Below are 57,671 nucleotides of genomic sequence, written 5' to 3'. Positions count from 1 at the left end.
TTTTCGAATCGCTGTTCGGCCATGGCTTTGGCGCGGCCCAAGGAAGACAAGGCACGCAAGACCGTCATGGCGGACGCGCCGGCGCGTTTCATGCGCCAGGCCAGGATCATTATGCCAAAGTGATGATCGACCTTGAAGAAGCATATCAGGGCGGCACCCGTTCCATTACGCTGCAAGTTCCCCAGCTGGATGCCCAGGGGCGTGTATCGACGCGCGAACACAGGCTGAATGTCGCCATTCCCAAGGGCATTCGGGCCGGACAGTATATTCGCCTTGCCGGCCAGGGAGCGCCCGGTCACGGGCAGGGCAAGCCGGGAGACCTCTATCTGGAAATTGAATTTCGCCCTCACCCGCACTATCGTGTAGAGAATGCCGACGTCTACCTTGATCTTCCGGTCGCGCCGTGGGAGGCCGCGCTGGGCGCGACGGTAAAAACGCCCACGCCGGGCGGCATCGTAGAACTCAAGGTTACTGCTGGTTCAACAACAGGACGCAAGCTCAGGTTGAAAGGGCGCGGCATACCCGGCAAAACGCCCGGTGATTTTTTTGTCGTGCTGCAAATCGTAACGCCTCCCGCCGATGATGAGACGGACCAGACGCTTTACCGCAAGATGGCGGAGCAGTTTAAATCATTTAACCCGAGGGCCAAACTGGGAGTGAGTTTATGAACGGCGAAAACGGACGGAACGACATGTCTGCCGGGCCATCATCCGGCTCTGCGAACCAGTCAGACGTGCTAAGGGGGATCATTCTCGACGAGCAGAGCGTTCTGACGCTGACCGAACTCAGCCATGTCTGCGCAGTGCAGACCGGTTATATCATCGAGTTGGTGGACGAAGGCCTGGTTACGCCGGATATCGCCACCGAAGAAAACGAACCCCAGCATTGGCGCTTCTCCGGCGCGCAGATACGCCGCGCAAGGACCGCCATGCGTCTGCAAAGCGATCTCGGCGTCAACCTCGCCGGCGCCGCCCTCGCCCTGCAGCTCCTGGACGAGATAGAGAACCTCCGCGCCCAGGTCAGGGCAATGGGCGACGAGTAGAACCTGCATCAAGGCCTACGATTGGAAGTAAACTGGGACTGCAACTCATTGCGGGATCACCCCACCACGTATCAATGATCTGCTACGCGGACGTTATCGCAACTCCGTAGACGCTGGTGAATATTGCTACGGCTCTGGGTCGTAAGCTAGAATCAGGTTGAATAATAATGTCTATCAGATTGATATTATTGGAATTATTACAATAAATGACAACAGAGCTCTGAAAGGAATTAAGTGGCACTCCAGACGCTCTATCGACATACAGGGCTGAATGATTCAGTGCGCAGAGGCAGGCTGAAGGTCCTGATTCGATAAATTATACTTCGCCTCATCCGGTTAAAGATTCCACCCGCTTGGGCTTACAACCCTAGTTGCTACACTTACGAATTCGGTTGCCGTTTCCCGTATTCATCGTGCAGCCGCCACCAGTTATATGGCTCCGTCTGCGGCGTTCCTTCTGGTGAGTCTTCCCAGGTTTCCTGCCGGCCGAGCGGCGTGAGATCGAGAAACGTCCAGACGGTCCCAAGCGTCTCAACCCCGCGTCCCGTGGTGAAATATGTGCGGTAGATATTGCCACCGTCACGATAGAAGACATTGAGGCCAAAATAGCGAGGCACGTCGAAATCCGCGTTGAAATCGTCCATGGTCGAGAACCACGGCATCTGCCAGCCCATGCGTCTCCGGAACGCCTCGATCTCGTTCACCGGCGCGCGAGAGACGAAGACCAGCGCGGTGTCGCGCGCGTGAAGATGCGCCAGATGCGGAATCTGGTCACCGACCATGCCGCACCCCACGCAAGGCGCGGGATCGGCCGGCTTGAGCATGTGATGATAGACGATGAGTTGCTTCCGCCCGCCGAACAGGCCGGGAAGATCGGTCTTGCCATCCGGTCCGTCGAATTCATAGGTCTTTTCAACCTTCATCATGGGCGCGCGGCGGCGTTCGGCGGCGAGCCTGTCATGCGCCCGCGTGAGTTCCTTTTCCTTGCTCAGCAGCGCAGCATGGGCTTCCAGCCATTCGCTGCGAGATACGATTTTTCGGTTCTCCATTTTAGCTCTCCTTTGGGACGGTCTGTGCAAGTGACGTCCCTCAATTTTCCCCACCATATCCATAGAGGTGATGCGTTCCAGCCGGGAGCTATCCCCCTTCTAGCTGCGGACCGCAATATCCTCAGATTATAGTAACTATGTATCTGTCGTCCATTGTGCCCGCTGAAAATGAGAAACGCGTGGAAGCCTCAGCGCAAGATTCCAACCTCAACCTGTCTTTGGATTTACATATGTACCTCGACCCAGAGTGGGGTCCGGTCTCTTTAGAGCATAACCCTTCTTCTGAAGCATTTCAGAAACATCCTTAGACGTTTTGCCCTTGAATGGATTCACTCCTAGTAACTTTGCAGCATCCAATCCCTTATCGACCTTGTGTACAGTCCCGATAATCGGAATGATCCCAAGCAGCCTCTCCCAGGTGCCGAGCGGCTCTTTACCGAAGAAGGTTTCCCCATATAATCGCACTGTATAAATCCAGTGGATAGCCAAAGAGAAGGCTGGTGATCGGGTACCCTAGGTCGCCCTTGGACCCGGGCGTTACGATAATCTAGCCTTGGTAACCAGAAGGATCGGGATAGCCCAGCAACACTTCCCTTGCGGCAGACGTAACGCCGCCGCCCACCATAGCGCCCTCCGTAGCGAAAGGGGCGATGAGCCGGTAGCGCGAAGCGAGGAGCGCCTTCGTGCATTCGGCCTATTCCGTCGGAACTCCGCAGGGCAGATCAAGGCCGCATAATCCGCCAACCCCCGCATAAACCTTGACATCTCCATGTTATTGTGCTACTAATTCAAACATCATTTAACGGAATAGTCGGAGCGGGCGGCAACAATGCGAGTTCTTAAGGATAAAGACCGGGTCCTGTATGACAAGCTGGTGCGCCTCGCGGGCGGCAACTCGCAAATCGTGCTCAAGGTACTTTCCAATCCGCATAGATCTTCCGTCGATCTGAGAACCGCCATCAAGGAAATTGAAGCATTGCGCAACAGTCAAACAACGTCCGCCGCGCCTTCGATGTCCCAGGCAGCACCCGCTTAAACCCTACTCCAACCCCAACCATCCATGTCCATCGCGTGGGCAACGGTCGTCATTGTTGTCCTGCTGCTTCCCGGATTCGCTTTTTTCTGGGGACTCTACTCTCCCAACCAGGTCACGCGCGAAGTGTCGCCCGCAAGCCCGCTGGCGCAACTGGCAGGCGTCGTGGTCATCAGCTTCCTGGTTCACGCCTGTGCCTACTTTGTAATCAATACCCGCCTTTGTGCCGGGTCAGGGGCGCTGCCCGCCATGCCGTGCGTGGATTTCGACGAGTTTGCCGCCTTGCTGCGCATTGAGGCCTTCACGCTGCCGGGCACCCCGCCGCGAACATTCCGCAGCATGCTCGACAGTTATGCAGGCTGGATTCTCGTTTATTTCGCCGCCACTGGCGCCATCACCGGCTTGCTCGGGTTCGCCGCCGGCAAACTAATCGAAAACGGATATCTCAGCGGGTTTACCCGTCATCGCTACCTGTTCATGCTGGAGCGGGGAAGAAAAAAGAAGGGGGCAGAACTGGTGCGCGCGCACGTCCTCTCGCGCACGCAAAACCTGAACAACGTCATCTTTTATGACGGCATTCTTCAGGATTTTTTCGCCAAGGCCGACGGCACCATCAGCTATGTGGTTCTGCACGCCGCCCGGACCTCGACGATCGAGATAACCGGCAGCGGCACCCTGCATTCCGACACCTCCACCCCGCTGGATATCCGTGGCGAAAGCCTGCAGACGAAGCCGCTGCTTGTCATCACCAGCGAGAATATCGCCAATGTCTACTTCGAGCCGCTCAACGAGGTCCGGATCGAAAGCGGCGATGACACCGACGCACTCGACCGGGCCATCGACGAACTGGAGCAGGCGAGCGCCAGGACCGGCGATGGCCAGTAGCGCGAGAACATGCCTGCGGGCTACGCTTCGCGCTTTTCCGGGATGACGTCCAGAGTCGGGATGAATGCCCCAGTCGCCACGAACTGTATTTGCAGGTCTCCGCCGTCATGAACGTGGGCAATGAAGACGCCGATCCCGGCGTTGTATGAAAGCTGGCTCGAACTGAACGCCTGGTTATCAGGCACGTAGGCATTCGCATTGATGCCGGAGAGGTCGAGCTTATCCCTTCCAAGCGGTTGAAATCCAAGATGATGTCATACTGGTGTTGTACCGAAGCGGTTCCGGCGCCGGGCTTTCGCCCACCCAGTTGTAATCGAAGATATCTTTCCCGGTGCCCGCCATCGACATAATCATTGCCATTGCCGCCTTTGAGAACGTCGTTGCCCCCGCCGCCGTAAAGGTAATCGTTGTCGTGAGCGGGGGCGCTGGCTCGACGGCACGTAGGATAAAGTTCGACACTTTTACTGATAGTGACGCCCTTGCTCTCCGCAAGGTGCGCTGCCCGCGCCGATGGCAGGCACTACCAGCCAAAGGAATACCGTCTTTTCTGAGGGATTGATGGCTGTGCGTTGAGGGCTCTTTGCAGATCCTGGGCGAAACATAACCCGAATCGGCGTCCCCCAGTCCTAAAAAACCCTGCCGCGATCAGCGTTTTTTTTTGTGCAATGCTAGGGCATGATTCACACAGGCCGATTCGAAAGCCAAGCCGAACCCGCTTCAACGACTGATAAAAACCCGATCGCGTTGCCGACGGATTCTTATACGACGTCGTGTTGCGCCCTTAAAGAATGATTACATCAATGGTCGCTATGTCAAAAAATAAAAACCAAGCAACATTCGCCGGCATCGGCATCCTCCTGTTGGTTATCGTCTTTGGCCTAAAGGATGTACATGCCAATAACCTGACAAATCTGTTCAAGGAAAACGGGTTGGAATTTGGTGGCTGGATCAACGGCGGCATTACCTATAACGCAAATAACCCATCGGATGGATTCAATGGGACGGTTACTTTCGCGGACAGAGCCAACCGGTTTCAGCTGAACCAGTTGAATTTATTTTTACAGCGTCCGGTAACATCGGAAGGCAAAGAATGGGACTTTGGCGCCCGCGTCGATTTTTTGTTTGGGACGGACGCCATCTACGCTCAGGCTTTTGGCATTTCCGCGTTCGACGAGAATACCGGTGCGCCGGCTGACAGAGGCAACTGGGATCTTAATATATGCTGTAAATCGACCCGCACCTACGGTATTGCCCTTCCGCAGGCCTATTTTGAGGCTTACGTGCCGATCGGCAATGGTCTTAATATCAAGGCCGGGCATTTTTATACCCCGCTTGGGTATGAAACAGTGCCCGCCCCCGATAACTTCTTTTATACGCGCGGTTATATTCTTAACAGCGGCGAGCCGTTCACGCACGTGGGATTGCTCGGGAATTACACTGTCAACCAGAATTGGTCCGTTTTGGGTGCGGCAACCACAGGCAGCGCAACCGGCGGCTGGGATGGCGTCTTTGATAAACAGCTGGACAATTGGGGTGGCCTGGCCGGCGTCCTATGGAGCAGCGACGATAAAAGAACCTCGGCTACTCTCGGTGGAACCTACGGAGAGACTGCGATAGGTGAACCGTGGATGATGTACAGCGTTGTCCTGCAGCATCGGATCACACCGAGGACCCATGTGGTCCTGCACCATACCAACGGCTGGGCGGCGAACATCAATCTGCCGGACGGAATCAAGAATGCCGCATGGTACAGCATCAATACGCACCTGACCTACGACCTTCTCCATGATCTGTCCGTGGGCATCCGGGCTGAGCGGTTTCACGATCGGAACGGGTGGCGCGTTTTTTCGCCCTATCGCATACTATCCGCCATGAATAATAAAGGCGTCAGCTATGCGGGCAACATTCCCTTTATCAGCGCACCCGCGGACTATTACGCAGTCACCCTGGGCATGAACTGGAAACCCGCCAAAAGAATGGGAATTGGCTGGAAGCCAGTACAGAAAGTAAACATTCGACCGAACATTCGTTATGACCGGGCAGACGGCATCGATATGGCGTTCCGGCCATTTGACGGCAGGAAGGACCAATTCCTGTTCTCAGTGGATGCTACGCTTCCGTTCTAACCCATAAGGAGAACGCTGCGCCAAGGATACTGGCGGCAAAATCCGGGAGGGCCGCAGAGGCAAGGATGCAGGTTGTTTTTCCCCCATGACGCCTCGCACCGCTATAGCCACCTCTAAAGCCCGCTCACCGCGTCGGGCGTTCGCGGAGCGGACGCGGCGTGATTTTCATTGAGCTGTGACGCCATCTGACGATGGAACGCCGCCGCGCGCATATTTTCAGCGACGGCCTTTTCGTAATTGCGGATCAAGGCGTGAGTATGGGATTGCAGGTCTTGTGCGCGCCTGCCATAAAGGTAGCTTTTATCTTCGTAATGCTCCAACAGCTCTTTTTTTTCTGCTGCTTTTGCCTGCATCTGCGCAGCGGCATCTTCATACTGCTTTGCGACGTCCTCGTGATCACTTTGGCTGGTTGCATTCGCGGCTGCCGCGTGAATCTCGGGAGTGTCAAGCGACTGCGCCGCCGTCGCGAAAGGATTCAGCAAGGCCAACAGAGCTATTATGAATGCTGCCAAATAGTTCCCGGATTTTGTTTTCATGGTAGCGGCGAACCAAAGAGGAGAAAGTAGCTGCATCCTAACCCGGTCAATGCCACGAGTATATTGGGGAAACCTTGGTTTTATGCTAGGTGAAACCCTTAGCAATAAAAATGACCATAATGATCCCATGGTCAAGCTTGGGCGCCAACGCAGACGCGGGGCCTTGGAATGATGTCCGCTCCTGATGGGGAAGAGATACTCATGTCGCTGCAGGTTTATAATCAGACGTAAGATAGATGTTGGCGAGGCTGCAAGAGCATTACTGCAATAGCAGCGTTAATGTCATTCATGAAGGCAAAGCATCCGGAAGGCTTTGATGCTTGCTGGGCGAGGGCCACATAATGCTCGCGTAGTGCTTATTCTGTGCTAAAACGAACCGAAACCAGATGCAGCGACCGTGCATACTGATTTACCGGCCGGTGGCCGGTGGCCGGTGGCCGGTGGCCGGTGGCCGGTGGCCGGTGGCCGGTGGCCGGTAAAGGGTAAAGGGCGTTTATTTATTACGCTGGTATATAACAGGCGCAAGGCCGGTGCCGGTTTTTCTGCCCGGCACTCCCGCTGATGACAACCGAGGGCAAAGATGGAAAAGAAGATGGAAAAAAAACCGCTGGTCTCATTACCCTGGCACGGGCACGAAACGATCGAGTCCATACCGGCACTGCTTGACGATGCGCTGGAGATAGAGATTACGCTCCCGTCAAACTATAATCATTCCTTGTTTTCGCTGCTGCATGGTGACGATGCGCCCGGCCGGGTTGAAGACATCCGCGCCTCAGGCAGTCCCCAACTCCTGGCGGAGATCGCAAGCGTTAAAGGCCTGGAGGAAATGTCGTCGCTGATCGAGCCGCTAACCGCGGCCGGAGCCAGGGTGCAAGTTCTCAGCCCGCCCAGGATCGTGATCACCCTGCCGGCCAGCGCTGAAAAGCAGCAACAACTGAACCGGGACATGCGCTGACTCACTGATCAAGCGGCTGACTTGGGGGTCGAATGCAGCCGCCGATTTATCCACAAACTCTCATTATGGGGAATCCATGAAGAATCTATCCGTTGTAGCCGCTGGACTGATCGCTCCCGTGTTTGCGTTTGCCGAAATCCGTGAGTTGGACGATGCGCAAATCGCCAACGTCGTGATTACCGCGCACCGGGTTGCCATCGAGACCGGCCTGCTCGCGGACTCAAAATCTTCCAACGCGGCAGTCAGGGAATACGCACAGCGAAAGATACGCGGCCACGAAAGCCTGAATAAAGAAGCTGCCGAACTGGTCGACAAGCTTCAACTGGCGCTGCGAGACAGCATGATCAACCAGGAGCTGCGGACCGATGGCGAAATGGGCTTTACCAGTCTCGCGGCAATGCAGGGGATCGAATTCGACCAGGCATACATCGAGCGGAATGTCGTTCTCTACCAGCATGTGCTGGACACGATAGACAACAGGCTGATGCCCAGCGCTAAGAGTGAAGAATTGAAGGCGCTGTTGTACAAAATGTTCGCGCCGTTATCTGATCATCTTGAGTATGCCCAGCAGATTCAGGACTCCCTGAACAAATAACGGCAACCCGGAACAGGCTCGCCGATTCTCCGATCAGCGATTCCTGGACTCAAGTCATGATTGATCCAGGCCCCCGGCACCAGCAGAAGAATCCTTATCAGCAATCTCCCGATGAGGTATTGGCGGCGTTCGCGTCGGATTCCAGGCATGGCTTGAGCGAGAGCGAAGCACGGGCGCGGCTGGATAAGTACGGCACAAATGAGCTGAAGGCGAAACAGCCTGTCCCCGGATGGAGAAAGTTTCTCGCCCAGTTCCAGAATGTGCTGGTGGTCCTGCTGCTTATCGCCACTGCCATCTCAGCCGGACTGTGGTTGTATGAGCGCGACGCGGCCCTGCCCTATGAGGCCATCGCCATTTTTGCCGTGGTGCTTCTTAACGCCCTCATGGGCTATATCCAGGAATCGAAGGCAGAGGAAGCGGTGGCGGCCTTGCGGCAAATGTCGGCGGCACAGGCCAGCGTTGTGCGCAGTGGCGAACACCAGACCCTGCCCGCAGCTCGACTCGTGCCCGGCGATATCATCCTTATCGAGGAAGGCGATACCATTCCCGCCGACGCGCGGCTGATTCATTCGGTGGCGCTGGAAACGGCGGAGGCCGCCCTTACGGGCGAGAGCACGCCGGTATCGAAATATACCGAGACAATTCCAGAAGAAGTCGAACTGGGCGACCAGCGCAACATGCTGTTCAGCGGCACGGCGGCGACTTTTGGCCGAGGCCGGGCAGTGGTGGTGGCAACGGGAATGCACACCCAGATGGGCCATATCGCCGGCATGCTCGAAGAAACGCCGCAAGAGGCGACTTCCCTTCAGAAGGAGCTTGCGCATGTAGGCAAACTGCTGGGAATCATCGTCGTTGTCATCGCTGTTGTCATGATCGCAACGATTATTCTTGTGGAGCATGTAAGCGGTTTTGCCGCTATCGTGGACGCGCTCATCCTGGGTGTGGCCCTGGCGGTCGCGGCGATACCGGAGGGACTGCCGGCGGTCGTCACCGCCGTCTTGTCCCTCGGCGTGCAGCGGATGGCGCGCAGGAACGCGATCGTGCGGCGTCTTCCGGCGGTGGAAACACTGGGCTCCGCCACGTTGGTTGCTTCGGATAAAACCGGCACCCTCACGCGGAATGAGATGACGGTGCTCGCGGTGGTCACGGCGAGCGGCAGGGTGGCGTTCGGCGGGTCGGGCTACGCGCCGCAAGGCGAAGTACGGCGCGAGGAAGATGCCGCAAATACGGAAAACCCCGCGGATCGCCAAACGAAGATAGACGGCGCCTTGCGAATCGAATTGGAACGCGCGCTCGCAGTGGGCGACCGAGCCAGCAATGCCGTCCTGCAAGAGCACGAGGGAAATTGGACAGTAAAGGGCGACCCTACCGAAGGAGCGCTTCTCGTTGCCGCGCGCAAGGCAGGACTGGAAAAGGAAGCGCTGGACGCGCGCTTCGAGCGCGTCGGAGAAATTCCCTTCTCCTCCCAGCGCAAGCTGATGACGACGATTCATACCGATGCCGATGCTCAGCTGCATGAGCGGCTGCTTGTCTTCACCAAAGGCGCACCCGACTTGTTGCTCGAGTGCTGCACATTCGAGCTGGTGGGAGAAGAGACAAAGCCCCTGACCGACCCGCGACGCACCGCCATATTGAAGCAGAATGAGGAACTTGCGAGCGAGGCGCTGCGCTCGCTGGGCGTGGCCTTCCGCTCGCTGCCTGCGGATGCGCTCGAAATCAAAGAAGTGGATGAGAGTCTTGAGCAGGATCTCGTTTTCGCGGGCTTGATTGGCATGATCGACCCCGCGCGCGAAGAGGCGAAAGAAGCGGTCACGCGCGCGAAGATGGCGGGCATACGCACCATCATGATCACCGGCGACCATCCCATCACCGCGGCCGTTATCGCCACCCAGCTCGGTATCACCGGTCACCTGAAGGCGCGGGCAGTAACCGGCGCCGAGCTGGAGAAGATGTCGGACGAGACGCTGGACCAGACCGTCAAGGAAGTATCGGTGTACGCCCGCGTCAGCCCGGAACACAAACTGCGCATCGTCAGGGCTTTGCAGCGCGGCGACGAGGTGGTAGCGATGACAGGGGACGGGGTAAACGACGCGCCTGCCCTGAAGACCGCGGACATTGGCGTAGCGATGGGTATCACGGGTACTGACGTGTCCAAGGAAGCCGCCGACATGGTGTTGGCCGATGACAACTACGCGTCCATCATCGCGGCCGTGGAAGAAGGACGCGCCATTTTCGCCAACATCCGCAAGTTCCTGCGCTACCTGCTCTCATCCAACATCGGTGAAGTGCTGGCCATGTTCTTCGGCGTGGTTCTGGCGGATATCATCGGCCTTAAAGCCGAAGAGCAACTCATCGTGCTTCCGTTGCTTGCAACCCAGCTCCTATGGATCAATCTGGTAACGGATGGCGCGCCCGCGCTCGCGCTTGGCGTCGATCCGCCGGATGCCGGCGTGATGCGCAAACCACCGCGTGCAAAAGGCGAAGGAGTGATTACGCCGCAAATGTGGTGGGGTATTGTTTACGTCGGCTTTATCATGGCTGCGAGCACGCTGGTGGTGCTGGACGCATCCCTGCCGGGCGGGCTCATAGAAGGTTCCGGCAGCATGCGTTACGCCCAGACCATGGCGTTCACGACGATTGTGCTGGCGTCCCTCTTCAACGTGATCAATGCGCGTTCGGATGAGCAGAGCGCTTTCACCGGCCTGTTTTCCAATAAATGGCTGTGGGCCTCCATCGCCCTATCAGTTCTGTTGCAGATGGCCGTCGTTTATCTGCCCTTTCTGCAAAAGGCATTTTCGACCGTTAGCTTGAGCCTCGGCGATTGGATGTTGTGCACGCTTGCCGCCAGTTCGGTACTCTGGCTGCGCGAGCTGAGCAAACTGGCAAGGCGCATAGTGCGCTGAACGGGAGACGCCATTCGGCGCCCCAGCTAGCGATTCCCTTCGTAGGATTGCGTTCAGACGTCAGGCGTCAGGGGCACGCAGCATTCCTTGGAATGCAAAGCGTGCATTCGCCGTTGTCACCCCACTCACAGCATTTGTTGGGAAAGCAGGTGCCGCCGGCAGGGCTTCCGCCCCCGCCGCCCCCACCGCCACCACCACCGCCGTTCTCGGGGACGTCAAGTACGTCTATGCAATCGCGGCAATATCCATAGAACCCGCCCAGGCAGGCCGCAAAACAGCCCACCATGGCAGGTACGTTTGGAAAGAACGCAGTGCAGCCTACGCACCCCAGGATCAAGCCGTTACACGCCAGAGACTTGAACGCTCCGCACGCCTGAGGCGCAACCAGTGCGTGATAGCCAATCTGGCCGGCGCCATTCGGGCCGCTATAGCGCCGATAGCGGCGCCTGCTTTCATATAACGATGCTTCCGCCGTAAATCCTGGCATAGTCATTTTAACCACCCTTCCGCTAAAAGTTAGTCGTCATTCCCGTCGACATCATTTAATCGGGATTCCTTGCTCCCCCATTTCTTCGAACCAACGGCGTAGCTGAAATCGGTCGTTTCTCATACCCTCTACAGTAGACGATGGCACAACCCGGAGCCGATGGTCTGTTGCCAAGGCCACAGATATCCAGACCTGAGAGCCATAGCAGCCAAAGCCAACCGCATAGGCAGTCGCGATCGTCCTGTTAGCGCCCCTCGCCAAGCCCCGTCAGGCACCCGTACGTCGAGTACAGCGAGTCGCAGAAATCCATTCATGTTTGCGTCCCGCTTCGGTAACGGGGGTAATGGGGGTAATGGGGGTAATGGGGTAATGGGACACACGGAACGGGGAAGCAAGCGCGGCGCCATTCATTATTCCGCTTTCCGCTATTCCACCATCAGGCGCCACCGTGCCCGTGATGTACTGTCACTTCCCGTCACTTTCCGGCTAGCGAATTTTTCCAACCCCTGCCTGTCATAGCAACCGCCGGAACATGTCATCTGAACGTGTCGATATGCGTTCATTGATTTAAATACGGTTATATCGAGACATTCGGATTGACGTTGCGATTTGCATGGCTTGGGAAAATAGTTCCGGTTTTGGTTCGATTTCGCGTGCCTGAAAACGGGAGTTCCTGTGGAAAAACTCAAACGGTTATGTCTCGCATGCTTGGTGGCCGCGCTGCTGGGATTAAACTCGACGGTCCCCGCGTTAGCCCAGGATGGCGGAGATGATGGCGGCTCCGATGATGGAGGGTTTGAGGACGGCGGAATGGACGAGCCGGGGGACGGCGACAACGATCAGGACAAGGACGGCGATGGGCAGCCGGATAAGGATGGGGATGGGCACGGCCATAAGGGAGGGCACGGACACCATGGAAAACATCATCACCATCATGTCCATCCATATTATGGCGGCTGGCCGGCCTGGGGTTTCGGCTTTGGTGCGTTCGGCTATATGCCGCCCTACTACCCGCCCGCGTATTACGGCTATCCGCCCGCAGCCGGCAGGTTCGTTCCACCCGCGGTATACATCGAGCGAAAAGACGTGGCCCAACCGGCCCAACCTGCTACCGGATCTCAAGGGAATTACTGGCATTACTGTCGCTCTGCCGAGGGCTACTACCCCTACGTCAAGGAATGTCCGGACGGCTGGGAGCAGGTAGCGCCAACCCCGCCGCAAGCCGGCACGGAAGATCAGGAATAACGTTACTCGCGCTGAACGAGGAACTGCGGGAGTGGATTTAGCGTAGCCGAAACCCGCCGAAACCTATATCTAACCTACCTAACCTGGCCTCGTCCGGTGCCTGGAACCGGACGTGGGGTTGGGCATCAAGGCAGCGAACAAGCGGGTCACATTTGCAGCTGGAATGACAGTTTGAAAACATCCACCTTGTCGCCCACCACATCAGGCGCATAATTGGTACCTTTGGTCCGCAGATCTCCGTGCTGGTAGTAGGCTGAAATACGCGCATTAAAGCCATTGATAATATAGTTTACACCCGCCTCGACTTCCTCCCGTTTGCTGCTGTGGTCAGGTTGAATACTGGTAAACCTTCCGTACGGCTGGAGTTGTCCGATTCCTATGTGGGCGGGTATCAAATAAAGTCCTGTTACCGTCCACGATTGCCCATCGAATATGCAAAAACAATCCGGGTTGGCAAAGGCCAGGGGGGAATAATTGGCGTAGAACTTTTTGTATTCTCCATTGACAGTAACTACGCCCGTATTTCGCGGTAAAACTTTTTCCAACAGGATATCGCCGACAAGACCGAGGAAATCGCTGGGATGGGCGAATGATCCCGCGCCATCCTTTTGGTAGGACGTGCCGACTGCAGCTGCGAGAATATCCCCCGCCTTTCCGAAATAAGTACTGCGGGTATAAAAGCCCGGATTGATTTCAGGATTAAGGAAGTTATACGTCAGGCGCCCGGCAAAAGACACGCTGTTTTCCTGGTTGGGTCCCATGCGCATGGGCGTAGATGACTGGAGTCCCCGATAGATACCGCCAGCATACCCGAGCGTGCCGCGAACAAACCCTGGCTCGAGGTTACCCCAAAAAGTGACGCCTTCATCATGGCCATAACGCCCTGCCCCGCCGCTGCCAAATTTTGTGCTGAAACCCTGCGGAAAAGATGGCGTCTTGAAGGGGTCATGGGTCGCCTGGTGAAAAGGTCCGGCCAACTCGCCCCGCTCTGTGGGGATCTGCATGCGTCCGCCCCAGACATTGATATACCGGTTGAATTCCACCTTTCCTATGGCCGCCAGGACCGTATAGGACATCTTGGGATTGTCTCCCGGATCGGTGTTATTGCAGAAAGTACAATCGGTGTAGCTTTCAAATTTGATATATTTATGGATCTGCCCGTTTAGAAAAACACGGGCATTGTCGATGCTGAAAAGCGTCTTGAAATTATCCGCCGACGGGTTCTCCACCCACACGCCCGAGCCGCGAAAGCCGGCGCCGAGGGTGATCCACCGGCTGTCATCGATAGCCCATTTAGGTTTGATTTCCGGATGGCCCAGGCCGTTCATCGCGAACGCCTCCGGCAGGAACGACAGAAAACCTGCCGCCAGCGCCAATCTTGCGGCCCTGACGTAAAAATTGCGGGCCTTCCTGTTTGGATCGAACTGTACTACCAGGTGTTTTCTCGCCCGCTTTCCTGATACATCCTGCATTTTCCTGATGGCACTTCTCATTCGTCGTCTCCCTGAGCATTAATGATAGAAAGCCGCTGAATTCCGACGGTTGTCGCATTGACAGTCCTGCGACATGACGCTTGTATGCCAAAGCGGCCGAATCAGCGAAATAAAAGTCAGTAGCTGCCTTCTCTGCCGGTTCATAGGCTGCTGCGATTGGACGAGCGTGGCAAAAGGTCAGGCGGGAAACCATCACCATCGTGTTCATCCCGTTGCCATCGGCCGGCTGCAAGACCCTTGAGGCGGGCACCAGCATGCTTACTGAAAAAAAGAAGCCCGGTACAGAACTCGTTCCCCCTGGACCGGGCTGGCGTGTCACCCATCGGATAAACGCCTAAGGCATCTATCAAGGAGAGGAGATAGACACCGCGATAAATATCTCATAAAAATATGTCAAGATGATGACGTTGTCATTATATGGGATAATAACAAAGAACAAATAGTCATTAAGACCGAACGAATATCCGGGAATAACGAAGGCGCAGGCCGGGAAACGGAACCGTTTTGAGGTGGCGCAGGCGGAAGAACTATAAGCGGGAATGACTAGCTCAAACGCGTCTCCCGATGGGGATTCGAGAAGATTGAAACCGGCGGGGAAATCAGAATGGTCATTTTTTAAGCGATCACTGAGCTGATCGCAATCCGCGCGGCGTGCAAATTTTATTCAACAAAGTAATGGCGGAAAACCGCTTCTCCCCGGCACGGCCTTTTCGTGCCTGATCGTATACGTCGCCGACGATCAAAGTATTTCCCTGTATGCTCGCTTTAACGGTGTAGGCATCAAAGCTGAAATCGCCGCCAAAATCGATCCAGTCGACAGGCACCGTGAATTCCGCCCCACGAAATATGTGCCGGACATCAGATCCCGCCTGCAGGCTGGGCTCCGTGGATACTGTCAGCACCTTTGGCAACGTTTGGCTTTCAGCTTGCAGGCTGCCCTCATATATCAATACCCTACCCCCTTTTTTCTTGCTCACCGGGATAAAAAGAACATAAGCCTTTTCGTGCAAAATCTGCAGGAGCAAATAATCGTCGCCCCCGCCATCGATTCCGTCGATTCGTTCTCCCCTCGTCTTCACCTCAAACACGAGGCGATTATCGGGGGAAACATCTGCCGTCACCCGCAGGATATCGAGCTCGGGGGAAACAGACCTGTCCATGGACGATATGATCATCCGGGGATCCGGCTCCACTTGCATGGCCGATACGGATAGCCCCCCTATCATAGAGCACAGCAATACGAGTAATTTGGCCCACTTCATGACTTGAACAATTCCTTGTTTTCCCGGAATATCCTTGCCATGCTATCGGCATCTTTTAACGCATCGAATATGACCCTGATTTTCCCTTCAGGATCGATCAGGAATGCCGAAGTGCTGTGATCGACCTGGTAATTATTCTTGTTGCCGGCATTCTTCGTATAGAAAATCGTTTCCACGCTGAAAGCCGCCTTGAACCGCTCCAGTTCTTCCCCTTCGAAGCGTAAATATGAAATGTCAGGCCCAAAGTTTGTGGTGTATTTGGCCAGAATCTCATTCGTGTCCCGCTCCGGGTCCACGGTGACGAACGTGCCATCCAGCTTGATTTGCTCCCTGGTCGCCGCCTTCATCAGCATGGATAGATTGGAGAGCGAAACTGGACAAACATCCTTGCAATGCGTAAATCCAAAAACAACGAGTTGCCACTGGCTGCCATCCAGAGCGTGTGCTTGCCGCAAATGAGTAACCGTTTCCGCTTGCAGAGACACCGGGCGGCGCAGGACAATTGTTGCCGCGCTGCCATTGGCTTGGCAAAAAAGAAAGAATATGGCCACAGCGGCGAGAAAGCGCTGTTTCCGTAGGATCCTCTGCTTCATTCAGTTCATCCTTCCTGAATCAATCTGGTAATCTTTTATTTTCAGACTTGAAGCGGTCCACCATGGATCGCATCCATGGTGAGTCATGGCGGAAAACCAGGTGGACCAGCTATGAATACAGCTAAGACCGGCTAAAACCTGCCAAAACTCAGCGCAGCCCACCGGCGGCGTAAATGCCATGTGGTTGCACCAGACCGTCGCTCGGACCCCACGCCTTGGTGACCGTATCGGTCGCGGTATCGATCTTTATCACGTAGCCCGATACCCAGCTTGCCACCATCAGGAAACGGTTATCCGGAGTCGGGCTGATCGTATGAGCAACGGTGTATCCCGCCGGCAATTCGAAGCCCGGCTTGAGCCTTTTGATGAAGCGCGGCTTTTCGCGGTCGGACAGGTCAAAAACGGAAATGTAGCCGTCATTGGCGAAGGTGGGGTCAAGCGTATCTTCCTCCGCGATATAGAGTTTGCCGTTCACCACCGCCAGATCGGAGGCGGAGCGGAACACGCCTTTGCCATTGACCTGATCGGTATGGTCGAGAATCTTTTTTGCCGTTCCCGCCACTGAATCGATCAGCCACACGCTGGGCGGAATGATGTGATTGGTGCTTGAAGGGGTCAGCGAAGTCTTATCGAACTGCATGGAAGCGGTGAGCGCATAGCGTTCATCCAGCCAGTACACGAAGTGGGTGAAAGCGGCATGCTTTTTCTCATTTCCGAGCATGATCTGGCCGACCGTCTCCAGGGCGCCGGTTTCCCGGTTGGATTTATATACATCGATCACGCTGTTGTCGAAAAAGTACCCTGTGCCAAGTCCAACGGTGCCCGACTTGTTGAAATTCACGCCATGTGTCTGCTCGGTGTATCCGGGAATGACAATGGGGTCCACGCTCGCCAGTTGGTTCAGCTTGTGATTGACCACGCGCACCCTGTTCGAGGTGAATTCCGTGAAATAAAGATAATCGGAATAGGGCAATATCGTGGGACCATGAATCTGGGTTCCCCTGCCAATTACCCAGTTGGGGACCGCCTGGACGGGATTGACCGGCTGTACGAACGGCAATTCCGATGGCGTATTCGGGACATCGACCGGCAACACCGAATCCACTGTCAGAGAAACCAGGCCCGAATGCCAGTCGATATGATTGACGTTGAGGGCAATGATGTAGGAAGCATGTTCCGCCGTATTATCCGACGTTATATAGATGCGGTTCCCCTCAGGCATGACAACAGTATGCTGTAACGGAACGTTTCCCGGCCACCCGGGTATGCTTTGCGGATCGATTGTTATCAGTTTGTCATTTTCATAATTGAAGAGATAGAGCATCCGCGTATGATAGTCGATGGCGGTCGCCACGGGCTGCAGATAATTATTGTAGATATTCGGGGACTGAACGGGTGTCCACGGCGATTGGTCGTTACCGCTCGCGCTGACAGCACCGCCTGATAGCATGGCCGCGCCCATCGCAGCCACCGAAACCAGATTAAAAAATCGCTTCATTACAATCACTTTAACTCCCTATTGACGATATTTTTATTTATTAAATTCCCGAGTGCCTGAAAATCATCTTTCAGGCGCTCAGGAAAACCAGATCGAGATACTTACTACAGTTATGACGTACCAGACTTGAAAATCACCATCTTTCGATGGATTTTGTCGATTCCGCCATGAAGCGGAACCGCAAAAACGGACGAGATCAGTAGACGCTCCCAGATGACGGCGCGCCCACCCCGGAACTGTCTGAATTCACGCTGCTTTCATATGTCTCACTAATATGCGGAGCAATGACCTGAACATCGTTTGTCGAATCCCGCGCAATCTTTCGTGTTTCTTCCAATTTGACATATTCGTGATTCTTGGTTACTTCTCCGCTCTGCTCTGTTTCCGCTGGCGGAAAATAAGGCCGCACTCCGTGCGCCTGCACTCCCATAATGGGCATAAAACCAAGCATTCCGACGATCAATAATTTCTTGTATGAAGCTTTCATAAAACCTCCGTAGTATAGGAAACAGCGTTCTGACATATCTTCCGAATAGCCGGATAAAAGCATCGTTTATGTCAAATGAAACCACATCAAAAACCTGATACTCTTGGCGCTCTCCTGCGCCACGATCGCACAACCTTATCGATGCCTTTCGAACGGCCGCGCATAGGCGCGCTTCACTTCTTCCTGACAGCAATCCCGACTTCAGCACGTCGGCTTTTTGTTTATTGTTATTGATTGTTTCAGCCCCTGCCCCCTACCGGCAAAGACTGTTTTTCAGCAGATGGGTCTTCTTTGGAAGCCCGCGGAACGGGTTTCTGAGACCTATGAACCTGGCCAGATAATCAATCAGGATATTTAACAGCGGCGATAATTACACAGCCGTATGACTCAGCTATGAACCGCGTCATAGTCCATTAGTGCGGGAGGCATATAGTCTGCCCGTATGAGTACTAGATCTATGTGGTTGGCAGTAATAAAGAATCTGATCTGTCCTCTTTTAAATGAAATATTACCGCTGGGGGATAACCTGAAATAAGAGCGTTTTCCGGAAGGTTTCAAGACCTAAAGGTCGCAAGGTCTGAAGTGGGAAGATGGGAAGGTAGGACGTGTTACCAGCCCATTAGGACATTTTTGCCCTCAAATGTTGCTTCCAGGCATCGTTAATTCCATTCGAAGGGCTTGTGACCTGCTAGAAGAACGAATCCCTGCCCTGCCTCCATAGGACAATTCAAGAACCATCATTGATGAACATCAAACTCATGCATAGAGTTGGCGGACGCGGATAATGCCATGGCCAATCTTGCTGTCTTTTAGATTGTGTACGTCGGCGCATGACCGGCTGGACCGGATCGCGATTCGATAGGGCGGCTGGGACCGTAACATCATTCCATATATTCCGTATATGCCAAGCCCGCGGTTTGGATAGCCTGGCCCCTGCTATGCTAGGCTAATGGCAATGATCCAGTTCTCTCAACACACAAGGATGAGATGAATCCCACTGAACCGCTTCAATTGGCAAGCGTCGAAAAATTCAGGGAAATCGCCCTTTGGCCGGTGCAGCTATTGCCGCGTTATGAAGGAACCCAGATACAAAACCATTGGGAATGTCTGAATGCGACAAGCGCTGATTCTGTCTGGAATGAGGTGGTGGACGAGTTCGGCGGCGACCCGGGTGAATTCAAGGAAAGGCACTACAAGGAATTCGTAACCTTCCTGCCATTTGTACAGCGTTTTTTATATGGCGAGGGTACGGGCAGCGACGAAAAGTCCGGACGTTCCCCAATTCATGTGTTTCGCCGCAGTGATATTGCGCAGGTGCGAATTACCCTTCCCGGCGATACTGCGCCCATGTCGTTCGATGTCGCGCACATCGACCTGTATTTCTTTTATGACATAGACATTGCAATCCTGGTGGTGGAAATCGCCGGCGAAAAATTGTCGTTGCGGCAGGCGCTTGATACCTTGTACCGCTTCGGGCGCACTTACCCCACCCACTGGGAGCCCAGCAGCCGTGGCGGGCACTGTGCGGAGCGGGTTGAGTGGCTCTCTCATAGTGGTGCTGTCCTTGCTGTGTCGGACTATGAGAACAAGGGGCGATATCTGCGCTTTGTCAGCGAACATCGGGCTCCGTGCGTCGCGTCCCATTGGGAATTTCTTATGGAACCTCTGGTGCTTTATCAATCGCCGCGGGAGGGGAACGTTCGTTACCGGGAAATCGAATATCAACGCATGCCGTTGATGAGTTACCTCGCTTTGGACGAAACCAGTCGGCTGACCCGCGGTGATCTAGTGAGATTCGGGTTGGTCACGGGCCCAGGGAATGCGCAGACGCTACCCTTTTCAGAGCGGTTCCTTGAGGATTTCGAGCGACGCTATTGCTACGATCGCTATTGGGAAGAAGGACGGGAGCACGATTTCAACAATGTGCGCCTGATTTCCAACGGCCATGATTTTACGATGGTAGGCGAAGCATCCGAACCGTTCTTCACTGAGGCGGAAAGCGGCATGTTGGGACAGTTCCGCCATCAGTATTTTCTGTTCTTTCTGATTACGCATTTTCACAAGGCCGCCTTGCTAATGCTCTCCAACCGGCTCGTTGCCGAGCTTAGCCAGATGGATATTCGCCAGCCCAAGTCGGTGCAAACCTTCAGGCGCGACATAAAGCAACTAACAGAGATTTTTTTGCGGTTCACCCATCGTTATTGGTTTCATGAAGTGTCTGACCAGGCGCAGGCTCGCGATCTGTTTAGCATGATGGGAAAGCACCTCGGTACCGACGAACTTTACAATCGTACTCGGGTGCGTATCCTGGACATGAATGATTATCTGGAAAGAGACCAGTTGCGGCGACAAACGGATTCGGTCGTGCGGCTGACTGTGGTAACCACGTTCGGCCTGATCGGTACGGTGACCACCGGTTTTCTGGGAATGAACGTGATCGCTGCCGCCGACAATCCGCTCGGCACCAAGCTCCTCTACTTCATGCTGGTATTCATTCCATCTGTTGCATTGACGGTTTACACGGTCGTGAAATCGAAACGACTTGCAGAGTTTCTCGAAACGCTTGCCAATGAGCGCTTAACCAAGCGAGACAAGCTGAAACTCTTTCTCGATATCTGGAAGAAAGAGCGGCGCGCCTCCCGGCAGTCATAACGACGTCATTGGCGATCAGTTTCTGAGACTGCGCTGCGGTCTCGCTGGCGGTCTACACGGTTGTGAAATCGGGACGGCTTGATCGGTCAGCGTCCGGTTCTATTTAGGTCTTCACACGCACGGATTCTCACAGGAATGGTCAAGCGAAGGCGGCCGACGTTAGTTCCTGGATCACCCCTTAAAGTAAGGCGAGACTGAGGAGTTCACTAATCCTGGGCTATTCTGCATGAGACCGCACAGAGATGTTCTTAAATAACAGTAATATAATACCAACGGCAGTTTTTTCCCCTATGTACTCGTTACCCTAGCGGCTACGCCCAGGAAGTAACAAAAACGTGGACAAAGGCGGTATGGAAATTGCGAAATTGGTGCCATCAACCGATTCACTCTATAAAGGAGGATACTATGCGACCCATACAACTTACCCTCGCTACTCTCTACGTTGTGCTGATGACATCGGTTGCTTACGCGAAGGATGACAAGGCGGCGCAACCTAGGGACCCGCAGGCCGAGATGGAACTCTATAAGAAACTGGCCACGCCCGGCGAACCCCATAAGCTGTTAGCCAGCCTTGCCGGAAGTTGGACTACCAAAACGAAAGAATGGATGGAACCCGGTAAACCGCCGGTCGAATCCACCGGTTCCGCAGAAATGAAGATGTTGCTGGACGGCCGTTTTCTTCAGCAGGAATACAGCGGCCAGATGATGGGGCAGGCCTTCTCCGGACTTGAGATAATCGGCTACGACAATCTTCTCAAGCACTATGTAACGTCCTGGATGAGTACCATGGGTACCGGTACCTTCATCATGGAAGGTCCGGCGAGCGCCGATGGCAAGACCATCACGTTGAAGGGAAAACATGCCGAGCCGGGCGGAGGACACATGACCCATCGCGCCGTCTGGACGATTGTCGATAACAATACCCAGACGTTTGATATGTTCGGGACTCATCATGGTGGTAAGGAAATGAAGATGATGGAGATCATTTACACAAGAAAACCATAGTGCGAGGAAATAGCGACGCCCGCGTGCTCAATGCCGGTTGATCGGCAACTGGCTGCTGCCAAGCGCTGTAACCAGGTTTGAACATTGACCGGATGCTTTTGCGGCATCGGTCGCGATTAAGGTCGAGGTCGATAGTGGAGTGATTCATCGCCAAGATAGCTTCCGCGTCGGGGTAGGCCATCAGACCCCGACGTTTCCCCCGGGGTTTCCCCCCAGGTTTCTCCTTTGCTCCCGCGGTTCTCTCCATTACACATTCTTCATGCCTTCGGCCTCGCCAGCCGCTGGCACAGCCGATCGCGCCGCTTTGCATGAATGTGGCTGGCAGGGTCCAACCGTAGCAATTCCTCCGCCAGTTCCAGCGCAGCCTCGAACTCACGTGTGACATGTTCTTGGTATTTGGCCAGGGCCTCAATCCCCGCAACACAGCTGTTCTGTCTGAGCTGGCGCCAGATGGCGAGCGCCTGTTCGTCCTGGCCCTGCTGCCGGTGCAGCTTCGCCAGGAATAGAAGCGCCGCTTCGTCCAGCTCGCGGCAGGCGCGGGTGAGATGGTCGATGGCATGCGGCGCATTGCCGCGAACAGCATGGCTCTGCGCGATTTTGAGCGCATGGGCCGCTTCGTGCCCAGGCTCGGCGTAGATTCTGGCGATCGTCGCCAGCAGCGCGCCGAGCGACAGCACGTCATGACGGTTGTGCTCCGCGATGGCGTTCAACGATTCCACCCCTCCTCCGCGCACAAAGTCGCTCCAGGCCTGGGGTATCAGGTGACTGGGGAAATCGTCCTCCCGGATAAACCCCAGCAGCCGCCGCTCCGCAGTCTGCAAGCGGCAATCTTCCCACCCGTGCCCGCAGGCGCGGCGTGTAAGATGCAGCAGGTCGATATGGGCCTTGTCCTTGTTCGCGAACGGATCGGCTTGCCGGGCAAGCCGATAGCGGGTAACCAGCAGCGGCACATCGAAACTCTTGCCATTGTACGAAACCAAGTGAGCCGCGGGCCTGATCCAGCCGGAGACCGTCGCCAGCAAAGCTGCTTCCCCCGCGAACCCGGTCAGTATCCATTGCCCGAGCTGCAACTGTTCCGCCTGGATACGCGCAAGGCATACCATGAACGGCAAGGTGCCGGTGCCGCCGGCAAGGCCCGTGGTCTCGGTATCCAGGAACAGCAATCCATCCGGCAGGGCCTCACCCGGCATGCCGAGCGCCGCGAGGGACACTTGCGCCAACTCTGAAAATGCGACCTTGCCATGCCAACTTGCAAGTGGAATATGCTGAATCACCTGGATCAGGCCCGGCGCAATCACGTCACCGCGCAGGTGCGCGGCAACCTCGGCGTCGCTGCGTTTTGCCCGCCGGGATGTATAGGACGAACCGTCGCTCCCGCCGTCGAGGTAAAGGCGCCTCAGGCGGGAAACCAGCGGAACAATAGCGGATGCCGGCTCCGGTAACGGCGCAGCCCGAATCCCGCCGTCATCCGCCCCATCGCGGTTGGTGTCTGTTCTGCCGTCCGCTGTACCGTCGGCATTGGGGTTGGGATTCCTGTTCCCTTTCAGCAGGGCGAGACGCTGGGCCAGGCTCATGGCGTCTCCGGCTCCAATGTTTGGGTTTGGCGCTCACATGAATTCGATATCAGTTTCAGCACCGTGAGGGCAGCCTGCTTGGGGGCGTAACCCCGGCTCTCGTCCGAGGCGAGGATGGGGCCGACGCACGCGGGGCAACCGGACAGGCAGCCGCAGTCCTGCACCAGTTCTATGGTGCGCGAAACGATTTCATGGCGCAGGTCAAACAGCGGCGCGGAAAGGCCGATGCCGCCCGCGTAATTGTCATACAGGAAAACGGTGGGGACGAATTGCCGCTCGTTGATCTCGACTGTTTCGCCTGAGATGCTCCTGGGATTGCCGCGGCCATTCTGGTCGACGCTCGCAAACCAAGTGCCTTCGCCATCGCCCACGGCGCGCCCGAGGTCATGCCGCTCCGATAGCGTCAGCAACGCCGCCACGTGATGCAATGCATAGGCGGCGCCGAGAAACCCGTCCAGCGCCTGCCAGCGGGCATGAAATGCAGCTTCCAGCACGCCGGGATTGACCTGCCACCATACCGCCGTCGTGTGCATCTCGTGATCCGGCAGGTTCACCTTGCCGTAACCGACGTTTTCGTGCGTGTAGTAGCGTATCTTCTTGTAGCCCGCAACGCGGCGCACCAGATGCACCTCGCCGCGGCTGCAAAGCCCACCCGCCTCGTTTGCGGCGCCTATGCCGTTCGTCCCGTTTGCCCCGTTTGCCCCTTTTGACGGCTTATCTTCTTCAAAGCAGTCCAGTATCTTGAGTTTGGTGTAGTCGATCGCATCGGTGTAATAATCGGCCTGCGTGCGGGTGACGAAGGCCTTGCGCCCTTCCCAGTCCAGCTTCTCCACCTGCCACGGGTTGGCCTGGATCAGGTAGATCGCTCCCTCGTACAGCGTCAATGCCGCGCTGGAATAATCGACCTCGGCAATGACGTCCTGCTTGCCGCCAGTCACATCCACCACCACGAAATTGCCGTCCGCCACCGAGCGCAGACTCACGCTGCTGGCGGGATAGCTGTCCGCCATCCAGTGCCAGCGCTGCCCTTCATGATGCAGCACGCCTTGCGATTCGAGATAGCCGAGCATCTCGGCCAGCGGCTCGCTGCCGAAGCGTTCACCGTCCTGGAACGCCAGCTCGAATGCTGCGCAACGGATATGGTCCATCAGGATCAACAACTGGTCGGGATCGATGCAGCCGCGCTCGGGCGAGGCAGCCGTGAAGAATTCCGGATTGCGGATGATGTATTGATCGAGCGGGTCGCTGGTCGCGATCAGCACACCCATCGCGGGCCGATTGCGCCGCCCTGCCCGCCCGAGCCGCTGCCATGTGCCTGCAATGGTTCCGGGGAAGCCATTGAGCAGGCACACATCCAGGCCGCCGATATCCACCCCCAGCTCCAGCGCGTTGGTCGTCACCACGCAGTCGAGCTCGCCTCCCCGCAGCCGCGTTGCGGTATCGCGCCGCGCCGTGGGCAGGTAGCCGCCGCGATAAGCAGCAATGCGCGGCGCCTGGCGTGGGTCGCTGTCGAACACATCCTTCAGGTACTTGGTCAGCACTTCCACCATCAGACGGGTATTGGCGAATACGATGGTCTTGAGCCCCGCTTTGATGGCGCTGCGGGCGATGCGGGTGGTTTGGGAGCGGGCCGAGGCGCGCAGACCGAGATCCGCGTTGATCATGGGCGGGTTCCAGAACAGCAGGTGCTTTTCCCCCGCCGGGGCGCCCGACTGGTCGATCACCCCGACGGGCTGGCCAAGCAGCCCGCTCGCCAGTTCCCCCGGATTCGCGATCGTCGCCGAGCAAAAAATATAGATGGGGCTGACGCCATAGAACCCGCAGATGCGATTCAGGCGCCGGATGACGTTGGCGACGTGCGAGCCGAACACCCCGCGGTAGGTATGCATCTCGTCTATGACCACGAATTTCAGGTTCTCGAAGAACTGCGCCCACTTCGTATGGTGCGGGAGGATGCCCTGGTGCAGCATGTCGGGATTGGAGATGACGATATCCCCGTGGGTGCGCACCGCCTTGCGCGCATCGCCCGGCGTGTCGCCATCGAAGGTGTAAGCACGGATGCCGAGGTTGCCCGCCAGGTTGAGTTCCAGCAGCTCCGCCACCTGATCCTGGGCCAGCGCCTTGGTGGGAAAAAGATAGAGAGCCTTGGACCGCTGTTGCAGCACCGCCTGGATCACCGGCAGGTTGTAGCACAGCGTCTTGCCGGAGGCTGTCGGGGTGACGACGACAACATGCTCGCCAGCCGTGATGCGGTCCCACGCCTCGCGCTGATGGCTGTAGAGTTGCCTGATGCCGCGCTGGATCAAACCCTCGGCAATCCGCGCGTCAAGCCCATCTGGAAATTCCGCGAAACGTGCGGCGCGTGCGGGAATCATGAGCTCACCCGTGATACGCTGCGCATGGCGCCGTTTGAGCGCGGGCACCAGCCCGCTCACGTCGGCCAGCTCCGCCCCCTGCTCCGCCACCGCGCCGCGCTCCCGACCCAGCTCTACCAAATTGTTCAAGTTCCCTCCGGGTACACGCGATAGCCAGCTCAAGCAGCGGGATCACGGCCCCTACCGGGCTACCAGGATCATCGCATGCATGGTTCTATCTGATGAACTGACACAGAACGATTGTTCTGTCTCCCCGATTTAACCAAAAACATGACGTCGCGTCAATGCCGATTGGTGCTCCGGTCCTCTTCAAAGTGCGAATCGCGCGTTAAAGTATTGACCGGCGCTGCCTTGTAATTTCCTGTCGCCAGCCTATAAACGGAGAGAAGGTATGAAAAGGGCATGAAGGAAGCAGCGCCCTCCGCGCTGCGAAGGTTTAAACAAAGAAGCGACCCACGGCAACAAACCCGGTTATCGGCGCAGCGGCAAACCCCTACGAACTGCGCGGTAAACGTCTTCACGTGGTCTATTTGACAATGGGCATAAACGGCAAGCGGCATTTCACCTACCAGGACCTGCAGCAGACACTCAATTTCAGTGGCGCCGAGATCGGTCAGGCCGATAACGAAATCGGCACGCTCGTCACCGTCACAATCCGGATGACAGTCGATACAGGCGGCACCACCTTCAGAATTCTATTGCCCAGAATCAATATTCCGGGGGAACAGATGGTATCCGTCCGTACAATTGGAATTACAACCCTCCACCGGTTCTCGATCGTTCCGGCGAGCGGACAGCGCGATTTTTTTACGGTAACGCGCCTGAGTGGCAGCGCCTCGCGGGTGTTCTTCTAGGTCCTCGAGACTTATTGATGAGCGTTATGTGCGCTGACGCGCAGAAAACTGCTGCGCGGAAGAGTAGTGTTGAAGCTGTTCAAGATTCAGCGATTTTCAACCTATAACTACTATTAAGGAGACGCCATGAACAGCATTATCTGGTGGGTCGGATTGATTGTGGTCATTATCGCCGTTTTGAGTTTCCTGGGATTGCGTTAAAAAAACCAACCTCAATTCATAAGGCCGGAGTTCAGCCGCTTGGCGGCCTTTTCCGTTAGTAGAGGGGCGACATAACCGTAGAAGCAACGAAGTGTCAGTAACACCGAATCGACTAAGGCTACCGCGCCAATGTTGTCCGTGGACCGGGCGGTACACGGACTGAAGCAGTGGACTAGGAAAGGTAAGACTGCTGTTCTCGGCGCGGACGCAAGGAGTGAAACGATCAGGCAACCGTGGCGCGCAAGGTTTTTGCCGCTGCAACGAGGTTAGTCAGCGCCGGAATCACTTCATTCCATTGGCGGGTCTTGAGGCCGCAGTCCGGATTGACCCACAAGCGCTCGGGGGGAATGCGCTCGGCCGCTTTTTTCATCAGCTCGACGATGTGCTGCTCGCTTGGGATGTTGGGCGAATGAATGTCATAGACACCAGGGCCGATCTCGTTTGGATATTTGAAGTTGTCGAAGACGTCTAGCAGCTCCATGTCGGAACGCGAGGTTTCCATGGTGATCACATCGGCATCCATGTTGGCAATTGACGCGATGATGTCGTTGAATTCCGAATAGCACATGTGGGTGTGGATCTGAGTCTCGTCTTCCACGCCGTTGGCAGTGATGCGGAACGATTCGACGGCCCAGTCAAGGTACTCCTTCCACTGCGACTTTCGCAGCGGCAGTCCTTCGCGCAGGGCGGCTTCATCGATCTGGATCACGCGCACGCCTGCTTTTTCCAGGTCCAGCACTTCCTCACGCATCGCTAGCGCAAGTTGGTAGCAAGACACTGAGCGCGGCTGGTCGTCGCGCACAAACGACCAGTTCAGAATTGTGACCGGGCCGGTCAGCATGCCCTTCATGGGTTTGTCGGTGAGGGATTGCGCGTACTTGATCCACTCGATCGTCATGGCCTTGGGGCGGCTGATGTCGCCAAACAGGATGGGTGGCTTCACACAGCGAGAGCCGTAGGACTGCACCCAGCCGAACTGGCTGAAAGCGTAACCATCAAGCTGCTCGCCGAAGTATTCGACCATGTCGTTGCGCTCGGCCTCGCCGTGCACGAACACGTCCAATCCCAGTGCTTCCTGCTCGCGCACACTGCGGGCTATTTCCGCTTGCATGGCTGCCTTGTAAGCCGCCTCGTTAATCTCGCCGGCCTTGAACTGGCTGCGTGCCTGGCGGATTTCCGCCGTCTGTGGGAAGGAGCCGATGGTGGTGGTGGGGAATTTCGGCAGCTTCAGCCGCGCGGACTGCTTGGCAGCGCGTTGGGCATAGAGGCTCTTGCGTTCGCCGAGTTTGCCGTCGATTTTGGCGATGGCCGCCTTGACCGCGGGGTTGTTGACCCGGGGCGAGTTGCGACGCGCTGCGATGGCGGCGCGGTTGATTTCCAGCTCGGCTTGTACCGCGGCGCGTCCCTGATTGAGGGCGGTGGCGAGCACGCTCAGTTCATCGAGCTTCTGCTTCGCGAAAGCGAGCCAGGACTTTATCTCGCCGTCGAGCTTTTGCTCGCTATCCAGATCGACCGGCACGTGCAGCAGCGAGCACGACGGTGCGATCCACAGACGTTCGCCCAGGCGCTCGTGCAGCGGCTGCAGCCAGTCGAGCGCCGCGTTCAAGTCGGTCTTCCAGATGTTGCGACCGTTGATAACGCCCAGCGAAAGGACTTTATTGGAAGGCAGCAGATCGAGCAGGCTCCGCACTTCGCTGCCCGCATTGATCGTGTCGACGTGCAGACCAGCCACGGGCAAGTTGGCGGCCAGATGCAGGTTCCCCTGCAGAGCGCCGAAGTAGGTGGCCAGCAAAAGCTTCACGCGGCAAGACTTGAGGTGGCGGTACGCCAGGTTGAAGGCGTGCGCCCAAGCGTCATCGAGCTCGGTAACAAGCACAGGCTCGTCGATCTGCACCCATTCCGCGCCTGCGGCCGCCAGACTCTCCAGCAGTTCGGCATAGACGGGCAGTAGCCGCTCCAGCAGGGCCAGCTTGTCAGAATCATCCTTGGCTTTGCCCAACCACAAATAAGTAACCGGACCGACGATCACCGGCTTGGCCTTGACGCCCTGCGCCTTGGCTTCCGCCAGTTGCTCCAGTAGACGCGAGGGATCCAGCTTGAACTCGGTAGTAGCGCTGAACTCGGGGACGATGTAGTGGTAGTTGGTATCGAACCATTTAGTCATTTCGCCGGCTGCGACACCACCGCAGCAGTGGGCATGCTCATCGGCCGACTCGGCCGAACGTCCACGCGCCACACGGAAGTAGTTGTCCAGCGCATCCCCGTGAAAGCTGCGCACGCGCTCCGGAAGGTTGCTGAGCGTGAAACTCATGTCCAACACCTGATCGTAAAAGGCGAAGTCGCCGACCGGCACGAGATCCAACGCTGCCTGATCCTGCCAATGCCGGCGGCGAAGCTCGGCGCCCAATGTCTTCAATTCGTCACGAGAAGATTGCCCTTTCCAATAGGATTCGAGAGCGAATTTCAGTTCGCGCTTGGCGCCAATGCGCGGAAAGCCGAGGTTGTGCGTGAGTGTCATGGTGTTTAGCCTTGAGCGAGTGGAAAGTAGCGCCATTCTAGGCCGCATAATTCATGAATAAAAATGGTATTATTTCATCCATCAATTAACCTCACTCATACATAACGATACGGCATGGCCATTCTTGAACGCGACCACCTTGAAATCGTTCGCGCGGTCGAGCAACACGGCTCGTTGACCGCCGCAGCAAAAAAACTGCATCTCACGCAATCGGCGTTGAGCCATGCCGTGCGCAAGCTGGAGGATCAGCTCGGCGTGGCAATATGGCATCGCGAGGGCCGTAGCCTGCGCTCCACACAGGCAGGAGAATATCTACTTGCGGTGGCCAACCGACTGGTGCCACAACTCTTGTATGCGGAGGAGCGCCTCGTACAGTTTGCGCAGGGCGAACGCGGCACATTGCGTATCGGTATGGAATGCCACCCCTGCTACCAATGGCTGCTCAAGCTCGTGTCGCCCTACCTCGCCGCCTGGCCGGCAGTGGATGTGGATGTCAAGCAAAAATTTCAGTTTGGTGGCCTCGGCGCCCTCTTCGGCTATGAAATCGACATCCTGGTGACACCCGACCCGCTCTACAGGACCGGCCTGCATTTCGAGCCCGTGTTTGACTACGAGCAGGTGCTGGGCGTCGGCCCACAGCATCCGCTGCGCCATGCGGCTTACGTACAAGCAGAGCAGCTTGCCGATGAGACGCTGATCACCTATCCTGTCGCTATCGACCGTCTTGATATCTATACGCAGTTCCTGATGCCCGCCGGTATCAGCCCGAAACGGCACAAACCCATCGAGACTACTGACATCATGTTGCAAATGGTCGCCAGCGGCCGCGGCGTAGCCGCACTGCCGCGCTGGCTGGTCGAGGAATATGCCGACAAGCTCGACATCGCGCCAGTTAAGCTGGGCCGACAGGGTATCACCAAGCAGATTTTCCTGGGCATCCGCAATAGCGATGCCGATATTGACTACCTGCGCGCTTTCGTCGAACTGGCGCGTGCGCATCGCAATCAGCCAAGGTGAACGACATGCACCACAAACCAGACTTCAAGCGTAATCCGCTGCCCTTGCCAAATGGCCACGACAAAGTGCTGCTGCATTCCTGTTGCGCGCCATGCAGCGGCGAAGTGATGGAAGCAATGCTCGCCTCCGGCATCGATTTCACCATTTTCTTTTATAACCCGAACATCCATCCACTGAAGGAATACGAACTGCGCAAGAACGAGAACATCCGTTTTGCGGAACAGTTTGGCGTGCCCTTTATCGACGCAGACTACGACCGCGACAATTGGTTCGCGCGCGCCAAGGGCATGGAAAACGAACCGGAGAGGGGCATCCGCTGCACCATGTGCTTCGACATGCGCTTCGAGCGCACCGCGCTGTATGCGCACGAACACGCCTTTCCGGTCATTACTAGCTCGCTCGGCATCTCTCGCTGGAAGAACATGCAACAAATCAACGACAGCGGGCACCGCGCCGCGGCACGCTATCCGGGCCTGCTGTACTGGGACTACAACTGGCGAAAGGGCGGCGGTTCGGCACGCATGATCGAGATCAGCAAGCGCGAGAATTTCTACCAGCAGGAGTACTGTGGCTGTGCTTATTCGTTGCGTGACACCAACAACCACCGCGTCGCAACGGGGCGCGAACGCATCAAGCTGGGCGTACTGTACTACGGACAGGAAACCGGCATTCCGGCGGACCCTGCCACAGCCGAACCGGAGGAGTCTCGTCTGACAGTTGCAACCCAAAGATCGCTTTCGTGACTGCAATCGTCCTGTAGAAGCAAGGATAGATGCTACATCGAGAGCATCGCGCTTGGCACGCGCACACAACAACTCGGGATTGCGTTGCTTCCTATTCGAAGTTCCCGGATTTCCTTTCGTTCGACATATTGCTGAATCACTTCGCGCGTTCTCCCGTGAGCCCGCCACCATCACAATAAAGCGATAGGCGGAGTCTGCGTAGATCGCTGTTAACTACACCCTTCACGTACTCGGTCAGCTTTTCCCCAGCTTCACGGGTATGGGAAACACATAATCTTTGGTGCGCCTTTGATGCTGCTAGCGTTTGGCGCCAAATGCAGCTGCGAGGTCACGGAGAAGAGAACGGTACACGCCGTTCATGTACTCGACCGCATCCGTTGTGTCCGATTCCCACGTTCCAGACCATTCCGCAAACGTGATGTTGTCGTCCGTAACCGGCAACAGATGCAGGTTGCCCACATAATCGTGGATCTCCCTGGATGAGACCGGAGACGGGCCGTCATTAAGGGAGTACATCATCCGCCTGTCGATTGCGCTATAGGCGATAAGCGTATCCAGGAATATGCCGTTCAACAGTCGCCGTGCACCTACTGTGGATCCATCACCCTCACCCACTTTTTCACAGGAAGTAACCAGGGTGGGTGCCCAGGAAAAGTCATGGAAATCACGTATCCTCGACCATACCTCGTCGACCGGAGCAGGCACAATAATGGAGTTGTATACTTTTGGCATGGGCGTGCTCTTCTCTATTTCCGTATGTTAGGGCGCCGACGATAGCCAACGATAGTGGACGCATCGGGCAAACGTTGAGTTTCCAATATTGAATCAGGATTCGCAAAAACCGCTACTGCAGCCTGAGCGCAATTTTTAGTCATGACGCTGTGCGCGCCAGTTCTGCTGCCGCCAGTTCGGCGACCGCGAGAGGGGTTTTTGCCGGCTCCCATTCTCCATCACCAAGAAACCAGGCGGCGGAAAGCCCTGCGTATGCCATAATCCACTTCAATAGCCGTCGCCGCTCGAGACCTGCGGCCTCCGCGACGACGTCAACCTGGCGAGCCAGCCGCCCTGGCGCTGCTGCAATTTCCGCCTCAGGATTGCAGAACAGGTTGGCGTAGTCGAACCCGCGTTCACCGATCAAACCCTTCGGATCGATAGCCAGCCATCCGCGAGGACCGAAGTCGAGGATATTGCCGTGGTGAATGTCGCCATGCAACGGCACGATATCTTGCTGCGCCGCCAGCAGCTCATGTGCGGCTGCGGCGCACTCGGTCAAAATTCCGCCATGCCTTGCTGCGGCAGGCTCCAACTCCCTGAACCATTGCGCAAGCGGAACAAGATCCGCAGTATCCAGATGGGGACGCCCTCCCGGTCTCGGTGTATGCAGCTCAGCGACTACCTGGCAAATGAGCCTGCTGGCATCATCGTCGCGGCCGCCGGGCGCCATATCCTTAGCCATTTCAACGAGCGAAGAAGGACCCTCGGCCCTCTCCAGGAGCAATGCGTCACCATCGTGCGCGAACACTCGCGCCGCCCCCTTCCCATCCCACCACCTCAACAACAACCCACCGAATTTCTCTTGGGCGTCCATCGCTACCTTGAGCATGGCCGGCGCCCCGTCCGCGCGCACCGGCAGAAGCCTGCTGCCGCGAGTGATGATGGGGTCGCCGTCGGGTTCTAACCCCCATCGCTCTAGGTACTCGTAAAACATATTACTCCGTTACCGCTGAGGGCCAGAGTTGAAACTTTTCTTAGTGTTAATATGCTCTAGTCGACTTGCTATCGCGTCTTAATCAGTTTCTGATAAGAAATTGATAAATAAAATTTCCAACAATTCCTGTTGCCAAGGAAAATGCTATAAATGTTAGGGAGTAAAACTCTCCCTTGCTCTTCCCTGCTAATTCATTTATACGATTTGAACCCGCTCTTTTCGTTAAAAGAATATGACTTCGTTCTCCAAAATGCGCCATTACTTTTTTTAGGTAGAACGGGTAAAAGAAGAAGAGACAAGCATTTAGCGCCGTAAAGCCCCATAACACTTGTTTAGCTAATGAGTCCTTAGTATTTTTTACTTGGGATATCGTCCTCAAACTCTCTTTTAAATCTGGGTGTTTAATTAACTTATCAGCGGTGGCTTCCAAATATTCGGGTCGCATTTTTTCCACCGCTATAATAGCGACGGCTGCTTCGGAGCTTAGTCCAGATTGACTTACAGCTTCTAAAAACTTGTAATGTGAAGGCTGATCAGATTTCTTATCTTCTGCAAAAAACATCGATGCGGTCATACCAATCATCATCATCGTCGTCAAAAACAAACTGAATCGTTCCCTTCTATAGAATGTAGAATATATTTTGCGAGCGAGTAAATAGCGTTGAGGCCTTAACAGGGCTACTTGACGAATTTTGTCTTTTAGTAAATTCAGAACCTCAATCCCCCAGGCTTGATTTGTGTGACTAATGGATAAAATCACAGCGCCATCGGTATCTACTTCGTCACCTTTTTTTCCTAACTCCTTTTCGGCGGTCGTTACAAAAGTTAACTCAATCACTTGATTTTCTATTGTTTCGGCGTTTGGATACTTGACGACAATATTCCAGGTAAGGGTTACGCTTTCAGGATAAACATCTCGCGTTTCTAGATATTTGTTTAGTGCCTCTATACCTGAGATTTCGCGTTCCGTATTATCATGGTAGGACACCGTGACCAGAAAATGTTCGATGTGAATATTCTGTTCTTTTTCGATTTTTTTATTGAGAAGATAATAAAACTGCTCTATGTCGTTATGGCTCAAGACGAATGTCAAACCTTCCCTATAATTTAATTTTTCTTTTTTCCCCAGAAAGTTGAGAATCAGGTCAGCAAGCGTTTTTTCGTTTAACTGTAAAGAAAGCTCTTGATTTTTAAATACGCTAACTTCGTTCATGACTACCCCTTGGTTCTGCCTTATTTTGATGTGAAGTATTAGTCTCGCACGGCACCAATCTACTGGTACGCGAGACCGTGGAAGTTTAACGCCATGTAAGGAAAAAAATTCACTGAAAAGACGTCATTGAAGTGGCGAGGCGCCTTAGTAAAGAGCCCGCCATTTGAAATTTGGAATGCGGGAGGCGCATTGACCTGTTGATTCTGTACGGCCACCGGGATCGGCAAATATTCCGGAAGCTTGGATAAGCTTCATCCATATTGCTCCCGCCATGCCTTTTTTCGAGTGGCATATTCCGGATGCGCTTCGGCCTGCTTCCATTTCTGGTGGAAAATCGTTGCGCTTTCCGCTTTCTCCGGGTCGCCGGTACCTCTTTCGCGTAAAGCGTAAGCGTTGTTTTTGTCATACTTGATCCCGCCTTTGTAATTGGCATACCGCCTCGCGCGGGTGTAACCCATCTGCAGGAATTTTCGGGCCATGTCGGCGCCGACGAAATCCCCCGTTTTTAGATACTCTTCGAACATTTGGTAAAGCACCGCGCTGCTCCGGTTTGCCAGTTCGGGTGTCTTGAAACGCCAGTGCGGCGTCAACTCGCTTTTATAGGGCTCGCAGATCAATACGCCCTGCTCGCCTTTACCGACGCGATACGTTTCCGGCTCCTTGCGATAGTCGATATCGGGTTTCCAGGGATAGCTGTGTTTATCGAAATTGAGGTAAGACGGCGTGCGTTGTCTGGTCATGAGTTCCTGTCAGTCTCCCGAACAGGGACGTCGGTCCGCTGGGTGCGACATCGAACGGACGACCTGCGAGCCGCAGAATACTTTTGCCTCAGTGGCATCTGTCCCGGAGCAACCTGAAATGAAAAATGGACTGGCCCGGATTAACCCGGCAGTGTCGCTACACAGAGGCAGCTCGCATCGTGCGGCCCTGGCAGGTATGGCACGTCGCGATGGCGGTCGTTTCCTCACCGGGCACATTTGATCGACTAACTTCATAAGGGTATTTGTCATGCAAGGACGTTCTGAAGGTATCCCAGCCAATCTATTCAGCCTCAGTGGCGATTCCATAAACGTAGAGTACGGGACTGGTACCCTCACTGGTTCGAGTCTCGTCTATCGTGACGACCAGCTGAACCGAAGCTTCGCCAACGAAGAACTGACAGTTGAAAATACGCTACTTGGGCAGTTGGTAACTGTAACACTCAGTCAAATTCCGGATTTGGAAGTGGTGACCTTTACCCTGGTTTTGCCTGCGATTACTGTGACTGACCATAACGTGCCGATAGATGTGGAGGTCGCCGGAATTACGGCCACTCATCCAACCACAATTGCCGGTCCAGGGCCCGGGCAGCAGGCATTTTATTCACTCGTCACACTGATCGGTACTGCCGAGGCGGCCGTATTCTAGAAAATTCGCTGCCGTACTGCCCGGGAATAGGGCCGGACAGTACAGTATCCGCGTCAATATGCAATGGCGCATCTGCTTTACCTGGAACGAGGGGGCAGAAAACGTCAAGATCGTGGACTATCACTTAGGGAGCAAGATATGAAGAACCTGGCAGAACCCATCCGGGAGAAATCCTGGCCGACGGGCTGGAAGCCATAGGCGTGACCGCTGCTGCCCTGACGTGCGAATCGGGGTACCTAAAAACCGTCTTTATGAAATGATCAACGAGCAGCGCGGCATGATATCGCCATGCGCCTGGCGTATTCTTCGGTCCCGGCCCCAATTTATGGATGAACCTGCAAAAATCCTATGAGCTGGCTGTTGCTCAGCAAAAGATCGGGGATACCTGAAAGCCAGAAAGCTTATGATAGAAACGCCGCTACCCCGGCATAGTCGTTTTAGTGTAGCAAAAGGAAGCCATTGTGCAACAATATGCCGGGCGGCATTATTACCTCATTTAGCTGGCAAGAGGGTTTTAAGGAGTCCGGTCGAGTTGTTCAGGCAGCCTTGCGGCGGTGCGCCATGACCCCCCCTATCAAACCCAGGCCGGCCAGCAGCAGGGCGTAGGTTTCGGGTTCAGGGACAGGGGTAGTCACGGCAATAATCTGTCCCACGTTATTGATTCCGGTTGCATTGGTTAGCACAACCCCATCCGGCATATGCACTAACGTATTAAGGTCTGACATACCGACGCCATTAGGGCCGGTCATGAAAGCATGATAAGAACCTGCGGCCGCCCTGGAGTACCCCACCACCTGCCCGGCGTCGTTGATGCCAGAGGCCTCACTGTAACCTCCGCCCAGCGTTCCGAGATCGGTCATGCCCACACCATTGGGACCGGTGATAAAAGCGTGATAAGAACCTGCGGCCGTGATGGACCGCCCCACCACCTGCCCGGTGTCGTTGATTCCGGAAGCGAAACTGTTTTTCCCCCCCAGCGTACCGAGATCGGTCATGCCCATGCCATTGGGGCCTGTAATGACGGCATGCCGATGCAGAAAGTCTCCACCAGTTCCCGCCACCTGTCCGGCAGCGTTAATGCCCGCAGGTTGGACGCCCCCGAATTTTACGTCACCCAAATGGGCAAGGCCCGTCATGCCTACTCCATTGGGACCGGTGATGAAAACATGAGTAGCATAGTTGCCTTTGGGAGGGGGAGGTTCACCTAAACCTACAGGTAGATCGGCGGCTCCCACCACCTGTCCGGTGCGGTTGATGCCGACAGCGTAACTGTTCACTCCCCCAAGCGTACCGAGATTGGTCGAGCCCACGCCATTAGGGCCGGTGATAAAAGCATGTCCGCCAGGTGATTGCAGCGGGCCAAATAATCCCGAAGAATTCAACACCACCTGGCCGGCAGCGTTGATGCCAGAGGCGGAGCTTTCAAATCCATCGAGGCTCCCGAGATCGGTCATGCCCACGCCATTGGGGCCGGTGATAAAGGCGCGCTGACCACCTGGGCCCGTGGAGGAACGGCCCACCACCCGCCCGGCGTCGTTGATTCCGGTAGCATAAGCGTAATCATAGATGCCAGTACCGCCCAAAGTGCCAAGATCGGTTGCCGTCTTGCTGTTGAGGTCGATGAGATATGAATGTTGTACTTGGGCGAAGGCGCTGGTGCCGAAACCCAGACCAGCAGAAAATGCCGCAGCGAGGATAAAGCCAGGGACTTTGAAGCCACGGATGACCTTCATGATGAATCCTCTTCGGTTTTCAACAAAAGAAAGGGACTGCCAACCTCTCAATAGCAATGCTCATGCTTCAAATGTAGATAAAGGATTTGAATTGTCAAGGCGAAAGGGGCGCGCGAATTGCCTCAATAAGGGGTAGACCCAATAGTCATACCTCCGCTATGGCCCCGCTATGGCCCTTTAAGCTATTTGTCCGCCCTCTCGAACGGGGTGGCTAGCGTCATCCCCGGCCACGGCGCGCAACGGCAGCAGCGTCTCAAGCGCTGCATCCTCGATGCGGCTCTCCTCCAACAGGCGAATCCGGCGTTCAATCTCGCGGCGTTGTTCCGAGGGGACCGACCCGCAAGCATCTCGCAGCGCGCGCACCTGGATAGCCCTGCGCAGGCTCAGGAATTCCGCGCGCCGCAGGCGCTGGAAGGGCGCTTGCTTCAGATAACGCTCGGGAGGCCCGCCGCGGTCAAGCTCGACCAGTTGTTCGTTCATGCGTTGAATGACGACGCTGGTTTCCTCGATCGCCGCCCTCAGCATGAAGGTTCTCAATCCCGTACTATAGCGCTGCTGTTCCTTGAAGGCCGCTATCGCCTTCTGCCTTGCCTCGATCGCCACCACGAGGTTTTTTCGCTGCCAGGCAGGGTCCAGTTCAAAATATGCCTGCTTGTTCTCGACCCCCGAACAGCCGTCGCTGATATTCCCCACCGGAATACCGGGGAACTGCAACGCATACTCGCGCCGGAACTCTTCATCCGAATGGATCAGGTTGGGGCCGCGCTGCAACACGCTCAGCATGCCTTTCCGCTGATCTGAAACATTCCCGGGAAGCTTGCCCGCAAGGTTCTCCAGATCGTGCGCGACAGTGCCTTCGATGTCCTGGTTGCTTTCATCTCCGGGACAGCACGTCGTATCGTTCGACCAGAATTCCGCCCATCCTTCATGGAATGCGAACCCCGCATTGGCTGAGCCTGTCACCGGGGCGATGCATGAGCCATGCCCGCGGCCATACACATAGAGGAGGTCGTCGCCATGCCAATGCGATTCGGGACCATCCAGCACGTCCCTGAAGACATGGGCGAACTCGTGCGTAGTTGCCCTGTATGGATTCCCGTTCTCGCCCGTGCGATAACCGTGGGCCCAATGGACTTCGTCATACCATGTCAGCGGCGTGAGATGGCCTCGCCAGATCTGGACATTAAAAAATCCGCCGGGAACGGCTTCGCCAAATTTGTCCGGAAACTCGCGCGCGGCATTGCGGAAGCCCTGCCACACCGCGGCCCGCGGCGTCCCCTCGCCACCGTCGCGGGAAATCTGAATGGTTCCAACCTCGATGAGACCGCCGCTGTTTGACTGATGCGCAGTGTCGATCGACCAGACACTGGAGTTATCCGCATCCTCGACCTCCACCTCGGGGCTGAACAGTCGCAGGCGCGCGTAATAATCCCCGTCGATGGAGGCGTAGAGATCTAGGGTAAAGAGCCCCTGTTCATCCGTGTAGGTCTCGCCCACCTTGTCGTCGTACCAGTCCGAACGGTAGCGGAAAAACTCCACTTGCGCCCCTTTCAACGGTTGGAAACCCACGCTCGGCTCCACGCTGTTGGCGTTGAGATAGCCGAACTGCCCGCGAATGACGAAGTTGCGGTTCTGCTGGGGGCAGCTGCCGTGAACAAGGACCGAAAACGGCAGATCAATTCCGCTTCCGACCAGGTGCAGCGTAGCCGCGGTGTCGGGTACCGTCGGTCCTGCTATCGTGCTCAGATTGACCGTGACGCGCTCGCCGATCGCGCTGCCGGGAAACGAGAGCGTCTGCGGATCGACCGTTCCCGTGACATCTGTCGGCAGCCCTTCAAGCGAGACAGCTATCGGACCTGTTACGCTCGGGTCGCGGATCACCCAATAGTCACGCGTGACGCTGCCACGCGCGCCTTGCGGGTTGCAACCGGCAAAGTCGATATCGGCAGAGCCGAATATGCGCAGCTTCGGCGCCGTCGCGATAACCATCGCAAGGCTACGCGGCGCCGGCCCGGCGCTGGGGGCGGGCGTTCCGGTAAGGACGACCAGCCGCGTTTCCGGCATCGAACTGGCATCCGCTTGCACACGCAGGGTGATGCCCGTGCCGAGCGAGGGATTGGGATCGACGCTTCCGGTTACGCCTGCCGGCAGCTGGCTGAACGTAAACGCGATAGCGCCGCTCGATCCGCCGATACGCATGATGGTGACGGGAATATCGGCCGCCGCACCCCCCTGGACCAGCGTCTCACCCAAAGGACCTGTAAGAAAGAAATCGGCCTGTCCGGCGGTTGTCTCCTCGAAAGTAATGTCGCGCACGGCAATAGCGGCCAGCAGTGCCGGATCGTTGACCGCCTCGAGCACCACCGTGGCGATTCGAGGCTCGGCGATGGCAAGATCGAGGGTCCTGTCAAAGCCCGCCCCCGCCGTCACGTTCGCGATTGCCGTCGCTACCGTCATGCCGCCAGCGTCCAGTCCCGTCAGGCGCAAGTCCTGCTGGACAGTGACCCCTGTAACCGGCAACAGGCCAACATGCAGACTTACGCTGCGCTGTAACGCGGAAAATGTGATCCTCGCCCCACTGCCGCAAAACTCGCAGCCCGGCGCGTCGTTGAAGCTTGCGACATGCCCGCTCGGCGTGTCGACCACGATTCCACCAATGATCCCGCCATATTTCAAGAACGTTATGCCAGGCAGCTGATCATCGAGCCGGGTGCCCACAGGCAGCCCCGTAAAGTCTTCGGTCATGATGTACCTCCCCGTCAACCGCAAAAGTACGCGGCCCGATCAATTCAAATATACGCGGCCAAACATCCGCATACCATTCCCACGCACATGCGCCTTTGGCGCATGCGTCTTTACCGTGGCACATGCGGTATGCCATTTCAGGCGGGATGAATCAGCTTAGTAATCGGGAAATGGGAGAGCAAGCCCAGCAGGATTAAATTTTTTGGGGAAGAATTCTGCCCGGGACCGCCGCTCTACCTGCGGTGAGTTCGACAACGTGCGCCGTAGTTCTCCCGCGGTGGGGCCGCGCTGCTTGCATCATCGCGGAGGGCCTTACCTGCAGCGATGCATAGGTCGATAGCCCTCCCTTTGTTCGCGTTCGGTTACCCGTAGCCATAGCTCGCGGCAACGCATCCTCCAGACGCACTCCTTCGGTTTCTTTTTTAAGGCAATTCGGCATGTGCAAGCTGCCTTGTATTCGTTTATCGCGTGATCTATGTTGAATTTAAGTGGTTCTTTAGAACCACGACCCTTAAGGACCATTGTATGTTTGAAACGGCCTTTCCACGCATCTTCTCCCGTTTCGAGAAACTGACTGGGACTTTTCTACCTGTAAGAATTTACAGCTATTCGGAAATCCCTCTCCGTTATCTAATGGACCGCAAGGGCAAATGATAGATCGAGCCACCCGGGACAAAGGGAGTCTGCCGAGTTGACTATGCGGTGGAGATTGAATCTCCGCCAATCACAGTATCCATTATTGCAACTATTCACTTTGCTTTAATACTTAAAAAATGCGTAGTGTTTACACGCTTATGGGGAGAAAATAATGGATCCAAAAACCAAGCTGAGCATTAACTTTGACGATATACATGTCATTGCGCGGGAAATCGTCGCACTACGACAAATCATTGAAATGCAGCCCAACCCTGAGGTTCAGAAAAAAATTACTAAATTGCAAGAACTTGCCGGTACGGCTCAGAACGCTGCGATGCGCATTCAAAGGAATTGTGAAGGACTAAGCAGGCAAGTGGTAGAGCTTGAGAATCAATTGGGTAAGATGTCAGATAGCAATAACATTGTTCAACAATACCCTACGCCTCTTGAAGACTTGGAAATGTGTCATTCACTCACTGAAGAAGACTATCTGCTTGTTTTTCGCGATACAGCAGGATCACGACTGACCCTTCAGCTTCGCAGCGAAGCGGTACCTCATCTCGTGGAAAAGCTGAAGGCATGCCAATAGGCTGCTAGAACCAGGGTCAAAAATACTCGATTTGTGGCTGTTGCCAGCTTATGCATCGACGCGCTTATTTGTGACCTGTATCAGTTTCAGTTCGAGATCGACGGAAGGGAAGCCTGGAAAGATAAAATTACGGCGCTAAATCATAAAACAGGATCTGGCACGCCCGGCAGATCAACCCGTGAAGCTGCCGGATAATTGCGCCCTGCTTGCTGCATTACGAAAGAATCACTCTACCAATGGCGTATGAAAAACCACTGGCAGAGCACTACCGGTTCATTGCAATATTACGTCCACTGAAAGGTTCAACGGGGGATTTCCTTCCAGAAATATTTCAATATGGTTGCCGCCCGACGCATTCGCGGCCAACACACTATTAGTATATGAGAGGCTCGCGACGCTTGTAATGTTAAGGGCCGCAAGGTCTATGACATCGCCCTCTCCTCTTTGGGAACCGCTAAAATCCCTTATGATGTCCGGTGTCTGGGTTTTGCTTTCTTTTGCAGAATCGAAATCGAACGTATCCCTTCCCGCTCCTCCATAAACTGAATCCTGCCCCATCCCGCCGTTTAGATAATCATTCCCGCCTCCCCCAAGCAGAGCATCGTTACCAGCTTCGCCGTAGAGGGAATCGTTTCCCGATCCTGCATTAAGCGTATCCTGCCCGGTTCCCCCGTTTAGATAATCATTACCGTCAGACGTGACTAAATAATCGTTACCAGCGTCTCCGTAGAGTTTATCGACGATACCAGTGTAGTTCACTTGGTAACCCCCGAAGAGTGAATCATTTCCCTCGCCGCCGCGCAGTATGTCGCTGCCGTCCAAGCCGTCTACGAAGTCGTTGCCATTCCCGGCGTCTACATAATCGTTACCTGGTCCAGCAGAGCCAAGGTCATCGCCATCGCCGAGGTCCACATGGTCGTTGCCTGCGCCCGCTTCGAAAAAGTCAGCGTCACCAAGAGCGTAAATCGAGTCATCAACGCTCGTGCCTATCAAGTTATCGCCACCATTTGTTCCCTCAATTCTGGGCATGATTATTCTCCTTGTCGAAAATTAGGAAGAAACGAACGTGCAATTGCATGGGAACAGGATGATTCGGAAGGGCACCATGGTCGGTGGCATAGCGAACATACCGGGAAGCATCATAAAGACAGCATGCCTGATAAATAGAGTGTATTACCTTTTCAACAGCGTTCCATTTATTGCAGAATTGCCCGTAGCCCCCGACTAGGGAGGCTATCCCCTACGATTGATTTCATGATGAAATTGAGCTATTCCGCGACTGCGGCTCGATGCAGTTCGGCGATGTCGATTTTCTTCATTTGCAACATCGCTTTCATTACCTTTTGGGATTTCTGCTTATCGGAGTCGTTCAGCATTTCCATCAGAACAACGGGGACCACCTGCCAGGAAACGCCATACTTGTCCTTTAACCAGCCGCATTGCCGCGCTTTCTCGTCACCGCCCTCGCCCAGCTTCTCCCAGTAAAAATCCACCTCTTCCTGATCGTCGCAATTGATCTGGAATGAGATCGCTTCGTTGAACTTAAAGTGGGGCCCGCCATTAAGGGCGGTGAATTTATACCCATCGAGCTCGAAAGCGACGGTCATCACGATTCCCGGCGCCTGCCCGTGGACATCCTGGCCTGCCTCTCCATAGTAGGAGATGTTCAGGATCTTTGAATTCCGGAAAATACCGGTATAAAACCCAGCCGCCTCCTCCGCCTGACGATCGAACCACAAACACGGCGTAATCCTCTGAATGCTTTGCATGACTCGTGCTCCGTCGATTAATATGATGTCAAATTATGACGTATATGAAGATGGGATGGATACCCGAAATCCACGTCAAATCAGCCTCAACCGGCTTCGACAGCCCTTGACAGTCGACATACGTAATTCCCTGCTGGTTAAGGAAGCGACCTCCGGACAACACGCTAGGGATTCCCCTCTCCGCCTGACGCTCCGTACACTTGTCCTGTCGCATAACTCGCATCCTGCGATGCAAGGTACACATAGAGAGCACCCAGTTCGGCGGGCTGGCCAGGGCGCCCCATAGGCGTGTGTTCCCCGAAGTCTATTAGTTTTTCGGCAGGTTGACCGCCGGTGGGTTGCAGAGGCGTCCAGAACGGCCCCGGCGCCACCGCATTTACCCGAATGCCCCGCCTTGCGACCTGCTTGGCCAGCGACTTGGTGAAGATCACCATGCACGCTTTCGTCTGCGCATAATCCAGCAGTCCAGGGGATGGATCGTAAGCCTGCACGGACGACGTGTTGATGATCGCCGAGCCGGGTTCAAGGTGCGGCATGGCCGCCTTGGTGATCCAGAACATTGCGTACACGTTGGTTTTGAACGTGGAGTCGAACTGTTCGGTCGTCAGTTCCTCGATTGAATGCTGGGCTACCTGCGTCGCCGCGTTGTTGACCAGGATATCCAGCCCGCCCAGTTCCCGCACCGCGTCGGCCACCAGTTTGACGCAGAAGCGCTCGTCCCGGATATCGCCGGGGATGGCAACCGCCTTGCGCCCTTCCGCCCGGACCAGCTCGACCACCTCCCGCGCGTCAGGCTCTTCTACGGGCAGATAGTTGATCGCAACGTCGGCGCCTTCCCGCGCAAAGGCGATAACCGCGGCCCGGCCGATGCCGGAATCGCCCCCGGTCACAAGGGCTTTCCTGCCGACCAGCTTACCGGACCCCCGGTAGCTCGTTTCGCCATGATCCGGACGGGGGTCCATTTTGCCGGCAAGCCCCGGAGGGTCCTGCTGCTGCGGGGGAAAGGGAGGACGCCGGTATTGGGTAGTGGGGTCCTGTTTGCTGGATTGCCCGCGCCGGCCCGGCGTATCCGCTCTTGAGCTGGAAGCCGCGGCTCCCTGCTGGGCAAGTGCGGGGGTAGTCAGCGCCGCAGCCAGACCCGCAGTCACGCCACTGACAAACTGGCGCCGGGAAGTCATGGTGTCATCTTTTGTTTTCATGCCTGCTCTCCTATGAAACCACAAAAGGTGGGAGCGCCAAAGACCTTGTCCGGCGAACAGTTTGGCAAGGATCATTGGCAGTTCATCGAAGGTTCGTTTTCACCGTAGGCCATGCATCCAAAGCTGTCAAGGCAGGATGAGCAGGATGTGGAGAGCTGGGGTATTGAATTGGGTGGAAACGTTGGGACGAGCTCACTGGCCCTGGTGCGCTTTCATGGTTGCACGCCTGTTCCCTTTTGCTACACTGAAGATCATATCCATCCGTTCGCCTGCTCCCGGTTATCTTTCTTGCGCTCCCCGAAAGTACAAAGTACGTATGCAGCATGGGAGATATGGAAGGGTGTGAGGCGTGGTCATTCTGATCCAGAAAAGGAGTCCGCTCACATGCGTATAACAAAGATGTTGATCTTTATTGCTTTTGCGCCGGTTCTTCTGGGCGGTTGTGCCGGTCGACCGATGGGACAGGGTGGTCCGGAAGGGCGTGATGGAATGCGAGGTCCGGACGCGAAACCACCGGAAATCAGCGAAAATTTCAATAAAACCGCCAATGACTGGCTCGGCGGGCATTCAGACTATACGTCCGACACGCAACCCACCGATGTAGTCGTCAAGCCTCGCCGGCTCCCCGACCTATTCGGCGGCTATGGCCTCTACACCGCCGGCACTAACCGGAGCGACGATCTTTTCATCTATATAAAGAAGAAATTCACCGGATTCGCCCCCAACCAGGACTACCTGCTTACCTTTAGCGTCACGTTTCTTACCGATGCCCCCGCCGGCTGCGTCGGCGTCGGAGGGGCTCCGGGCGAGTCAGTGTTTCTGAAGGCGGGGGCCACGCCCGTTGAGCCTCTCACGGTGGCCATCGACACTGAATATCGGATGAACATCGATAAAGGTAACCAGGCCCGGGGAGGAAAAAATGCTGTCGTACTGGGGAACATCGCCGGAACCAACACCGAGTGCAACCAGCCGCGATTCGAGTGGAAAACGCTGACCAGTGCCACGCCCCTCATGGCCAGGAGCGACGCAACCGGAACCTTGTGGTTGTTGTTTGGGATTGATTCGGGGTTTGAGGATACCAGCGAAATCTATTACCGCTCCGCCACCATTACCGCATCGTCAACCGGCTCTGCTCCCCGGAACTGAGCCCTGAATGGCCCGGTAATGGTCCCGAGTTTTTTGCATGAACGCGGCATCGTGGCATTGCGGCAGCGCCGCCGGCTCAATTATCCGCCGTTCCGACGGTGCGTGAGCATGGCATCCCATAAAGTCCTGTCAGATCGCCGGATCACATTGAGGTCAGGCATCGCGGCGGTATGCGGCAATTTCCCAATTTCCGCTTGACTCATCATGCCGCAGGACGTACATGCTTCCATCATCGGCCTCGACTCTGAACCAGCGCTGCTGCCGCGCGTACCAACGGTCGGTCAGCGCGCGCACCGCGAGCCGGCGCTCGCCCAGCCAGAACGCTGATGGCTCCAGTTCGCCGCGATAGCCGCTGTAGCACTCCACGCGTATGCTCATGCCCGACCCCCATATCTCCTGTCGTCGCGCCGAGGACGCCGGGGTCTATTTGCGACGAATGGACCACTCACCACATCCACCACCGACGGCGCCTCGTCGGAAGTGCCGCCCGTGCCGCGCCGGGCTGGTCCTCGCGCGCCTTCAGCACCGCAGGCAGAAATGCGGCGCGAACTTCCGATGCGCCCCGTAGGCTGGGTTCGATCGTGCGCGTGAACCAGGATGGGTCTCCGCCCAGAAAGTGACGATGCACATCGACGAGCTGGCCATGTCGCGCAGCCAGCTCCGCGATAATGGCATTGATGCGGTTCAGATTGGGCCGGGCAATGCGCGCATCAATACTCAAAAAATTGCGGGAGTCGTCGCCAAAGGTGGGATCGAAGACTGTCCCAAGCAGGACCGGGCGCACGGGCAGCGTGCGCAGGAAGGTGTCAAGCGCCTGCTCGAAGCGCACCATACCGCCGCCCCGGTCCGCGGCCAAACCGGTGAGAAGGTCGTTTCCGCCAATTGTCACCAGTGCCACTGCAGGACCGGACAGGTCGAGCACGCGTCCCTGCCGCGGCAGGTCATCTACCGTGGCCCGATCCTGGGCGCGGTGGTCGAGCCGCGCGGGAGCGGATGACGACAAGTCGCGTCCTTTGAAATCAGGGAACAGGCCATCATCATTCCGCACGATCAGCTGGCCGGGGTGTACCCCATACTCGTTGTACCGGGCACAGTCGAGGATGGAATCCCCGAATGTGTACACCGTGAATACCTCGCTTGCCATGGTTGAGCCTCGCGCATTAAGCACCACTGGCACCGCTGCCGTAGCGCTGGCGGCAAGCGTCTTCAGCCACCTGCGCCGCGCGTGGTCAAGCTCATCGCTTATCACTGCTCTCCCCACCGCCCTCCCCGACTCTTGATGCCGCTCATGATCGTTCCTAGAGGAATTGCGGAATATAGAGCAGCATGCCTGCTCTCTGGTTCCCCCCGGCGGCGAGCGCTAGCGTGCGGCAGCGCACGGAACAGGCTGGGGGTTTTCCCTAAAACTGTCTGTTCGAACACTTTCCCTTGCCATCGCGGTCTGTAAGGTCGCTCAACCCGGATGCCCGGCGCAGGACAGCCAGTCCCGCCATCCCCGTTCATCCAATAAAGGAGTTAAGAATGAAAAATGTTAAATTCATGCTGGCGGCAGCCGGCTCAGCACTTATTTTCAGTTTGTCGCCAATTGCCTTCGCGCAGCACAGTCCGGGGCTGGTCAGGGTTGATCTCAGTGGCGTTGCAGCCAATCTTGCCAAAGATCTCAGAGTTGAAGTCAGGCAGATTCCGACCACGGTCGAGATTCCGGCTCGCGTGGCTGCAAGCGTGTGTAAAGTAAAAGAAGATACCCTACGCGGCGCGCAAGGTGGAAGCTGCACCGCTGAAACCACGAACACTGAACTCGAGCAAATCGTGTACGGACAAATAAAAGGGACGACCCGGTAAGGCTGTGCCGCAACCGCGATTTAAACTCCTCCCGCGCTGAAACCGTGCCCTGACCCCGTGGCATAAAAAAAGGGGGATGTTTCCTGATTCGGCCATGCTGAAGGAAATGAAGGAAGCTGTGCATCAGCCAAAGCGTTTGAAGATCAAGAAATCGCTTGCTTCATCACGCAGGATATGTATAATGCGAATCATTCTTATTATCGTTTAACATTATACAGGCAACAGGCTTGCACCTTGGTAAACCATGGCCCCGCAGATGTCACCCGCATTTGCCTTAACCAATAACCCGGTTAAGGGGGTAAGGGGGCTTGCCCTATCGGTCGAGCCAAACGCATTCACGTATCCGTTGCCACTGGGTTTCTCCTACGCCAGTGGCCTTTCAGCCAGCCAGCCTTTCCCGGGCAAGCCAGCCAACTTTTTTATTCCGCGAGATCGGGGATCCACCAACACGGGCCCCCGATCTCCACTCGTGTCGATAGCAGAAGTGGCCTGTCCCTGGAGTTGAGCGTAAGGACCTGGGGGAACCAATGGGTGAATGCGCGCCCCCTCCTTCCAATCCTCTCCCAAATCCGTAGCCGTATAGTCTAGCGGAATGCCGGGATAGGGTTATGTCATCCCCGGCTACGTCATCCCCATTCCGCACGCCGTTTTCCGTCGCTCCTCCTTACTTCGCATTCGGGCTCGCATTCGTATCGCCAGCGGTGTCACTTCCGGAACTATCCCCGGACACGAGGTGCTTCGCCTCCGCCCGCAGGCCTTTTGCTCGGTTGGCAAGATCGCGTGTCTTGGCATCGATCTGCTTGCGTGTCCGGACTGCCATGCTGTACGCCTTGTCCTTCGCCAATGCCCGGCGCCGGTTGCCGCGGTCGGGATCCATAAGAAACATCGTAAGCGCGCCGAGCGCAGCACCGCCGAGTGCCCACTTAACGAGGGAAACATCTGTCGTATCTTGATTCATGGTCATCTCCTTCCTCAAATATTTACTGGGGCCTGCGAACCCAACGCAGCCCTTTAGACCCAACCCCCTTTAGATCCAACCCCCTTTAGATCCAACCCCCTTTAGATCCAACCCCCTTTAGATCCAACCCCCTTTAGATCCAACCCCCTTTAGACCCAACCAATTCCTAATAACCCCGAACCGACGACCAGTATCACTATGTACGCTATCCAGGATGCGATGCTATTCATTGCCGCTCTCCTTTCAATAGATTCGAAGCATGTATATAAAATACGGTTATATATTTACCCTTTTAACGCGTCTCATCAGTGCGTTGACCCACATAGAGCGCGAGCGCAGCCGAAAGGCGTGGTAAAAAACGGAATCCATGCTTCGCTGGAGCGGTATCGGCGCCCTGGCCCCAGCCCGGTCTCCTCCCTTCGGCTTCGTCTCCTGGTCTCCTTCCCTGCTCCCCTCCGCCGCGCCCCTGCTCTGCCTCTTGCTCTGCGCCCTTACGTTGATCGGGCAACGCTGCAAGCGTTGACTTAAAATCCCTCGGGCTTAACCGCCCATGCCGGTTCGATTCCGGCTCCACGCACCGAGTTATCAAGAGGTTATCCTAATATCTGCCTACACTTATTATGATTTATGGGCTGTGGTGACCTGCCCCTTTCATTAGCTTCATGACGTAGTAGAGTTCGATTCTAAGATGAGGAGCGGACCATGAAGAAGCGATTTAGCGAGGAGCAGATTATTGGATTCTTGAAGGAAGCGGATGCGGGCATGCCTGTGGTGGAGTTGTGCCGCAAGCATGGTTTTTCCGATTCGTCGTTTTACACTTGGCGTGCCAAGTTTGGTGGAATGACGGTATCGGATGCCAAACGGCTTAAGGCCTTGGAAGAGGAGAACAGCAAGCTCAAGCGACCGCTGGCTGATGCACTACTCGACAATGCGGCATTGAAAGATGTCGTTTCACGGAAGTGGTAAGCCCACAAGCACGGCGGGAAGCAGTTGTGGCTCTGAAGACAAAACGACAGTTCTCTGAACGCAGGGCTTGTGGGCTGATGAATATTTCCACTTCCGTATTTCGCTATCGCGCTCGGCCTGACACATCCAGGCAATTACATGAGCGTATTGTTTCGCTTGCCGGACAAAGGCAGCGCTTTGGCTATCGACGTATCCACATTCTGCTCAGGCGCGAAGGCTTGTGCGTCAATGTCAAGCGGGTCTACCGGCTGTACCGCAATGCGGGATTAGCAGTGCGAAAACGCAGTCGCAAACGGATCGGTCTGACAGAAAGAGTGAATTGCCCCTGAACCTGTAGACACTCCGAAGCCTTAACTAAGGCATGAAGGAGAAGTCATGAGCAGCAAGCGTTATCCGGAAGACTTCAAGATTGATACGGTGAAGCAGATTACCGAAAGGGGCCATCCGGTGGCAGAGGTGGCCAGCAGGATTGGCGTTTCCCAGCATACGCTGTACGCATGGCTCAAACGCTACAGTTTGCCCGAGGGTGAAGACAGGGAACGATTCGTCGTCTGAAGGCAGAGCTGAAGCGTGTCAGCGAGGAGCGCGACAATACTGTGGTATTGCGCAACGATTGTAAAGTGGTCAAACAGGACGCGCTATTTCGCGTCTGGAACGGGGGCCTGCTGCCCGGGAAAGGGAGGATGAGATGCAGCCCTCTCTTTCATCCGATCTTTTAGCACGCAAATCATCTACCGTTAAAGCAAAAATCCGAAAGCAGACGCAGTCGCTCCCAGCCTAGCCTTAATTAGCCCTTGCGACGCCGTGTCATAAAGCCCAGCAGTCCTAACCGGGCAGCAATAAGGCGTATGTTTCGGGTTCCGGGACGGGGGTCATCAGGAAAGCATGCTCTACATGTGATATGGAATTGTATGCATTTCCAACAATCCACCCCTTATCGTTTATGCCATTTGCTCCAGTCAGTACCCAACCCGCATTCGCAACGCTGGCATCCAGCAAACTATTAAGGTCCGGCAGCCTAGTGCCATCCCACAGGACGGCGTGCCACGAAGCGCCGCCGGGAGAATAATTGCCTCCCCCTACCGCTAGGCCGGCTTCGTTGATACCACCGACCAAGCTGTCACTCCCACCCGGAAGCGTGCCCAGGTCGGTCGCCTTGGAGCCATTCCAAAGGGTTGAAGATTCCTGGGCGGGCGTGAAGCATCAAACGGAAGGGTAGAAGGCCGCTAAATGAGTACGCGTCTCAACCGGACCATAAATCCAATTAGACCCAGCCCGGTTAAAAGCATTACATAGGATTGCGGCTCTGGGACAACTGTCGCTATCGCGATGAGCTGTCCCGCATTATTGATATCTACTGCTTCCCTTAGGATCATTCCGCTGGGCAACTCAAGCAGCGAATTAAGGTCCGTCGTGCCCTTGCCCTCGGGGCCTGTCACGAAAGCATGGTAGTCCCCCGAAGTATAGAAACTTCCGACTGCCTGCCCGGCATCGTTGATTTCGTTAGCCCAGCCCCAGAACTCGCCTGGTCCGGGATTATCAAAAATTCTCTCCCCCGACCCCTCCGGACCGGTCATAAAGGGAGTCCCCCCTATGGTAACGCCCACCACCTGCCCGGCATTATTGATGCCTTCGGCGACTCTGCCGAATCCAATATCCTTCATGCCATAGCCCTCCGGCCCCGTTATAAAACCGGTGGGAAAGGAGTCGTCGGGCGCTGGAGACGAGTATCCCACCACCTGCCCGGTATTGTTGATGTCCCTGGCATAGCTGCTGCCCCCCAAGGAGCCAAATTCTCTGATGCCCGGACCATCCGGGCCATCCGGGCCGATGATACCGGGACCAGCGATAACCGCGACGGAATACTTGGAATTAGGAACGGAAGTCTCGCTCACTACATGCCCCGCATCGTTGATGGCATGAGCCTCATAAAAATAGCTAAGGATACTGATGCCGGCACCATTGGCGCCGGTAATAAAAGCACCGCTTCCCGAGCCACCCGTTACCTGCCCCGCAGAGTTGATGTCATTGGCCCAACTGCTGCCGTCCAAAGAGTCAATCTTCCTCACACCCGCGCCATCGGAGCCGGTGATGAACGCGCTCTTGTCGCCTGCGGGCGTATAGGAAAAACCCACCACCTGCCCGGCATCGTTCATCGCAGTAGCATGAGCCTGGCCTCCATCAGGACTTCGTAACTCAGTCAACGTCTTGCTTTTAAGATCAATGAGGTACGACCGTTCCTGGGCTTGAGCGGCGGCTTGAGTAACAAAACCGGCGCCGGCGAACAGGGCAGCGCCGAGGAAGAACCTGCGAGATGTAGAGCAATGAGTGGTTTTCATGATGAAAGCCTTTTTAGTCTTCTCAAAAGGAATTCTGCGACCCTCGCCCATATACTTGGCCTTACATTGCCACTCCGACGAACCTTAACGTTGTTGAATTATCTCCACCATTAGCTCGGGGTGAATTCGGAATCGATAATGAGCGTGCCCGCTGGTACATTTGCCGAGTAGTAGTTATCTCCGCGCACGCTACACGATTAGATCTTATAGAGACGCACACCGCGCCGCAGGGCGAGCGTAATATCCGGGATGACTGTTCCTGAGTCCCGGCGGCCTCCGGGCGTACAAGGCTAAAAATCTTGTGAGACAGCAAAATCACCCACATGGTTTATCACCGCCCAGGCGGTATGGGTGCGGAGATCGATGCCGTAGGTGCCCAGTTTGAAGCCGGGTTTCCACGGACCCAGTACAAACCTCTTGCCTCCGCCAAAATTCGCATCCACCGCATTTCTCCAATTGCCGTCGGCATCCCTGCTGGCGAGCCCGAAGTGGCCGAGTAGCAGGTCCGAGGGATGCACCCCGGTGCGGTCAAAAGACAGCGAGAGTACGTAGACATCCGTTTTTTCGCTTCCCAGTTGTTCCGCCATACCCCAGAGGGTGAGGATGTTGCTAGCAAGACTAACGTCCTCGTCGTCGCGGGGAGCCCAGCCGGTATTGACAGCTTTGGAAACTGGACGGCCGTCATAGACCTTCGCCGCGCTTTCGTTGGTTCCGGCAAGGACCCTGGCCGTTGTATTGCGAAAACTGTCGCGAACCACAGTGTAGGATTCACCCTGATCCACCACAAACTGCCGGCCGTTCAGACTATAGCCGAAGGTCTCGCGCTTCGAGAAGTTGAGCGCGGGTGTGACCTTGAGTTCGCAGTCTCCCGAACAGCCGTTGGGAGAGGAATAGTGATCCACAGTCACTCGTGGGCCGTCGACGGTGACAATATAGTAGCCGATGGTGAACAGTTCCTGCGCTAAAGGGATTTCCCGGCGACCACCGAAAGCGGGCACGTTGAACGCCAGGTCAAAGGAAGTACTGTTCGGAATATGGAATTTGTACCCATCCGACGTGCTGATGATTTGCGTGACCGACGCTTGACCGTCGGGGCTGGTCACCAAGGAGCGGTGGTGCATATGGTCATGGCCGCCGAAGAAATAGCGGGCGTCGTTCTCCTTCATACTTGCGTAGAAGGCATTTCGCGCGGCCACGTTCCCGTGGCTATTATCGGCGGGTTGGGTCCCGAAAAGATCGCCGCCGTGGTACTGGCCAATCAGGTTTTTGTGGCTGAAGACAAAGGCGTGACTGCCGGCTGGTTTGGTTGAAAGCCGATTGTCGATCCAGTCCACCTGATCGATTGTGTTAGTGTGGACGCTTCCCAGGTAACTGGTTCCATCGGCTCGCGTAAACTGGTCGATGAGAATGAAGCGTGCGTTGTCGTAATCGAACGAATAGGTTAATCCCTCCAGCTTGTAGGGATTTGCGTCGCCGTAGAAGATCGGGCTGCTGAAATTGAGGGCGTTGAAAACAGAGCTGCCGCTGCCGAGGGTTTGCGGGAAGAACTTTGGCAACTCCAGCGCGGCGGTCTGCGATGCATCGTGATTACCCCTTAGCGGATAGAAATCGATGGCGGCGTTATAGAGGGGCTCGGCAGCCAGGGCCCGGGTGTCCATGGTGCGCTCCGAGGGCCGACCGTTGAGGGTGTTTGTCTCTTCCTCAGCTAAATCTCCGACCTGGATGACAAACTTGACCTTCTCGGCGATAAACTTCTTGTTGAGCTGGTTGATGATCCCGACTGCGACCGTTTCAGGATTTTTCCCGTCAAGATTCGCTTGCCACTGGGTATCGGCCATCACGCCGAACTTCCAGGCTTCTGCCCCGACGGGGGCCGAAATGAATGCCGCTATCGCGAGCGTCAATACAAACAATATCGGAAAACAATGCAACTTGCTCATATCAGCCTTTTCAAAGGGTTTCGAGTTTTCGTCAATGGCGAAAAATTTACCGGACCGCCTCCCGGATTGTCGCTCGTCGTGGCATTACCTTTTGTAGTGCCCGACGCACAATTGCTTGGTTTGGCTCAAAGTAAGAACGGGAAAAATATCGATCGGCTGTGTCAGGTTTCTTCTGTGGTATTCGGTACCGACTTCACTTGTAGCGGCAGTTAAGCAAGGTGGCTTGGCGACTTGTGATCTTCCTCGCGTAAGAAGCGCGCCAGGAGGAAGCTATTCCGCACTGAAGAGGCACAGCAAACTAAAAAGAAGAGCGAACGGTCATGTGACTCCACCTCAGGGCAGTTAACCATTGCGGGCTCCGATCGGTCGGTCCAGTTAATCCGAGGCCAAAGCAACCCCTAACCTGAGAAGAGCGGCAAGCGAAAAAGCGAAAAATCTCGACGTCGCCCTGCATCCATCTACATCTGCGCCCCGAGCGGCTTCCGGCGCACCCTGAATTGAATTAGAACCAAGCCAGCCAGCATCAGAGCGTACGACTCAAGCTCCGGGATTGCTGTGGCGATGACTTGCCCGGCGTTATTGATGTCTTGAGCCGAATTTAGAAAAACTCCGTCCGGAAGGTCCACCAGCGAATTCAGGTCTCTCATACCCATGCCATCGGGGCCAGTGATGAAGGCATGATTAGGTCCAGCGCCAGTGGGGTCGACGCTGGATGATCCTACCACCTGCCCGGCATCGTTGATACCCAAGGCCCAGCTCGAAGCTCCGCCGAGGGTGCCAAGGTCTCTCATGTCAATGCCATTGGCTCCAGTAATGAAAGCATGACTAGCGCCATTGGTATCCGCGTGGCCTATCACCTGGCCAGCATCGTTGATGCCCCAAGCCCAACTGGATTCGCCGCCGAGAGTGCCCAGCCCCCTCATGCCCACTCCATCAGGACCAGTAATGAAAGCACGAACAAAGCCATCCGCAGACAGATCAGAAGACCCCACTACCTGCCCCGTGTTGTTGATGCCCCAGGCCGCGCTGTAATTGCCGCCCAGAGTGCCAAGGTCGCGCATACCCGCACCATGGGGCCCCGTGACGAAAGCATGCCAAGCGCCATTCGCGGCCGCTGATTCTCCCACGACCTGCCCGGCATCATTGATCGCGTTGGCCCAGTTCTGAGCTCCACCGATCGTGGCCAGGGGCTTCATGCCCTGGCCATGGGATCCAGTGATGAAAGCACGCATTTCTCCTTTGCCGGTATACGAATGGCCCGCCACATGTCCGGTATCATTGATGCCATAAGCGCTGCTGTTAGCTCCGCCTAAAGTGCCGAGGTCCCTTACACCTGCGCCATCCGGACCGGTGATGAAAGCATGCATGTCTCCTGTGGCTATGGACGAATGACCTACTATATGTCCGGTATCGTTGATCCCGTAAGCGCTGCTGGTAGCTCCGCCCAAAGTGCCGAGGTCGGCCGCCGTTCTCCCGTGAAGATCGATTAGGTAGGAACGTGTTTGGGCGGAAGCATGAGCAACAAAACCGAAGCCGGCGAGCAGGGCCGCCCCGAGGAGGAATTGGCGACATGTAGAGCCATAGGTAATTTTCATGATGAAGACCTACTTGATTTGTACCAAGGGACGGGACCCGCGCAACCATTTCCTCAAGATAGATGATGGATTTGAGAAGTCAAGGCAGGCGAAGCTGGGTCTCCTCCAGTGCAAATTCGAATTGGATTCTCGGGTTGGGTAATAGGTGTCGGCGGGAACAGCGTGATATGAACCGAGACGGAATTGTGTACGTTCCCAATTATCCACCCCTTGGCGTTGATGTCCTGCGTCGATCAGCACCCAGCCTGCATCACCCATGCTAGTGCCGATAAAACTGTTGAGATCAGCCCCGGCGGCGCCAGCCTAGGACGTGGCCTGCTGGGCCGCAGCCCCAACGGTTTGAGACACTCTATTACTTCGGCGGCATTATTTAATGCCGTTGGCAGAACTATTAGTTCTAGGGGGTAAGAAGGCGACAAGCGGTCTAAGACTAGCGGACGGAAGCACTCTGTTCATGACGTATCTTCGCTGCTCGGTCTTGCGCTTTTAATTGCGCTATAACCGCCAGACTCCAGACAAAGATTAAGGAAGCGGAAAAAACGAAGAATCGGAAGTGATCTGAGGGGAATAGAAGCATATGGGCTGCACTAAAAACAAACGGCAGGATAAATAAACAGTAAAAATGTACTTTATCCCCTTTAACCTTAACTCCGTTTAGCCAGAACAAGTAAAGAGCTACGGCGTAGACCAGGGCGTGGGGATGCGAGATCAGGCTCCGTAACAATCGTGCATAAGGGATTAAGTAGTCGCCCACCTGATGAGAAATAACGATATTTTCAGGATACGGGTTAAATGGGCGGATAAAGGTGAAGTTAAAAAGCGTCAGGTATCCATAGTTTCCAGCTAACTTATTAACGGAAATATAAATAGCAGCAGCAGACAAAAGAGAAAATAATGAAATATACCTGTCCCCCTGGCGATAGGTAAATATCATTAATAGCCCCGAAAGCAATATGAAATCCGTCCTGATCAAAGGAAGGATCGCCGCAACAAAAAACACCAGCTTTCCTTTTCTAATTAAGCTATATATTCCCAGCAGCGAAAAGAAGCAGGCCATCGCGTCAGGTGTGGAAAGCTGCGCTATTTCCCAGTAGCCGGTTAGCGCGACAACAACCGGGAGAATCGCTATCGAGACTGATGTTTCTGCAATAATTAAGCCTAGCACCACGACTGACAACGAAGCGAAGATTGCGCTGATCACGTATGTCGCTTGCGCGTAACTCAAGCCTAAGTGCTTGAACAGACGTATTAATTCTATATATACAACTCTGGGGGAATAGAATGGGAGTTGCTGCTCCAAAGAGGACGGGTCTTTAAAAACCGTTTCTCGATACTCCCCTGTTGTCAGTTGCGAAAAAAATGGTTTTTCACTCACCTCTTTCTTTATTTCCCCATACGTTTCCTGGGTTAAGTCTGCGCCTCTGTAGCCATCTTTTTGATAAGCAGCAGCTACGTATGCGACCATGTCCCAGTTGCGCTCTGGTTCCATGATCCCGTATATCAAGATCGCTGTAGCGGTTGCAACAAAAATTAGGTATCGGAAAGCCATCAGAAATTCCACGGGGCGGTTTTATTAACACGTCCTAGTTAATGCAATGCCGCATAGTCTAGAGTATTACTCCCGGTAGCGTAGGCGAATCCGCCACCTTAGCTTCGTAACTTGCCCGGTACGAAGAGAAGGTCGTGACTCTACCCCAATTGAACCCGTCCCGTGTAAAAGTAGAATTTCCGGCATGATTTTGACCTTTAGGGAAAGGAGTTATGACGTAAAGAGAAGCAAATTTACCGAGCAGCAGATTGCGGTTGCCCTGTAGCAGGCCGAGTTGAGGACGCCCGCTGAAGAGGTCCGCAGAAAGATGGGCATAAATGATGCAACTTTCTACACTTTGAAGAAGAAGTATGGCGGGCTCGGGCCTCGGGATGGAGGCGGTTGAAGCAGTTGGAGGAAGAGAACGCCAAGCGGCTAGTCGCAGACTTGAGCCTGGACAAGACCATGCTGCAGGATGTGCTGTCAAAAAAGCTCTGAAGCCTTCCCGCAAGCGCGTCCTGATCGATGAATTGCGCAACCGCTACCGTGCCGGCTTAAGGAAAACCTGTGCATTGCTGCGACGATCACGCACCGTTTATGTCTACCAATCGTGCGCCCGTGATTCATCACTTTTGCTCTGCGGATGGGGAAATCGCTGCTACACGGGCGCACTACGGTTACCGGCGCGTGCATGTCCTGCTCAAGCAGGAAGGCCTTAGAGACAATCACAAGCGTGTTTACCGGCTGTATCGGGAAGAAGGGCAGGAGAGGATGTCGTGAACACGCCTAACCGCATCGCAACAAGCGGGCTGCCCGCCACCATCAAGGATCGATGATGGCGAATTCATTTCCAAGGTCATTGACAAATTAGCCTATGAGCCTGGCTTTGAACTCGACTTCAGCCGTTCCGGCAGGCCTACGGATAACGCCAAGTTGGAAAGCTTCAGCGGACGGTTGCGGCAGGACCGCCTCAATGCCCATTGGTTCTTGTCTTCGGACGATGCCAGACGCAAGATTGACGAGTGGCGGCAGTACTATAATGAGGCTCGTCCCCATTCTGCATTGCGGGGGGCCACACCCGCTGAATTCGCCCGCGACGCGAGGAAAAACGCCTTGTTCGGCATGCCTACGGAGTTGACGTCATCCCCAAAAACTAGGGCAGTTCTAAATTAGAGTAAAGTCGCATCTGGCTCCCTTATTGAAGGAGTTTGAAGCGATGAAGAGATCCCG

The 57,671-nt window shown here is 55.6% G+C and carries 49 protein-coding genes and 4 pseudogenes (1 of these 53 running past the window's edge); 23 read left to right on the top strand and 30 right to left on the bottom strand.

Annotated elements, in window-relative coordinates; genetic code table 11:
- Together BM022_RS04670 and BM022_RS04665 are read left to right on the top strand one after the other, a co-directional pair.
- A protein-coding gene (locus BM022_RS04670; protein WP_091137301.1) for a DnaJ C-terminal domain-containing protein crosses the window boundary here: on the top strand, positions 1-668 show its 3' portion. Its footprint begins 316 nt before the window's first position; only the last 668 of its 984 coding nucleotides appear in the window; its start codon lies off the left edge, out of view; the stop codon is at positions 666-668.
- Entirely contained in the window at positions 665-1,042 is a 378-nt protein-coding gene (locus BM022_RS04665; RefSeq protein ID WP_256208933.1) for a chaperone modulator CbpM, read from the top strand. Before BM022_RS04670 ends, BM022_RS04665 begins: the two co-directional genes overlap by 4 nt.
- A gap of 380 nt (positions 1,043-1,422) precedes the next feature.
- Here the strand turns inward: BM022_RS04665 and BM022_RS04660 are convergent, their stop codons facing one another.
- Positions 1,423-2,091, bottom strand: coding sequence for a DUF899 domain-containing protein (locus tag BM022_RS04660; RefSeq protein ID WP_091137300.1), 669 nt, complete (start codon positions 2,089-2,091; stop codon positions 1,423-1,425).
- An 829-nt stretch (positions 2,092-2,920) separates the two neighbouring features.
- Here BM022_RS04660 and BM022_RS04650 point away from each other — a divergent pair.
- Both BM022_RS04650 and BM022_RS04645 read left to right on the top strand, forming a co-directional pair.
- Positions 2,921-3,127, top strand: a complete 207-nt coding sequence (locus tag BM022_RS04650; protein ID WP_091137295.1) for a hypothetical protein — start codon at positions 2,921-2,923, stop codon at positions 3,125-3,127.
- A 24-nt stretch (positions 3,128-3,151) separates the two neighbouring features.
- On the top strand, positions 3,152-4,009 hold the full coding sequence (locus BM022_RS04645; protein WP_091137293.1) for a hypothetical protein: 858 nt from the start codon (positions 3,152-3,154) through the stop codon (positions 4,007-4,009).
- A 20-nt stretch (positions 4,010-4,029) separates the two neighbouring features.
- On the opposite strand, the gene BM022_RS15910 is transcribed toward BM022_RS04645, so the two are convergent.
- Together BM022_RS15910 and BM022_RS16345 are read right to left on the bottom strand one after the other, a co-directional pair.
- On the bottom strand, positions 4,030-4,194 hold the full coding sequence (locus BM022_RS15910; RefSeq protein ID WP_256208932.1) for a hypothetical protein: 165 nt from the start codon (positions 4,192-4,194) through the stop codon (positions 4,030-4,032).
- 158 nt (positions 4,195-4,352) lie between these two features.
- A pseudogene (locus BM022_RS16345) lies at positions 4,353-4,478 on the bottom strand (hypothetical protein); the annotation flags it as partial.
- A gap of 331 nt (positions 4,479-4,809) precedes the next feature.
- Here BM022_RS16345 and BM022_RS04635 point away from each other — a divergent pair.
- A complete protein-coding gene (locus BM022_RS04635; protein ID WP_091137439.1) occupies positions 4,810-6,135 on the top strand; it encodes a porin in 1,326 nt (441 codons plus the stop codon).
- A gap of 113 nt (positions 6,136-6,248) precedes the next feature.
- On the opposite strand, the gene BM022_RS04630 is transcribed toward BM022_RS04635, so the two are convergent.
- Positions 6,249-6,671 (bottom strand): hypothetical protein, encoded by a 423-nt coding sequence (locus tag BM022_RS04630; protein ID WP_091137290.1) that lies wholly within the window; start codon positions 6,669-6,671, stop codon positions 6,249-6,251.
- 592 nt (positions 6,672-7,263) lie between these two features.
- Between BM022_RS04630 and BM022_RS04625 the strand changes: the two genes are divergently transcribed.
- The 3 genes from BM022_RS04625 to BM022_RS04615 all read left to right on the top strand — a co-directional run bounded on the left by BM022_RS04625 (position 7,264) and on the right by BM022_RS04615 (position 11,124).
- Entirely contained in the window at positions 7,264-7,626 is a 363-nt protein-coding gene (locus tag BM022_RS04625; protein WP_143079518.1) for a hypothetical protein, read from the top strand.
- 76 nt (positions 7,627-7,702) lie between these two features.
- Positions 7,703-8,221 carry a DUF4142 domain-containing protein gene (locus BM022_RS04620; RefSeq protein ID WP_091137287.1) on the top strand — a complete coding sequence of 173 codons (519 nt, stop codon included), beginning with the start codon at positions 7,703-7,705 and terminating at the stop codon, positions 8,219-8,221.
- 56 nt (positions 8,222-8,277) lie between these two features.
- Complete coding sequence (locus tag BM022_RS04615) at positions 8,278-11,124, top strand: cation-translocating P-type ATPase (RefSeq protein ID WP_091137285.1); 2,847 nt, start codon at positions 8,278-8,280, stop codon at positions 11,122-11,124.
- Between the two features lie 67 nt (positions 11,125-11,191).
- Here BM022_RS04615 and BM022_RS04610 read toward each other — a convergent pair whose 3' ends face one another.
- Positions 11,192-11,617: a hypothetical protein gene (locus BM022_RS04610; protein WP_091137283.1), complete on the bottom strand. Its 426-nt coding sequence runs from the start codon at positions 11,615-11,617 to the stop codon at positions 11,192-11,194.
- A 306-nt stretch (positions 11,618-11,923) separates the two neighbouring features.
- Between BM022_RS04610 and BM022_RS15075 the strand changes: the two genes are divergently transcribed.
- Together BM022_RS15075 and BM022_RS15405 are read left to right on the top strand one after the other, a co-directional pair.
- Positions 11,924-12,130, top strand: coding sequence for a hypothetical protein (locus BM022_RS15075; protein ID WP_143079517.1), 207 nt, complete (start codon positions 11,924-11,926; stop codon positions 12,128-12,130).
- 156 nt (positions 12,131-12,286) lie between these two features.
- On the top strand, positions 12,287-12,856 hold the full coding sequence (locus tag BM022_RS15405) for a hypothetical protein (RefSeq protein ID WP_091137282.1): 570 nt from the start codon (positions 12,287-12,289) through the stop codon (positions 12,854-12,856).
- A 146-nt stretch (positions 12,857-13,002) separates the two neighbouring features.
- Here BM022_RS15405 and BM022_RS04600 read toward each other — a convergent pair whose 3' ends face one another.
- The 5 genes from BM022_RS04600 to BM022_RS04580 form a co-directional block, all read right to left on the bottom strand.
- Complete coding sequence (locus BM022_RS04600) at positions 13,003-14,349, bottom strand: hypothetical protein (protein WP_256208931.1); 1,347 nt, start codon at positions 14,347-14,349, stop codon at positions 13,003-13,005.
- Between the two features lie 623 nt (positions 14,350-14,972).
- Positions 14,973-15,611: a hypothetical protein gene (locus BM022_RS04595; protein WP_091137280.1), complete on the bottom strand. Its 639-nt coding sequence runs from the start codon at positions 15,609-15,611 to the stop codon at positions 14,973-14,975.
- Positions 15,608-16,204: an SCO family protein gene (locus BM022_RS04590; protein WP_091137278.1), complete on the bottom strand. Its 597-nt coding sequence runs from the start codon at positions 16,202-16,204 to the stop codon at positions 15,608-15,610. Before BM022_RS04590 ends, BM022_RS04595 begins: the two co-directional genes overlap by 4 nt.
- Before the next feature lie 148 nt (positions 16,205-16,352).
- The gene (locus BM022_RS04585) at positions 16,353-17,702 is read right to left on the bottom strand and encodes a YncE family protein (RefSeq protein ID WP_256208929.1); all 1,350 of its coding nucleotides are present in this window, start codon (positions 17,700-17,702) and stop codon (positions 16,353-16,355) included.
- Between the two features lie 196 nt (positions 17,703-17,898).
- Entirely contained in the window at positions 17,899-18,189 is a 291-nt protein-coding gene (locus BM022_RS04580; protein WP_091137277.1) for a hypothetical protein, read from the bottom strand.
- 987 nt (positions 18,190-19,176) lie between these two features.
- Between BM022_RS04580 and BM022_RS04575 the strand changes: the two genes are divergently transcribed.
- Positions 19,177-20,841, top strand: a complete 1,665-nt coding sequence (locus BM022_RS04575; protein ID WP_091137275.1) for a hypothetical protein — start codon at positions 19,177-19,179, stop codon at positions 20,839-20,841.
- 405 nt (positions 20,842-21,246) lie between these two features.
- The gene (locus BM022_RS04570; RefSeq protein WP_091137274.1) at positions 21,247-21,846 is read left to right on the top strand and encodes a DUF1579 domain-containing protein; all 600 of its coding nucleotides are present in this window, start codon (positions 21,247-21,249) and stop codon (positions 21,844-21,846) included.
- Positions 21,847-22,103: 257 nt separating this feature from the next.
- Here BM022_RS04570 and BM022_RS04560 read toward each other — a convergent pair whose 3' ends face one another.
- Positions 22,104-23,420: a ribonuclease H-like domain-containing protein gene (locus BM022_RS04560; RefSeq protein WP_091137271.1), complete on the bottom strand. Its 1,317-nt coding sequence runs from the start codon at positions 23,418-23,420 to the stop codon at positions 22,104-22,106.
- A complete protein-coding gene (locus BM022_RS04555; protein WP_218146828.1) occupies positions 23,417-25,924 on the bottom strand; it encodes a DEAD/DEAH box helicase in 2,508 nt (835 codons plus the stop codon). Before BM022_RS04555 ends, BM022_RS04560 begins: the two co-directional genes overlap by 4 nt.
- A 407-nt stretch (positions 25,925-26,331) precedes the next feature.
- Here BM022_RS04555 and BM022_RS04550 point away from each other — a divergent pair, with 407 nt between their 5' ends.
- Entirely contained in the window at positions 26,332-26,649 is a 318-nt protein-coding gene (locus BM022_RS04550; RefSeq protein ID WP_256208947.1) for a hypothetical protein, read from the top strand.
- A 424-nt stretch (positions 26,650-27,073) separates the two neighbouring features.
- Here BM022_RS04550 and metE read toward each other — a convergent pair whose 3' ends face one another.
- A complete protein-coding gene (gene metE, locus BM022_RS04545) occupies positions 27,074-29,368 on the bottom strand; it encodes a 5-methyltetrahydropteroyltriglutamate--homocysteine S-methyltransferase (RefSeq protein ID WP_091137268.1) in 2,295 nt (764 codons plus the stop codon).
- A 120-nt stretch (positions 29,369-29,488) separates the two neighbouring features.
- Here metE and BM022_RS04540 point away from each other — a divergent pair, with 120 nt between their 5' ends.
- Positions 29,489-30,385: a LysR family transcriptional regulator gene (locus tag BM022_RS04540; RefSeq protein ID WP_218146835.1), complete on the top strand. Its 897-nt coding sequence runs from the start codon at positions 29,489-29,491 to the stop codon at positions 30,383-30,385.
- A gap of 5 nt (positions 30,386-30,390) precedes the next feature.
- Positions 30,391-31,128, top strand: coding sequence for an epoxyqueuosine reductase QueH (locus tag BM022_RS04535; protein WP_256208927.1), 738 nt, complete (start codon positions 30,391-30,393; stop codon positions 31,126-31,128).
- 297 nt (positions 31,129-31,425) lie between these two features.
- Here BM022_RS04535 and BM022_RS04530 read toward each other — a convergent pair whose 3' ends face one another.
- The 4 genes from BM022_RS04530 to BM022_RS04515 all read right to left on the bottom strand — a co-directional run bounded on the left by BM022_RS04530 (position 31,426) and on the right by BM022_RS04515 (position 34,789).
- Positions 31,426-31,860, bottom strand: a complete 435-nt coding sequence (locus tag BM022_RS04530; protein WP_091137263.1) for an SRPBCC family protein — start codon at positions 31,858-31,860, stop codon at positions 31,426-31,428.
- Between the two features lie 139 nt (positions 31,861-31,999).
- A complete protein-coding gene (locus BM022_RS04525; protein ID WP_091137262.1) occupies positions 32,000-32,836 on the bottom strand; it encodes an aminoglycoside phosphotransferase family protein in 837 nt (278 codons plus the stop codon).
- A gap of 82 nt (positions 32,837-32,918) precedes the next feature.
- The gene (locus BM022_RS04520; RefSeq protein WP_091137260.1) at positions 32,919-34,049 is read right to left on the bottom strand and encodes a hypothetical protein; all 1,131 of its coding nucleotides are present in this window, start codon (positions 34,047-34,049) and stop codon (positions 32,919-32,921) included.
- Between the two features lie 251 nt (positions 34,050-34,300).
- On the bottom strand, positions 34,301-34,789 hold the full coding sequence (locus BM022_RS04515; RefSeq protein ID WP_091137259.1) for a DUF4385 domain-containing protein: 489 nt from the start codon (positions 34,787-34,789) through the stop codon (positions 34,301-34,303).
- Positions 34,790-35,057: 268 nt separating this feature from the next.
- Here BM022_RS04515 and BM022_RS04510 point away from each other — a divergent pair, with 268 nt between their 5' ends.
- Both BM022_RS04510 and BM022_RS04505 read left to right on the top strand, forming a co-directional pair.
- The gene (locus BM022_RS04510; RefSeq protein ID WP_091137257.1) at positions 35,058-35,456 is read left to right on the top strand and encodes a hypothetical protein; all 399 of its coding nucleotides are present in this window, start codon (positions 35,058-35,060) and stop codon (positions 35,454-35,456) included.
- Positions 35,434-35,598, top strand: coding sequence for a type II toxin-antitoxin system RelE/ParE family toxin (locus BM022_RS04505; protein ID WP_091137255.1), 165 nt, complete (start codon positions 35,434-35,436; stop codon positions 35,596-35,598). The genes BM022_RS04510 and BM022_RS04505 overlap by 23 nt, the downstream gene beginning before the upstream one ends.
- A gap of 394 nt (positions 35,599-35,992) precedes the next feature.
- Here BM022_RS04505 and BM022_RS04495 read toward each other — a convergent pair whose 3' ends face one another.
- The gene (locus BM022_RS04495) at positions 35,993-37,189 is read right to left on the bottom strand and encodes an HAF repeat-containing PEP-CTERM protein (protein WP_091137253.1); all 1,197 of its coding nucleotides are present in this window, start codon (positions 37,187-37,189) and stop codon (positions 35,993-35,995) included.
- A gap of 177 nt (positions 37,190-37,366) precedes the next feature.
- Complete coding sequence (locus BM022_RS04490) at positions 37,367-39,934, bottom strand: hypothetical protein (RefSeq protein ID WP_091137251.1); 2,568 nt, start codon at positions 39,932-39,934, stop codon at positions 37,367-37,369.
- 808 nt (positions 39,935-40,742) lie between these two features.
- Between BM022_RS04490 and BM022_RS04485 the strand changes: the two genes are divergently transcribed.
- Positions 40,743-41,159 (top strand): hypothetical protein, encoded by a 417-nt coding sequence (locus tag BM022_RS04485; protein ID WP_091137249.1) that lies wholly within the window; start codon positions 40,743-40,745, stop codon positions 41,157-41,159.
- A gap of 273 nt (positions 41,160-41,432) precedes the next feature.
- Here BM022_RS04485 and BM022_RS04480 read toward each other — a convergent pair whose 3' ends face one another.
- The 3 genes from BM022_RS04480 to BM022_RS04470 form a co-directional block, all read right to left on the bottom strand.
- Positions 41,433-42,188, bottom strand: a complete 756-nt coding sequence (locus tag BM022_RS04480; protein ID WP_091137248.1) for a calcium-binding protein — start codon at positions 42,186-42,188, stop codon at positions 41,433-41,435.
- A 239-nt stretch (positions 42,189-42,427) separates the two neighbouring features.
- Positions 42,428-42,928: a VOC family protein gene (locus BM022_RS04475; protein ID WP_091137246.1), complete on the bottom strand. Its 501-nt coding sequence runs from the start codon at positions 42,926-42,928 to the stop codon at positions 42,428-42,430.
- Between the two features lie 164 nt (positions 42,929-43,092).
- Positions 43,093-44,127 (bottom strand): SDR family oxidoreductase, encoded by a 1,035-nt coding sequence (locus BM022_RS04470; protein WP_091137245.1) that lies wholly within the window; start codon positions 44,125-44,127, stop codon positions 43,093-43,095.
- A 384-nt stretch (positions 44,128-44,511) separates the two neighbouring features.
- Here BM022_RS04470 and BM022_RS04465 point away from each other — a divergent pair, with 384 nt between their 5' ends.
- The gene (locus BM022_RS04465) at positions 44,512-45,273 is read left to right on the top strand and encodes a hypothetical protein (protein WP_091137243.1); all 762 of its coding nucleotides are present in this window, start codon (positions 44,512-44,514) and stop codon (positions 45,271-45,273) included.
- Between the two features lie 153 nt (positions 45,274-45,426).
- Here BM022_RS04465 and BM022_RS04460 read toward each other — a convergent pair whose 3' ends face one another.
- Together BM022_RS04460 and BM022_RS04455 are read right to left on the bottom strand one after the other, a co-directional pair.
- Entirely contained in the window at positions 45,427-45,651 is a 225-nt protein-coding gene (locus BM022_RS04460) for a hypothetical protein (RefSeq protein WP_091137242.1), read from the bottom strand.
- A 67-nt stretch (positions 45,652-45,718) separates the two neighbouring features.
- Positions 45,719-46,522 carry an SGNH/GDSL hydrolase family protein gene (locus BM022_RS04455; protein ID WP_256208926.1) on the bottom strand — a complete coding sequence of 268 codons (804 nt, stop codon included), beginning with the start codon at positions 46,520-46,522 and terminating at the stop codon, positions 45,719-45,721.
- A 272-nt stretch (positions 46,523-46,794) separates the two neighbouring features.
- Between BM022_RS04455 and BM022_RS04450 the strand changes: the two genes are divergently transcribed.
- Entirely contained in the window at positions 46,795-47,115 is a 321-nt protein-coding gene (locus BM022_RS04450; RefSeq protein WP_091137240.1) for a hypothetical protein, read from the top strand.
- Between the two features lie 664 nt (positions 47,116-47,779).
- Here BM022_RS04450 and BM022_RS04445 read toward each other — a convergent pair.
- The gene (locus tag BM022_RS04445) at positions 47,780-48,073 is read right to left on the bottom strand and encodes a hypothetical protein (RefSeq protein WP_091137238.1); all 294 of its coding nucleotides are present in this window, start codon (positions 48,071-48,073) and stop codon (positions 47,780-47,782) included.
- 702 nt (positions 48,074-48,775) lie between these two features.
- Here BM022_RS04445 and BM022_RS15905 point away from each other — a divergent pair.
- Positions 48,776-49,353: pseudogene (locus BM022_RS15905) on the top strand (transposase); the annotation flags it as partial.
- A gap of 61 nt (positions 49,354-49,414) precedes the next feature.
- Positions 49,415-49,629: pseudogene (locus BM022_RS04430) on the top strand (transposase); the annotation flags it as partial.
- Positions 49,630-49,864: 235 nt separating this feature from the next.
- On the opposite strand, the gene BM022_RS04425 reads toward BM022_RS04430, so the two are convergent.
- The 5 genes from BM022_RS04425 to BM022_RS04405 form a co-directional block, all read right to left on the bottom strand.
- A complete protein-coding gene (locus BM022_RS04425) occupies positions 49,865-50,155 on the bottom strand; it encodes a hypothetical protein (RefSeq protein ID WP_091137232.1) in 291 nt (96 codons plus the stop codon).
- A gap of 110 nt (positions 50,156-50,265) precedes the next feature.
- Complete coding sequence (locus tag BM022_RS04420) at positions 50,266-51,378, bottom strand: PEP-CTERM sorting domain-containing protein (protein WP_091137433.1); 1,113 nt, start codon at positions 51,376-51,378, stop codon at positions 50,266-50,268.
- A gap of 290 nt (positions 51,379-51,668) precedes the next feature.
- Positions 51,669-53,318 carry a metallophosphoesterase family protein gene (locus BM022_RS04415; protein WP_091137230.1) on the bottom strand — a complete coding sequence of 550 codons (1,650 nt, stop codon included), beginning with the start codon at positions 53,316-53,318 and terminating at the stop codon, positions 51,669-51,671.
- 458 nt (positions 53,319-53,776) lie between these two features.
- A complete protein-coding gene (locus BM022_RS04410; protein WP_091137229.1) occupies positions 53,777-54,913 on the bottom strand; it encodes a DUF3466 family protein in 1,137 nt (378 codons plus the stop codon).
- Between the two features lie 430 nt (positions 54,914-55,343).
- Positions 55,344-56,462 carry a hypothetical protein gene (locus BM022_RS04405; RefSeq protein WP_091137227.1) on the bottom strand — a complete coding sequence of 373 codons (1,119 nt, stop codon included), beginning with the start codon at positions 56,460-56,462 and terminating at the stop codon, positions 55,344-55,346.
- Between the two features lie 274 nt (positions 56,463-56,736).
- Between BM022_RS04405 and BM022_RS04400 the strand changes: the two are divergent.
- A pseudogene (locus BM022_RS04400) lies at positions 56,737-57,614 on the top strand (integrase core domain-containing protein).
- Positions 57,615-57,671: the final 57 nt, after the last annotated feature.

The organism is Nitrosospira sp. Nsp14, from assembly GCF_900113575.1.
Taxonomy (GTDB): Bacteria; Pseudomonadota; Gammaproteobacteria; order Burkholderiales; family Nitrosomonadaceae; genus Nitrosospira.
This window is presented reverse-complemented; position numbering and strand designations above follow the sequence as displayed.

Excerpts from the sequence above, each read along its gene's own strand:
- BM022_RS04665 (WP_256208933.1), top strand. The coding sequence starts at position 665 with ATGAACGGCGAAAACGGACGGAACGACATGTCTGCCGGGCCATCATCC.
- BM022_RS04660 (WP_091137300.1), bottom strand. The coding sequence starts at position 2,091 with ATGGAGAACCGAAAAATCGTATCTCGCAGCGAATGGCTGGAAGCCCAT.
- BM022_RS04650 (WP_091137295.1), top strand. The coding sequence starts at position 2,921 with ATGCGAGTTCTTAAGGATAAAGACCGGGTCCTGTATGACAAGCTGGTG.
- BM022_RS04645 (WP_091137293.1), top strand. The coding sequence starts at position 3,152 with ATGTCCATCGCGTGGGCAACGGTCGTCATTGTTGTCCTGCTGCTTCCC.
- BM022_RS04635 (WP_091137439.1), top strand. The coding sequence starts at position 4,810 with ATGGTCGCTATGTCAAAAAATAAAAACCAAGCAACATTCGCCGGCATC.
- BM022_RS04630 (WP_091137290.1), bottom strand. The coding sequence starts at position 6,671 with ATGAAAACAAAATCCGGGAACTATTTGGCAGCATTCATAATAGCTCTG.
- BM022_RS04625 (WP_143079518.1), top strand. The coding sequence starts at position 7,264 with ATGGAAAAAAAACCGCTGGTCTCATTACCCTGGCACGGGCACGAAACG.
- BM022_RS04620 (WP_091137287.1), top strand. The coding sequence starts at position 7,703 with ATGAAGAATCTATCCGTTGTAGCCGCTGGACTGATCGCTCCCGTGTTT.
- BM022_RS04615 (WP_091137285.1), top strand. The coding sequence starts at position 8,278 with ATGATTGATCCAGGCCCCCGGCACCAGCAGAAGAATCCTTATCAGCAA.
- BM022_RS04610 (WP_091137283.1), bottom strand. The coding sequence starts at position 11,617 with ATGACTATGCCAGGATTTACGGCGGAAGCATCGTTATATGAAAGCAGG.
- BM022_RS15075 (WP_143079517.1), top strand. The coding sequence starts at position 11,924 with ATGTTTGCGTCCCGCTTCGGTAACGGGGGTAATGGGGGTAATGGGGGT.
- BM022_RS04600 (WP_256208931.1), bottom strand. The coding sequence starts at position 14,349 with ATGAGAAGTGCCATCAGGAAAATGCAGGATGTATCAGGAAAGCGGGCG.
- BM022_RS04595 (WP_091137280.1), bottom strand. The coding sequence starts at position 15,611 with ATGAAGTGGGCCAAATTACTCGTATTGCTGTGCTCTATGATAGGGGGG.
- BM022_RS04590 (WP_091137278.1), bottom strand. The coding sequence starts at position 16,204 with ATGAAGCAGAGGATCCTACGGAAACAGCGCTTTCTCGCCGCTGTGGCC.
- BM022_RS04585 (WP_256208929.1), bottom strand. The coding sequence starts at position 17,702 with ATGAAGCGATTTTTTAATCTGGTTTCGGTGGCTGCGATGGGCGCGGCC.
- BM022_RS04580 (WP_091137277.1), bottom strand. The coding sequence starts at position 18,189 with ATGAAAGCTTCATACAAGAAATTATTGATCGTCGGAATGCTTGGTTTT.
- BM022_RS04575 (WP_091137275.1), top strand. The coding sequence starts at position 19,177 with ATGAATCCCACTGAACCGCTTCAATTGGCAAGCGTCGAAAAATTCAGG.
- BM022_RS04570 (WP_091137274.1), top strand. The coding sequence starts at position 21,247 with ATGCGACCCATACAACTTACCCTCGCTACTCTCTACGTTGTGCTGATG.
- BM022_RS04560 (WP_091137271.1), bottom strand. The coding sequence starts at position 23,420 with ATGAGCCTGGCCCAGCGTCTCGCCCTGCTGAAAGGGAACAGGAATCCC.
- BM022_RS04550 (WP_256208947.1), top strand. The coding sequence starts at position 26,332 with ATGGGCATAAACGGCAAGCGGCATTTCACCTACCAGGACCTGCAGCAG.
- metE (WP_091137268.1), bottom strand. The coding sequence starts at position 29,368 with ATGACACTCACGCACAACCTCGGCTTTCCGCGCATTGGCGCCAAGCGC.
- BM022_RS04535 (WP_256208927.1), top strand. The coding sequence starts at position 30,391 with ATGCACCACAAACCAGACTTCAAGCGTAATCCGCTGCCCTTGCCAAAT.
- BM022_RS04530 (WP_091137263.1), bottom strand. The coding sequence starts at position 31,860 with ATGCCAAAAGTATACAACTCCATTATTGTGCCTGCTCCGGTCGACGAG.
- BM022_RS04525 (WP_091137262.1), bottom strand. The coding sequence starts at position 32,836 with ATGTTTTACGAGTACCTAGAGCGATGGGGGTTAGAACCCGACGGCGAC.
- BM022_RS04520 (WP_091137260.1), bottom strand. The coding sequence starts at position 34,049 with ATGAACGAAGTTAGCGTATTTAAAAATCAAGAGCTTTCTTTACAGTTA.
- BM022_RS04515 (WP_091137259.1), bottom strand. The coding sequence starts at position 34,789 with ATGACCAGACAACGCACGCCGTCTTACCTCAATTTCGATAAACACAGC.
- BM022_RS04510 (WP_091137257.1), top strand. The coding sequence starts at position 35,058 with ATGCAAGGACGTTCTGAAGGTATCCCAGCCAATCTATTCAGCCTCAGT.
- BM022_RS04495 (WP_091137253.1), bottom strand. The coding sequence starts at position 37,189 with ATGAAGGTCATCCGTGGCTTCAAAGTCCCTGGCTTTATCCTCGCTGCG.
- BM022_RS04490 (WP_091137251.1), bottom strand. The coding sequence starts at position 39,934 with ATGACCGAAGACTTTACGGGGCTGCCTGTGGGCACCCGGCTCGATGAT.
- BM022_RS04485 (WP_091137249.1), top strand. The coding sequence starts at position 40,743 with ATGGATCCAAAAACCAAGCTGAGCATTAACTTTGACGATATACATGTC.
- BM022_RS04480 (WP_091137248.1), bottom strand. The coding sequence starts at position 42,188 with ATGCCCAGAATTGAGGGAACAAATGGTGGCGATAACTTGATAGGCACG.
- BM022_RS04475 (WP_091137246.1), bottom strand. The coding sequence starts at position 42,928 with ATGCAAAGCATTCAGAGGATTACGCCGTGTTTGTGGTTCGATCGTCAG.
- BM022_RS04470 (WP_091137245.1), bottom strand. The coding sequence starts at position 44,127 with ATGAAAACAAAAGATGACACCATGACTTCCCGGCGCCAGTTTGTCAGT.
- BM022_RS04465 (WP_091137243.1), top strand. The coding sequence starts at position 44,512 with ATGCGTATAACAAAGATGTTGATCTTTATTGCTTTTGCGCCGGTTCTT.
- BM022_RS04460 (WP_091137242.1), bottom strand. The coding sequence starts at position 45,651 with ATGAGCATACGCGTGGAGTGCTACAGCGGCTATCGCGGCGAACTGGAG.
- BM022_RS04450 (WP_091137240.1), top strand. The coding sequence starts at position 46,795 with ATGAAAAATGTTAAATTCATGCTGGCGGCAGCCGGCTCAGCACTTATT.
- BM022_RS04445 (WP_091137238.1), bottom strand. The coding sequence starts at position 48,073 with ATGAATCAAGATACGACAGATGTTTCCCTCGTTAAGTGGGCACTCGGC.
- BM022_RS04420 (WP_091137433.1), bottom strand. The coding sequence starts at position 51,378 with ATGAAAACCACTCATTGCTCTACATCTCGCAGGTTCTTCCTCGGCGCT.
- BM022_RS04415 (WP_091137230.1), bottom strand. The coding sequence starts at position 53,318 with ATGAGCAAGTTGCATTGTTTTCCGATATTGTTTGTATTGACGCTCGCG.
- BM022_RS04410 (WP_091137229.1), bottom strand. The coding sequence starts at position 54,913 with ATGAAAATTACCTATGGCTCTACATGTCGCCAATTCCTCCTCGGGGCG.
- BM022_RS04405 (WP_091137227.1), bottom strand. The coding sequence starts at position 56,462 with ATGGCTTTCCGATACCTAATTTTTGTTGCAACCGCTACAGCGATCTTG.